This is a genomic window from Roseococcus sp. (assembly GCF_965227005.1).
Taxonomy (GTDB): domain Bacteria; phylum Pseudomonadota; class Alphaproteobacteria; order Acetobacterales; family Acetobacteraceae; genus Roseococcus.
This window is the reverse complement of record NZ_CBDDFJ010000006.1, coordinates 1-56,395: the sequence shown is the minus strand read 5'-3', so window position 1 is coordinate 56,395 and position 56,395 is coordinate 1. Positions and strand designations below refer to the sequence as shown.

The following is a 56,395-nucleotide window of genomic DNA, read 5'->3' as shown; positions in this document are numbered from 1 at the left end:
GACGCCTTCCCCGCCCAGCCGCGCGGCCGGCAGTCGGCCTCGGCCGAGGGCGGCACCGACGTGCGCTCGCTGGCGGCGACCAACCTCTCGCGCCGCGACAACTTCACCGAGAGCGTCGGCAATGCCGAGCGGCTGGCCGCGGCCGGCGGCGGCTTCGAACTCGCGGGCTGAGGCCCGCTTGCGCCAGCTCCTCGCGATCGTCCTCGCAGCGGGGCTCGTCCTCGCAGGAGCAGCGCGCGCCCAGGAACCGCCGCAGGCGCCGATCCTGCGGGTGGAGGCGGCGGCGCATACCGCGCCCGTCGCCCGTCTCGCCACCGACGCGACGGGGCGCATCCTCGCCTCGGTCTCCGACGACAAGACGCTGCGCCTCTGGTCCCTGCCGGACGGCACCCCGATCGGCGTGCTACGCCCGCCCATCGGGGACCGCCAAGAGGGCGAGCTCTACGCCGTCGCGCTGACGCCCGACGGCACGCGCGCCATCGCCGCCGGCTATACGGGCCGGTCGTGGGACGGCTCCTTCGTCATCTATGTCTTCGAGACGTCGAGCGGACGCCTGCTCGCCCGGCTGCCGAACCAGCCCGCGCCCATCTTCCATCTCGCCGTCTCGCCCGACGGCACGCGCATCGCGGCCGCGCTGGGCGGGCGCTCGGGCATCCGCGTCTGGGACGCGCGCAACGGCGTCCAGCTCGCCGAGGACAGCCAGGGCTGGATGGGCCCGGCCCGCATGGTGGCCTTCGACAGCGCCGGACGCCTCGCCGCCACCTCGGCCGACGGCAAGGTGCGCGTCTATGACGCGGCTGGGCGAAAAAATCGTCGAACGCACGCCGGTGGCGGGAGGACGGCCCTATGGGCTCGCCTGGTCGCCGGACGGCGCGCTGCTGGCCATCGGCTTCGAGGACCGGCTGCGCGTGGAAGTCCTGCAGGCCAACGACCTGCGCACCGTGCTGGTGCCGGACATGACCTGGCTCCAGGGCGAGGGCACGCCGGCCGTCACCTGGGCCTCGGACGCGCGCGGCGGCGTGCAACTCTATGCGGCCGGCTATGCCCGGCGCTCCGGCGGCGCGCCGGGCACGCCCAATTTCGTCATCCGGCGCTGGGGCGATTTCGGCCTCGGCCCCGCGCGCGACATCCCCGCCGCGCGCGACGCCATCTCGCATCTGCTGCCGCTGCCCCAGGGCGGCCTCGCCTTCGCCGCCGCCGATCCGGGCTGGGGGCGCATCGCGCCCGACGGCTCGCTCGTGCAGGCCCCGGCCCCGCCGGGCGGCGATTTCCGCAACACCTCCGAATGGCTGGCCGCGAGCCCGGACGGTCAGCGCGTGCGCTTCGTCCTGCGCCCCGGCACCCCGGCCTTGGTCTTCGACGGGCAGTCCGGCCAGCTCACGGCCGATGAGGGGCGCGACCTGATTCCCGCGCGCCAGCAATCCGCCCGCCTCGCCGTCACCGACTGGCAGAATCGCGACCGCCCCCGGCTGAACGGCCAGCCGCTGCGCCTGTCGGAGGGCGAGTTCAGCCGCAGCCTCGCCATCATGCCGCGCGAGGACAGCTTCCTCCTGGGCACGGACACGCATCTGCGCCTCTTCGACCGCACCGGCCGGCTGATCGACCAGCTGCCCATGCCCGGCACCGTTTGGGGCGTGGTGGCGGCGGACGGGATCGCGGTGGCCCGAACTTGGCGACGGCACCATCCGCTGGTTCGAGGTGACCGACCATCTGCGTGAGCGCGGCGCGCTCTTCGTCCATGCCGAATCCCGCCGCTGGGTGGCCTGGACGCCGGAAGGGCTCTTCGACCACTCGCCCCAGGGCGGGCAGGAGCTGGTGGGCGTGCATCTCAACAACGGCCGCGCCCAGACGCCCGAATGGGCGAGCTTCCAGCAGGCCTATCGCGCGCTCTACGCGCCGGCCGCCGTCCGCGCCCGGCTGCTCGGCGACACCGCCCTGGCCCAGACGCGCATGAACGAACTGGGCGAGGTGCGCGCGCGGATCGGCCGCCTGCCGACCCTGGCTGCCGGCCAGGCCTGCGCCGTGATCGACGAGACCTGCACCCCCGTAGCCTGGGCGGGCGGCGAGCTGCCGGCCGGGGCCAGCGCGCTGCGCCTCACCTTCAGCACCACCGATCGCGGCCTGGGCCTCGGGCCGCTCGACGTGATGGTGAACGACCGCATCGCCGTGCGCAGCGTGGCCGTCGCGGGCCAGAACTCGGTGGAGGTCCCGCTCGATCCCGGCCCCAACCGCGTCGCGGCCCGGCTCTATGCCGATGACCGCGCCCTCTTCGCCGAGGGCCCGACGATGGAGCTGCGCCGCCCCGGCGAGGCAGCCCCGCCCCCCGGTGCCGGGCGCCTCATCATCGTGGCGATCGGCGTAGACCAGTATCAGCTGCCCGAGCTCAACCTGCGCTTCGCGGTGGCCGATGCCCGCAGCGTGGTCGAGACGCTGCGCAGCCGCGCCCAGGGCGTGTTCCGCGAAGTGCTCACCACTGTGCTGACGAATCGCGAGGCGACGCGCTCCAATATCCTCGCGGCTCTGGCTTCCGCCGCGCAGGTCGCCCGGCCGGAGGACACCTTCGTCCTCTACCTCGCCGGGCACGGCGTGCGCTCCGAGCCCGATCGGCGATTCCTCTTCCTGCCGCATGAAACCACCAGCACCGCCAATTGGGACGCGCTGCGTCGCACCTCGCTGGACGAGGGCACGCTGGTCGCGTCCCTCGCGCGAATCCGGGCCAGGGACGGCTTCCTCTTCATCGACACCTGCCATGCCGGCCAGGTGACGATCGACAGCCTGGCCGCGCTGGGCAACGAGACCGGACGCTTCCTGCTGGCCGCCAGCACCTCCGTCCAGGAGGCGCTGGACAGCTATGACGACCGCAACGGCGTCTTCGCTTACGCCATCCGCGAGGCGATGAGCGGCCGCGCCGCGACGGACAGCGAAGGCCATGTCTCGGCGCTCGCGCTCGGCGAATGGGTCACCCGGCGCGTACCGGTCCTTGCCGCGGAGAAACAGCATCGTCAGGATGCGGTATTCCGGACGGCGCAGCGCGAGCTGCGCTCTTTCCCAATGGGGGTGGTCGCGCGATAGACATGACAATTATTCGATCCGTGTCATGCATCTCTGCGACTAAGGTTGCTTTGACTATTCGTGGGGAACCCCTTTGAGCGACGTCCTGACTCTGTCGCATTCGGAGCGACTGCTGGAGATCGCGTCGCCCCTCGGCGCCGACAAGCTGATTCTCCGGCGCCTTTCGGTGCAGGAGGCGATCGGCCGCCCCTTCGCGCTGACGGCCGAGGTCATCAGCCCGGAGATGGACATCCAGCCCGCCGAGCTGATCGGCAAGGCCGTCACCTGCACCATCCGGATCGAGCATGTGCCCGCCCGCCAGTTCCACGGCATCGTGCGCGGCTTCTCGCGGATCGGCGCCTTCGGCCGCGGGCTCGCGGCCTATCGGCTCGAGGTCGTGCCGAATTTCTGGCACCTCTCCCGCACCGCCGATTGCCGGATATTCCAGGAGAAGTCGGTCAAGGACATCGTCTCCGCCGTGCTGGGCGACGCCGGTGTCACGCCGGTCCGCTGGGGCGGCGGCGTGCCCACCGCGCCGCGCACCTATTGCGTCCAGTTCAACGAGTCCGACCTCGATTTCACCCAGCGCATGCTGGACGAGACGGGCTGCGGCTATTTCTTCGAGCACAAGGACAACCAGCACACGCTGGTCATCTGCGGCGCGAACAGCGACTACCCGCTGGTCGGCGGCCAGACGCAGGTGGTGCGCCCCCATGCCGACCAGGTCGGCGCGCTGGTCGACTGGCGGCCGGTCTCGGCGCTGCAACCGGGCAAGGTGGTGGGCGAGGACTTCGACGGGCTGAAGCCTGGCACCCTGCTGAAGAAGCAGACCGGCACCATTCTCGGCACGCCGAACGCCGCCAGCTACGAGATCTATCGCTGGCCCTCGGGCCAGACGGTTCGCCCGGAAGGCGACCTCGCCAAGCTCGGCATGGAGACCTACGAGACCGGCGCCGACCGCGTCTCGGCCACCGGCAACGACCCCACGCTCTTCGCCGGCGGCCGCGTGAAGGTTCAGCCCGGGATCGACGAGACGTCGGCGGTCACCTGGCTCATCGCCTCGATGCGGCACGAAGCCTTCGACGAGACGCATCTCTCGGGCGGCGGCGCCTCGGGCTACAGCAACAACATGGTGTTGACGGGCGCCGACCGCCCCTGGCGCCCCTCCGAGCCGCGCCCGCGCCCGCCCATGCTTGGGGTGCACAGCGCCATCGTCACCGGCCCTTCCGGCGAGGAGATCCATTGCGACGAGTACGGCCGCATCAAGGTCCATTTCCTCTGGGACCGCGCCGGCAAGACGGATGACACCTCCTCCTGCTGGGTGCGCGTGGCGCAGAGCTTCTCGGGCAAGTGGGGCGGTTCCTGGACCCTGCCGCGCGTGGGCGACGAGGTCCTGATCGCCTTCGAGAACGGCGACCCGGACCGGCCCATCGCCATCGGCAGCGTCTATAATTCCGAGCAGAAGCCGATCTACGCCTTGCCCGCCAACAAGACCCAGTCCGGCTTCAAGACGAAGTCGAGCAAGGGCGGGGGGGCTGCGAACTTCAACGAGCTGCGCTTCGAGGACAAGAAGGGCTCCGAGGAGATCAACATCCAGGCCGAGAAGGACATGACCCTTCTCATCAAGAACGACCGCACCGAGACGATCAAGCGCCATCGCACCGAGATCGTGGACGGCAAGCATACCGAGACGACGAAGCTCGACCGCACCGCCACCGTCACCCAGGGCAACGACAAGCTCACCATCGACATGGGCAATCTCGACCGGCTGGTGAAGATGGGGAACATCACCGAGAAGGCTTCGCTCGGAAGCATCAAGTACGAGGCGATGCAGTCGATCACGCTCACCTGCGGGCAGAGCAAGATCCACATGACGCCCATGAGCATCAGCATCGAATCGCTGAACATCGATGTGAAGGCGTCGCTGATGCTCAACACCACGGGCCTCATGGCCACGCATAAGGCCGATGCTATCCTGACGCTCAAAGGCGGCCTGGTGATGATCAACTGACATGAGCACGACCGCCCCGAACAAACTCGCCACCGCCCTCGCCCCGCTGATCGCGCGGCTGGAACTGGATGGCCCCGGCACTTCGCTCGTCGCGGACCTGCCCGACGCCGCCGCCGGAATCATACGTCTGGCCGAGGCCGGCCGCATGCCCGACGCGCTGCGCCTCGTCGCCCACGCCCTGCCCAAGCGCGAGGCGGTCTGGTGGGCCTGCATGTGCGCCCGCGCCGTGCCCGTCGCCGAATCCCCGGCCTGCGACGCCGAGGCCCTGGCCGCGGCCGAGACCTGGGTCCGCAAACCCGACGAGGCCGCGCGCCGCGCCACCATGGAGGTTGCGCAAAAGGGCGGCTTCCGCAGTCCCGAGGCCTGGGCGGCGGTGGCCGCCTTCTGGTCGGGCGGGAGCATGGCGCCGGAAGGCCAGCCCGTCGTCCCGCCCGCCGATCACCTGACGGGCGTGGCCGTCGCGGGCGCCATCATCCTGGCGGCGACGCGCGTCACGCCCGAGAAGGCCGAGGGGCGCTTCCTGCGCTTCCTCGAATCCGCGCGCGACATCGCCGGCGGCGGCGCAGGCCGCCTCGAGCCGGAGGCGATCTGATGGGCCTGCCCGCCGCGCGCATCGGCGACCTGCATGTCTGCCCGATGTTCACCGTGCTGGTGCCGCATGTCGGCGGGCCGATCGCGCTCGGCATGCCCACCGTCCTCACCTGCTCGATTCCGCAATCGAGGGTCGGCGACATGTGCGTTTGCGTGGGTCCGCCCGACGCGATCGCGATGGGCAGCTTCACCGTCCTGGTCGGCGGCATGCCGGCCGCGCGGATGGGCGACCTGACGGTCCATGGCGGCTCGATTGTCATCGGCGCGCCCACGGTCCTGATCGGATAGCGTCGCGGCGGCCCGTGCCCCGCCCCATCGTCGCGCTTGACGCAAATGTCTTGCGCGCCGCCTACTGCTTCGGCGCAAACCGAAGTAAAAATGCCTGAACCGCGCCCCTCCGGGCGCCGCCAAAGGGTGAGAAAGAAAGCCGCATGGTCCTGGTCCTGTCCGTTCTTCGTTGTCCGGAGCAGGCCACCCCTGAGCAGCGGCGCGTGCCCGGCGGCGAATATGTCATGGGCCGCGGCGCCGAATGCGACTGGCCCTTGCGCGACCCCGACCGCGTGCTCTCCAAACGACATTGCGCCGTCGAGTATCTGTCCGGCGCGTGGCAGGTGCGCGACCTCTCGACCAACGGCACCTTCCTCAACAGCAATGCCGATCCGGTGGGGCGCGACCAGGTGCGCGTCCTGCGCGACGGCGACCGGCTGCGCCTGGGCGCCTATGAGATCGAGTGCCGCGTCGAGGAGGAGGCCGGCTATGGCGAGGGCCGCTGGCAGTCCGCGGCCGCCGTGCCCGACCCCATGGCGCCGATGGCCGCGCCGATCTCCGACATCTTCTCGGCCCCCCTGCCCGGGCTTTCCTCCGGCGAGAGCGCGCCCTCCGGCCACTCGCCGCTCCTGCCTTCGGATTTCGATCCCTTCGCGGCCGACGACCACGGCCCCGTGATGCCGGACCATCGCCCGAGCACGAACGACGTCTTCACCCCGCCCCGCGCCACCATGCCGGACCTCCTGCCGACCAATTGGGACGCGCCGGTCGCCGCGCCGAAGCCGGCAGCGCCCGCGGGCGATCCTTTCGCGGATCTGCCGGACCCCTTCGCCGATGCGGCGCCAGGCGCGCGGCAGGCCGATCCCTTCGCCGCCGCGCCGGCCGCCGCGGCCCTGGAGACGCCCTTCGCCGAGGCCCCGGCCACGCGATCCGCCCCGCCCTTGGGCGATCCCTTTGCCGATCTCGGCGCGCCGACCCCGCCGCCGGCCGCCGAGCCCTTCGCCGATTTCGCGGCAACGCCCCCTTCGCCGTCCGTCAGGATCGCACCGCCCCCGGCCGATCCCTTCGCGGTCGCGCCGCCCGCGCCCGCGCCCCTGGGCGACCCCTTCGCGGACCTGGCCCCGGCGCCGCGCGCCGACACGCCCGATCCCTTCGCCGAGCCGCCGCGCCCCACGCCTGTTGCCGCCGCCCCCTTCCTCGAGGCGCCGGCGGTCGCGGTCCCGGTCGCACCCGCCCCCTCCGTGACCGTAGCGGTCAGCGTCACGCCCCCGGCTCCCGCCCCGGCCCCCGCTGGTGGCGATCTGAATGCCGCGCTCGGCATCCTGTTCCAGGCGGCTGGGCTGCCGCCCCCTCCCGCCGGGCTGGACCCCGCCGCCGCGCTGAATTCCGCCGGCGTCGTGCTGCGCGCTTCCGTCGCGGGCATGCGCGCCTTGCTCATCGCCCGCGCCGACGTGAAGCGTGAATTCCGCATCGAGCAGACCATGATCCGCGCCGCCGGCAACAACCCGGTGAAGTTCGCGGCCGATGACGACGCCGCGCTCCAGGCCCTGCTCACCACGCCGCGCGGAGGGCCGGCCGCCATCCGCGAGACGGTGCAGGACCTCACGGCCCATCAGCTCGCCACCCTCGCCGCCACGCAGGCCGCGGCCAAGGCGCTGCTCGCGCGCCTTTCGCCGACCCCGCTGGAAAGCGAGATCACGAGCGGCGGGCTGATGCCCGGCGGCCGCGAGAAGAAGCTCTGGGAGGCCTATAAGCGCCTGCACCTGCAGGTGACCGACCAGTTCGAGGATGACTTCGACAGCGCCTTCGGCAAGGCTTTCGCCCGCGCTTATGAGGAAGCCGCCCGCGGCGGCCGATGAACGACACCCCGATGCGTCGGGGTCGATAGTTTTCGAGGCCAGAAGTTTTAAGGCCCGCACTCGTTAAGGATCGGCTTGAGGCATGGCTTGGAACGATAAGGTTGTCTGGCAGGAGGGCATGTTCCTCCGCGCCCAGCACTATCAGCAGCAGGACCGGTACTTCGAGCACCTGCTCCAGGCGCGCAGTGCGCCCTTGCGGCCGCATCCCTGGGGGGTGACGGAGATCGCGCTCGACCGCGACCTGCTGGGCGCGGGGAAGTTCGCGCTGTCCAACATCGCCGGCGTGCTGGAGGACGGCACGCCCTTCGCCATCCCCGGCACCGCCGACCAGCCCGCCCCGCTCGACCTCCTGGAGGGCACGCGCAACCAGATCGTCTATCTGGCCCTGCCCGTCCGCCAGCCCGGCAGCCCCGAGGTCACCGCGACGGACGGGCCCGAGGGTGCCGCCGCGCGCTACGGCCTGCGCGCCTTCGAGGCCTATGATACCCATTCCGACGCGACCCTGCCGGCAGAGCTCGCCATCGGCCGCCCGCGGCTGCGCTACATGCTGGAAAGCGAGGAGCGCGCGGGCTTCACCTGCCTGGGCCTCGCCCGCATCGTCGAGGTCCAGGCCGATCGCCGCGTGATGATCGACGACCGCTTCATCGCGCCCTGCCTGCGCGTCTCGGCCGTGCCGCCGCTCTCCAACGTGCTGGGCGAGCTGGTGGGCATGCTCGGCCAGCGCGCCGAGGCGCTGGGCGCGCGGCTCTCGCAGCCCGGCGCGCGCGGCGTGGCCGAGGTCGCGGATTTTCTTCTCCTCCAGACGGTCAACCGATGCCTGCCGCTGCTCGCGCATTACGCCGATGCCGGCAACGTGCATCCCGAGACGCTCTACGGCACGCTGATCCAGATCGCGGGCGAGCTCGCGACCTTCACCGCCCCGGACAAGAAGGCCACGACCTATCCGGCCTATCGTCATGACGACCTGCAGCGCAGCTTCGCACCCGTCATCGCCGACCTCCGCCGCAGCCTCTCGGCCGTGCTGGAGACCAATGCCGTCGAGATCCCGCTGCAGGAGCGCAGCCACGGCGTGCGCGTGGGCCCCATCCTCGACCGCAATCTGCTGCGCGCGGGCCAGTTCGTGATGACAGTGATGTCCGATATCCCCGGCGAGACCATCCGCCGCCAATTCCCCAACCAGGTGAAGATCGGCGCCGTCGAGCATATCCGCGAGCTGGTGAACGTGGCCCTGCCCGGCATCATCGTGCGGCCCCTGCCGGTCGCGCCGCGGCAGATCCCCTTCCATGCGGGCGCCGTCTATTTCGAGCTCGATCGCGGCTCGCCGCACTGGCAGCAGATGCAGACCTCCGGCGGCTTCGCGATCCACGTCTCCGGTGACTTCCCGAACCTCCGTCTCAGCCTGTGGGCCATACGCGCATGAGCGACAATCCCTTCGGCGAACCCGAAGACAACGACCGCACCATCATCGGCCGGGGCGTCACGCCAAGGCCCGTGGCGAGCGCGCCCGCCGCGCCGCCGCCCCAGGGTGCGGCCCCCGCATCGGCCGCGCCACGGCTGGCGGGCGAGGCGGAGGCGCTGCCCAAGGTCGGCCCCGGGCCGCTGGCCGCCGCCGCCTCGCCGCTGCTGCAAATTCTCGCGCGGCTGGCCAATGCCGGCGTCGCGAGCCAGCCGCCCGTCGAGGAGCTGCGCGAACGCGCGCTGCGGGCGCTGCGCGCGTTCGAGGCCGATGCGCGCGATAGCGGCGCCACCGCCGAGGAGATCCGTGCCGCGCATTACGTGGTCTCGGCCGCGCTGGACGACGTGGTGCTTAGCACGCCCTGGGGCGCGCAATCCGGCTGGGCGCAGAAGTCCCTGGTCTCGACCTTCCATCAGGAGGTCCGCTCGGGCGAGCGCGTCTTCGACCTGCTGGCCGGCATGCAGAAGGATCCTGGCCGCTACAAGGGCGCGCTGGAGATCACCTATCTGGCCCTCTCGCTCGGCCTCCAGGGCAAGTACCGGCTGATGCCGCGCGGCGCGGCCGAGCTCGATCGCGTGCGCGAGGGGCTCTACCAGCTCCTCCAGCAGCTGCGCGGCAATTACGAGCGAGAACTCTCGCCGCATTGGCGCGGCGTGGACGCGCCCCATCGCGGGCAGAGCCGCAGCATCCCCGCCTGGGTCGCCTTCGCGCTCGCGATCGCCCTGCTGAGCGGCGGCTGGTACTATCTGTCCGACACCCTCGGCGCGAAGGCCGGCGGCCTCTACGAACGCATGGCCGCGCTGCCGCCGGGCGCGCTTCCGGGCATCGACCGCAGCGCCCCGCCCGTGCCACCGGCCCCTGCCCCGCCTCCGCCACCCTCCGCCACACCGCGCGCCGACGCCCTGCCTGGGCTGCGGCAGTTCCTCGCTCCCGAGATCCGCGACGGGCTCGTGACCGTCGAGGGCGACGCGCAGCGCATCCTGGTGCGCATCCGCAACCGCGGCATGTTCCCCTCGGGGTCGGCCACGCTCGATCCGCGCTTCCGCGACCTGATGCGCCGCATCGGCGAGGGCCTGACGACCGAGCCGGGCCGCGTGCTGATCCAGGGCCATTCCGACAACCAGCCCATCCGCACCGTGCGCTTCCCCTCCAATTTCGCGCTCTCTTTGGCGCGGGCGCAGGAGGCGGGGAACGCCATCATCGCGGCCAATGGCGAGCCGGCGCGCTTCACCATCGAGGGCAAGGCCGATGCCGAGCCGCTCGCGAGCAACGCCACGCCGCAGGGCCGCGAGGAAAACCGCCGTATCGAAGTGATCCTGTTGCGAGGGGGCCGCTGAGATGCGCAGCCTGTTCACCATTCCCGCGCTCGGCGCCCTCGTCGGCGTCCTTCTGCTCGACACGGTCATCTGGCTCTTCGCGCCGCTGTTGGGCGACCTCTTCGAGGCCATCTGGCTGCGCGCCATCCTGGTCGCGATCCCGGTCGTCATCTGGTTCCTCGTCTTCTTCCTGATCGGCCGCAAGCGCGAGAGCCGCGACGCCGGCCTCGTCGAGGCCGCCGCCGCGCCCGACCCGCAGGCCAAGAAGGATGAGGCCGCCGCCGAGGAGGAGGCCGAGCTTCGCGCCAAGCTCACCGACGCGCTCGCCAAGCTGAAGAGCGCGACCGGCGGCAAGGGCACCTATCTCTACGACCTGCCCTGGTATGCCATCATCGGCCCGCCAGGCTCGGGCAAGACGACCGCGCTGCTGAATTCCGGCCTCGAATTCCCGCTGGCCGAGGGCCGCGTGGCCGGCGTCGGCGGCACGCGCTTCTGCGACTGGTGGCTGACCGAACGCGCCGTGATGATCGACACGGCCGGCCGCTACACCACCCAGGACAGCGATGCCGGCGCCGACAAGGCGGGCTGGGAGCGCTTCCTCGACCTGCTGAAGAAGAACCGTCCGCGCCAGCCGCTGAACGGCGTGCTGGTGGCCTTCGGCATCGACATGCTCTCGCGCCTCGACGTGACGCAGCGCGAGGCCCATGCGCGCACGGTCCGCCGGCGCATCAAGGAACTGGAGACGCGGCTCGGCCAGCGCCTGCCGGTCTATTTCGTCGTCACCAAGTCGGACCTGCTGCCCGGCTTCCTCGAATTCTTCGACGATCTCGACAAGCCCGCGCGCGAGCAGGTCTGGGGCTTCACCTTCCCCATGGTCCACACGCCCGAGGGCGCGGTCACGCAGTTCGGCCAGGAATTCACGGCGCTGTCCGAGCGGCTGATGGTCCGCCTGATCGAGCGCCTGCAGACCGAGCGCGGGCCGCAGCAGCGCGCGCTGATCGCGGGCTTCCCCACGCAGCTTGCCTCGCTGGAGGGCGCGCTGAAGGACTTCGCCCAGGCGGCCTTCGGCGGCTCCAAGCTCGACCCCGCGCCCCTGCTGCGCGGCGTCTATTTCACCTCCGGCACGCAGGAGGGCACGCCGCTCGACCGTCTCGCGGGCGCGCTCTCGCGCTCCTTCGGACTCGATCCGAGCCGCCCGGCCGCGATCATGGGCCAGAAGGGCCGCGCCTATTTCCTCACGCGCCTGCTGAAGGACGTGGTGTTCAACGAGGCCCGGCTCGCGGCCAATGACCGCGGGCTGGAATCGCGCCGGCGCATCGTGTCGATCGGCTCCTGGGGCGGCGGCGGCGCTGCTGGTCCTGGGCGGCGCGCATCTGGGGCTGGAGCGCGATCAACACGGAAAGCGGGGCGCAGGCGAGCGTCTCGCGACCGCCGTGGGCGCCGCCGAGCAAACCGGTGCCGCCGCGCCGCTCGACCGCGTGCGCGGGCCCGACCTCGCGCCGGTCCTGGCCTATCTGGAGAGCAACAAGGCCCTGCCCGCCGCCGCGGCCGGCGAGGGGCCCGGCCTTCGGCCTCAGCCAAGGCGAGATGCTCGCAGCCGGTGCCGAGAGCGCCTATTCGCGCGCGCTGAAACCGCGTGCTGCTGCCGCGCCTTCTGGCCCGGCTCGAGCAGCAGGTCCGCGAGGGCATCCAGCGGCCCGACTATCTCTACGAGGCCGTGCGCGTCTATCTGATGCTCGGCAAGCAGGGTCCGATGGACCGCGCCCTCGTGAAGGAATGGTTCGCGCTCGACTGGCAGGGCCGCCTTCCCCGGCGCCGTGAACCAGCCGGGGCGCGACGCCCTGGCCGGTCATCTCGACGCGCTGCTGGCCGGCTCCATCGCGACCTATCCGCTCGACGGCGCGCTGGTGGACCAGGCGCGCCGCGTCTTCTCGCGCCTGCCCATGGCCCAGCGCGTCTACGCGCGGCTGCGCAACCTGGCCGACAACACGCCGGCCTGGACGCCCGCCCAGGCGCTGGGCGCGGCCGGCCAGCGCTACTTCGTCCGCCCGAGCGGCCGTCCCCTCACCGAGGGTGTGCCGGGCGTCTTCACCGTGGCGGGCCTCTCCGGCGCGGTGTGCTGCCGCGCCTGCCCCAGGCCGCGCTCGAAGCCGCCAGCGAGTCCTGGGTGCTCCGGCCCCGAGGTCGCGACGCAGGCGGGCGATCCGCGCCGGCTCGAGGCCGACGTGCTCGCCCTCTATGCGGCCGATTACGTGCGGGCCTGGGAGGCCCTGCTGCAGGATCTCGTCCTGCCGCCGGTCGTGGGGCTGAACGCCTCGGCCGAGGCGCTGAACCTGCTGGGCGCGCCCAATTCGCCCATGAAGGACCTGCTGCGCGGCATCGCGCGCAGCTCTCGCCGGGCACGGCGCCGGAAGTGCCGGGCGCGGCCGCTGCCGGGGCCGCCGGTGCCGCCGCCCAGGCCGCCGCGGGTGCCGCCACCGGGGGCCGCGAGCCGCGTGGCCGCGGCCGTGGGCGTGCAGCTCGGCAGCGGGGCCGCGCCGGTCGCCGAGGTGGTGGAACGCCACTTCCAGGCGCTGCGCGAGGCGTCGGGCCAGCCGCTCGATGGCGTGCTCGCCATCCTCAACGACCTCTATGTCCAGGTCGCGCGCCTGGCCAATTCGCCGCCCGGCACGGTGATGCCGCCGAGCGTGGGCCTCGATCCCGGCCAGCGGCTGCTCTCGGAGGCCCAGCGTCAGCCCGCGCCCCTGCGGGCCTGGATGACGGCGCTGGCCCAGGCCACGGGCCGCGCCGTGCGGGCGGCGCGCAGCAGGCCATCGCGGCGGCCGCGGGCGGTGGTGGTGGTGGTGGTGGTGGTGGTGGCGGGAGCCTCGTCGCGCTTTGCCGCGGCATCGAGACGCGCTTCCCCTTCCGTCGCCAGCCCAATGCGCCGGACATGCCGGTGGATGACTTTATCCGGCTCTTCGCCCCGGGCGGCACCTTCGACACCTTCTTCGCCCAATATCTGCGCCCCTATGTCGACGTGACGCAGCGCCCCTGGCGCCCGGTCGCGACCGACGGCCCTGCCGCCGCCCATCGCCGCGTCCGACGTGCTGCAATTCCAGCGCGCCCAGGCGATCCCGCGATGCCTTCTTCCCCGCGGGCGTGGCCAACGGCTTCCGCTTCCAGATCATCCCGGCCGGGCTCTCGGCGGGGACGAGCGCGGCGACGCTGGAGGCCCTCGGGCGCGAGGATCGCGCTGCCGGCGGGCGGCGGCGGGCGGGCCGATCGACCTGCAATTCCCCTCCCTGCAGCCGATCACTTTGACCTTCGATCCGGCCTCCAGCCGCGGCGATCTCGCCCTATGACGGTGGCTGGTCCACGCTGAAGCTCGCCTTCCTGCATCGCCTCGTCTCCGACGCCGCAGCCGGACCGCTTCCGCCTCAGCGTCGTCCAGGGCGATCGCACCGCGGAGTTCACGCTCCAGGCGGCGAGCAGCATCAACCCCTTCGGGCTGCGCGAAATGACCGACTTCCGCTGCCCGACTTTCGCGCCACCGCAGAACTGACGATGGAAGAGACCCGGACCGGATTGTTCGGCAAGCTCCCCGCGCATGGGGACTTCGTCCGCCGCGTGCTGCCCCGCAGCTTCGTCGCACCCTGGGACGCTTGGCTGAGCGAGGGCATCGCCATCGCCCGCGATCGGCTCGGCGAGGATTGGGAGGCGGTCTGGCAGGCCGCGCCGCCCTGGCGCTTTCGCCTGTCGCCCGGTGCCTGCGGGCCGGACGCGGCCTTCGGCGTCGTCGTTACCTCCGCCGACACGGTGGGGCGGTACTTCCCCCTCACTTTGGCCACGGTGCTGCCCATGGCCGGATTGCCGCCGCCGGAGGAATGGTACGAGGCGCTGGAGGCGGCCGCGCTGAACGCCCGCGACGGCGGCCTGGACGCCGACGCCCTGGCCGCCAGCCTGCCCGACCCGCCGCCCGACGAGGACATCGACGCGACCCTCGACGGCCGTAGCGTCTTCTGGTCGCCGGGCCAGCCCTCTCGCGCCATGCCGGCGCCGGCGGATTTCCTGCTCCTCCTGGAGCGGCACGTGCTGGAGCAGCCCGAGACATGAGCGCGACCATCGCCTCCAGCGCCGCCACCCATCCGGGCGCCGTGCGGACCCGCAACGAGGACAATCTGGTCGAGCGGCCCGACCTCGGGCTCTGGGCCGTCGCGGACGGGGCCGGCGGACACGGCTCGGGCGATGTCGCGAGCACCGCCATCGCCGAAGCACTCTCCGCCATCCCGCCGGGCCTTACCGCCGCCGAGATGCTGGCCCAGGTCCGCCTGCGGCTCTCGGCCGTGCACGCCGGGCTCCAGGCCAAGGCCGAGGAGCGCGGCACGGGCGGCATCATCGCCTCGACCGTGGTGGTGCTGCTGGTGCGCGGCGATTATTTCGCGGCGCTCTGGGCGGGCGACAGCCGCATCTATCTCCTGCGCGACGGCCATCTGCTGCGGCTCACGCGCGACCACAGCCTGGTGCAGGAGCTGGTGGATTCGGGGGAGATCCGGGCGGAGGACGCCGAATCCCATCCCCGAGCCAATGTCATCACCCGCGCGGTGGGCGCGGGCGGCGCGCTCGAACTGGACAAGGTCGCGGACCGCATGCAGCCGGGCGATCGCTACATGCTCTGCAGCGATGGCGTGTTCAAGGAATTGCCCGAGGCCCGGATCGCGACGCTGATCGCGCAGGGCGCCAAGGCGGGGGATCTCGTTCGCCTGGCCGTCGAGGCTGGCGGGCGCGACAATGTGAGCGTGGTGCTGATCGAAGCCTGAGGCGATGGAGGGGCGCGGCCCCTCCGATCAAATCAGATCAGGAATTCGTCGCGGCCGTGGCCCTCGGCCTCCGCCGTCGCCATCCAGGTCGGCATGCGGCCGCGGCCCGTCCATTCCTCGCCATTCGGCCCGCGATACTTGGCCGCGACCTTCTTGCCGGCATCGGAGCGCTGCAAGCGCGAGCCATCCCCGCCGGTCACGCCGACCAGTTCCTCGATGGACAGGCCCAGGCGCTCGGCCTTGAGACGGAATTCCTCCAGCAGCGCGGCGCGGCCGGCCGTCGCCATGTCGCTGCGGGCCTTCTCGATGGCATGGCTCAACAGGCCGAGTTCCTCCATCGACAGGCTCGGAAGGGCTGCCAGGAGAGTCGCGAGCTTGCCGTCAGAATCGGGCATCTGGAGATTTTCCGTCCAAGCAGAATGCAGCCGATGTCATCGCACGGCTCACCTTGGCGCTTATGGCGTGACAGGCGGATTTGCAAGATCGAAACCAGAAACGAAAAACGCGCCACGACCCTCTGCGGGTCGGGCGCGTCACAAAGAAAGCACTTGGCCGGACCGGGATGCAGGCCGCACCCCGGTTTCGCAAATCAGCTGAGGACGGACTTGCCGATGTCGTAGATGACGTGGCCCGTCGTCGTGGAAGCGAACTTGTCGTCGATCTTCAGGTACTCGCTGTCGACCTTCGCGAAGTTCAGGCTCAGGCTCTCCGAGGGGCGGTCGCCGCCCGAGGAGATGCTGTAGCCGGAGATCAGCGTGTCCGTCAGGATGTACTTCTGGAAGGCGACGTGCTTGCCGTTGTTGTCGGTCTGCGTCAGCTCGATCTTGACGACCACGGCCTTGCCGCCAATGGCTTCCTTGAAGATCAGCGGCGAGGCGATGTCCATCGTCTTGGTCAGCGTGATCTCGCTCACGGACGGGGCCGAGGCTTCACGCTTGGAGCCGCCGCCCACACCCATCGAGATGCCGCGGCCGACACCGAATTGGAAGCTCGAGATCTCGATCCAATCCTTGTGCGTGACCTGCGTCGTCTCGCCCTTGATGGTGCCGTAGTTCAGGAAAATGGCCATTTCTTCGTCACTCCGTTGCCGCGCGCTGAGCCGATCCGGGTGCCGCGGCGGCGACCTGGCCGGTTTGGTTGGGCGACGAGACCACCTCGTCGCCGGTCAGGTTGCGATCTACGCCGGACTATCCGGCGCCGATGCTGCAAGAACCCTGTAATCCACAAGCCCAACCTCCCGCGAACAAGCCATTACTGCAACGGCATATTCTTCGCGTGTGTCGCGCAAACACATGCGTGATCATTCGAGGAAGTAGCTGAAGGCTCCATCTTCCTGCAGACCGACGCGCACCTTGGCGATCGGCTTGCCTTCCGACAGCCGCTCCAGCACCTGCGCCGAGAGCTCGGGAAGCAGCGTGCGGTTGAGGATGTTCTCGATGTTGCGCGCGCCGCTCTCGACTTCGCGGCAGCGTTCGACGATCGCTTCCGTCACCGCCGGATCGACCTCGAAGGACGCGTCATAAGCCTCGCGCACGCGCTTGCCGATGCTGCGCAGCTTGAGCCCGATGATCTGCTTCAGCACGTGGTCCGCGAGCGGATAGTAGATCACCACGTTGCAGCGGCCGAGGAAGGCCGGCTTGAAGGACTTCAGCAGGTCCGGCCGCAGCGCTTCGGCCAGCGCCTCGGGCTCGGGCGACGTCTCGGGATCGGCGCAGAGCTTGGCGATCGTGTCCGTGCCTGCATTCGACGTCATGATGATGACGCAGTTCTTGAAGTCGATGTCGCGGCCTTCGCCGTCCTTCATGTTGCCCTTGTCGAAGACCTGGTAGAACACGTCCTGGACGCCGGGATGCGCCTTCTCCATCTCGTCGAGCAGGATCACCGAATAGGGGCGCCGGCGCACCGCCTCGGTCAGAACGCCGCCCTCGCCATAGCCGACATAGCCGGGCGGGCTGCCCATCAGGGTGGCGACCTTATGCTCTTCCTTGAACTCGCTCATGTTGATGGTGGTGAGGTTCTGCTCGCCGCCATAGAGCAGATCCGCCACCGCCAGCGCGGTCTCGGTCTTACCGACGCCCGAGGTGCCGGCCATCATGAAGACGCCGATCGGCTTGCGCGGATCGGCGAGGCCGGCGCGGTTGGTGCGGATCGCCTGCGCGATGGCCGCGAGCGCATGGCTCTGGCCGACGACGCGCTCTTCGAGCCGCGCCTGCAGTGCCATCACGCCCTTGATCTCGTCGCCGGCCATGCGGCCCAACGGGATGCCGGTCCAGGTCGCGACCACCTCGGCGACGGCCTGGCCGTCGACGACGGGATGCACCAGCGGCTCCTCGCCCTGCAACGCGCGCAGTTCGGCGGAAATCGTCGTCAGCTCGGCGAGCGCGGCGACGACGTCGTCGCCATCCGCCGGATTCTCCAACTTCTCGCGCAATTCGCGGATCTGGAGGACATAGGCCTTCTCCTTCTCCCAGCGCTCCTTCAGCGCGGCGAGCTCGGCCTCGACCTCGGCCTGCTCGATCACGAGCGCGCCCGTGCGCTTGTCGTGATCGCCGCCCGTCGCGGCCTCGCGGCCCAGCGCGGCCAGCTCCGTCGCGATGAGGGCCAGACGGCGCGTGCGGTCCTCGATGGGCGCCGGGATCGCGGCCTGGCTCATCGACACGCGCGCGCAGGCGGTGTCGAGCAGCGACACACCCTTGTCGGGCAGCTGGCGCGCGGGGATGTAGCGGGCGGAGAGGCGGACCGTCTCGGTCACCGCCTCGTCCAGGATGCGCACGCCGTGGTGTTTCTCCAGCGTGGCGACGAGGCCGCGCAGCATGGCATTGGCCAGCGGCAGCGTCGGCTCCTCGACCTTCACGACCTGGAAGCGCCGCGTGAGGGCCGCGTCCTTCTCGAAGTACTTCTTGTATTCGGCCCAGGTGGTGGCCGCGACGCAGCGCATCTCGCCGCGCGCCAGGGCGGGCTTCAGCAGATTGGCCGCATCGTTCTGCCCGGCCTGTCCACCGGCGCCGATCAAAGTGTGCGCCTCGTCGATGAACATGATGACGGGGACGGGCGAGGACTTCGCCGCGTCGATCACGCCCTTCAGGCGATTCTCGAACTCGCCCTTCATGCCCGCGCCGGCCTGCAGCATGCCGAGGTCGAGCGACATCAGCTTCACCTTGGCGAGCGCTTCCGGCACGTCGCCCGAGGCGATGCGCAGCGCGAGGCCCTCGACGACGGCCGTCTTGCCCACGCCCGCCTCGCCGGTGAGGATCGGGTTGTTCTGGCGGCGGCGCGTCAGGATGTCGATCATCTGCCGGATCTCGGCATCGCGGCCGAGGATCGGGTCGATCTTGCCGGCGCGGGCCTGGGCCGTGAGGTCCGTGCAGAACTGGTCGAGCGGGCCGCCGGAGCGCGGCGCGCCCTCGGCCGGGGCGCCGCTGGCGCCAGGCGGCGCGGCAATCGATGCCTGGGCCTCCTCTTCGCTGCCCTTGGTGAGCGCATCGAGATTCTTGCGCAGCGCGTCGGTGGGGATATTGAGCAGCGTCGGCGCGCTGTCCTTCACCGTGCGGGACAGCGTCTCGTCGCTGATCAGCGCGGCCAGCATATGCCCGGTGCGGATCTTGCCCTGATTGGCCTCGAGGCTCGCGATCAGCCAGGCCTCGCGCAGCCAGGCCACGATGTCGGGCGAGAGGCCCGGGGCGCGGGCATTGCCGGTGCGCATCTTGTCGAGCGCGCGGGTGAGCTCGCTCAGCACGCGGCCGACATCGATGCCGGCCTGCTTGAGGATCATCGAGACGTCGGAGCCCGGCGTCTCGATCAGCTTCATGAGGAGATGCTCGATCTCGACATTATAGTGAGTGCGCGAGAGCGTGAGCCCGGCCGCGGCTTCAAGTTGCCGGCGGCCCAGCTCCGTCATGCGGGCCACCAGGGATTTGAGATCGATCGCTACCATGAAGCCGCAGCCTCCCTATTCCGCATTTGCGGTGCCCTGGATTATCGGCGGGAAGCTAGAGTTCGTTCTCGCCGCATGTCCAGGGAATATCAGGGATAATCAACGAAGAAATTATGTACCCTCGCAGGCTTGGCGAGGGCCTGATCATGGACCGCCGCCGCCAAGCAAACTCCGTGGGACGATTCTCACGCGGCGGCGCAATTCAGGGCCTGGACCAATGCGTGCCAAAGCTTGGGCTTCATGCTCTAATTCGGCGATAGGCGCCGGCGCGGCGCGTGCCATGGCAATCGGGGGATGTGAATGGTCGACGACGTGGTGGACGTGACCGCGCTGGTGGAGCCGCTGGAGAGCGGCGACGGCGCCGGCGAGGATCTGCGGCTCGATTACTCGCCTTCTTCCATCTACCAGAAGCTTCGGGACGCGCGGGCCGAGGCCCGCGCCGAGGAGCGTGCGCGCGACAGTGAAGGCGAGGGCGAGGGCGCGCCCGTGGAGGGCTGGCGCAATGTGCGCCGCCTGGCCACCGAGGCGCTCTCGACCAAGAGCAAGGATTTCGAGATCGCCGCCTGGATGACCGAGGCGCTGGTCCGCCAGGACGGCCTGGCCGGTCTCGCCTCCGGCGCGCGCACCTTGGCGGGGCTGCTGGAGCAGCATTGGGACGCCGGCTTCCCCCAGCCGGATGAGGACGGACTGGAAGGACGCTCCGCGCCGCTGGGCGGCCTCGCCGGTTCGGATGTCGACGGCACGGTGATGCAGGCCCTGCGCCGCGCGCCGATCTTCCGACGCCCCTCCGGCGAAGGCTTCAGCGTCTATCAATACGAGGCCTCCGCCGATACCGCGGGCATCTCGGACGAGACCCGGCGCGAGGCGCGCTTCGCGCAGGGCATCATCCCGCTCGAGACGGTGGAGACCGAGGCGAAGTTCGATCGCGCGGGCCTGCGCGCCACGGTCGTCGCCGCCAACGAGACGCGCGCGGCCTGGCAGCTCTTCCAGGACCAGCTCGACGCGCGCTTCGGCTATGACTCGCCACCGTCGCGTCGGGTCGCCGAAGTGCTGGAGCGCATCGCCGAGGTCGCGACGCGGCTCGGCGGCGCGCCCGAAGATGCAGGCGATGGCATGATAATGGCCACCGATGACGCGTCCTCCACGGGCAGTCAGCCGATGATGGCGGCGGGCGGCGGTGGTAGCGCGATGGTGATGCCGGCCTTCAACCTCGCCGGCCGCGAACAGGCGCTGAAGACGCTGGAGCAGATCGCCGAGTTCTTCCAGAAGACCGAACCCCAGTCCTTCCTGGCCTATACCCTTGCGGATGCGGTGCGGCGCGGACGCATGTCGCTGCCGGACCTGCTCAACGAGGTGATGACCGATGAGACGGCGCGCACAGCCATGCTCACCGCCCTGGGAATCCGCCCTGGCGCGATGGATGAGACATAGCGCGCGATCGACGCGACACAATGACACTGAAATCGAGCTTCCATCGACTGAAACAAGCAGTAGAGTGCAAGTCGATCGTAAGATTGACGGCGTGAAAGCCCCTGGCCTAGCTTCCGCGCGCAGCGGAGCCAGCCAGGGCCCCGCGGCGTGCAGACCAACCAGTGCGGCGCTGCGGCGCCGGGGGAGATCCCATGGCCAGCGTTCATGACAAGCTGAACCGCGTGCGCAAGCCGCGCGTCCACATCACCTACGACGTCGAGACCGAGGGTGCGGCGATCGAACGCGAGCTGCCCTTCATCGTCGGCGTCATGGGCGACTTCGCCGGCGATCCCAGCGAGCCGCTGAAGCCGCTCGCCGAGCGCAAGTTCACCCAGATCGATCGCGACAACTTCAATGACGTCATGGCGCGCATCGCGCCGGGCCTCAACATGAAGGTCGAGAACACGCTCGCCGGCGACGGCAGCGAGATGGGCGTGAACCTCAAGTTCCGCCACATGGACGATTTCGAGCCGGCGAAGGTGGCCGAGCAGGTGCCCGCGCTGAAGGCCCTGCTGGAGACGCGCTCCAAGCTGCGCGACCTCATGAGCAAGGTCGACAACTCGGACAAGCTCGAGGAGCTTCTCGACGAGGTTCTGCAGGACGAAGCCAAGCTGAAGCAGCTTTCCGAGCAGCTCGGCCTCGGCAAGACGGAGGGCTGAGCAGATGAGCGGCACGCAGACCGAACCCGGCGCAGCCGGAACGACCACCACCGAAGAGGGTGGCGTCTCCTTCCTCGACCAGGTCATCGGCGCCACGCGCCAGACCGAGAAGGACCGCGCTCAGGACCTCATCAAGGCCCTGACCGAGGAAGCGCTGAAGGGCACCGTCACCTACAGCAAGAACCTGACGCAGACCTTCAACCGCGCCATCGCGGAGATCGACGCCAAGCTTTCGGCGCAGCTCAACGCGATCATTCACAATGAGAAGTTCACGAAGCTCGAGGGCTCGTGGCGCGGTCTCAACCACCTCGTCATGAACAGCGAGACGGGGACCAGCCTCAAGATCCGCCTGCTGCAGGCCTCCAAGCGCGAGCTCAACCGCGACCTCACGCGCGCCGTCGAGTTCGACCAGAGCGGCCTGTTCAAGAAGATCTACGAGAACGAGTTCGGCACGCCCGGCGGCGAGCCCTACGGCGCGCTCATCGGCGACTACGAGTGGACCAACCACCCCGACGACGTCGAGACGCTGCGCCTCATGTCCAACGTCGCGGCGGCGGGCTTCGCGCCCTTCGTCTCCGCCGCCGGCCCGGGCATGTTCGGCTTCTCCGACTATCGCGAGCTCTCCAAGCCGCGCGACCTCACGAAGATCTTCGAGACGCAGGAATACGCCAAGTGGCGCTCCTTCCGCGACAGCGAGGACAGCCGCTTCGTCACCCTCGTCCTGCCGCGCGTGATCGCCCGCCTGCCCTATGGCGCGAACACCAAGCCGATCGACGAGTTCGCCTATGAGGAAGCGCCTTACAATGCCGACGGCACCGCCAAGGCGATGGAGCACAATGACTACTGCTGGATGAACGCGGCCTACGTCCATGCCACGCGCATGACCGACGCCTTCGCCCAGTACGGCTGGTGCACGGCCATCCGCGGCGCCGAGGGCGGCGGCAAGGTGACCAACCTGCCCACGCACGTCTTCACCTCCGATGACGGCGACATGGACGCGAAGTGCCCCACCGAGATCGGCATCACCGATCGCCGCGAGGCCGAGCTGTCCAACAACGGCTTCCTGCCGCTCTGCCACTACAAGAACACCGACTACTCGGTCTTCTTCGGCGCGCAGACCACGCAGAAGCCCAAGAAGTACGACCGGCCGGAAGCCACGGCGAATGCGGCGATCTCCGCGCGCCTGCCCTACATCATGGCGACCAGCCGCTTCGCTCACTTCCTGAAGGTGATGGCGCGCGACAAGATCGGCTCCTTCATGGAGGCGTCGGACTGCGAACAGTGGCTGAACCGCTGGATCCAGAACTACGTCAACCCGATCGAGGGCGCCGGCCAGGAAAGCCGCGCGAAGTACCCGCTGCGCGAGGCGCGCGTCGAAGTGAAGGAGATTCCGGGCAAGCCGGGCTCCTACAACGCCGTCGCCTATATGCGTCCCTGGCTGCAGATGGAGGAGCTCACCACCTCCATGCGCATGGTCGCGCGTATCCCGCAGAAGGCCTGATCGGGAGCGAAAGGGGCGAGACATGGCGGCGCCTGGCGCCATATCGCCCGTGACGGGACAGGCCACCGGAGGGCTCGCGGATGCGGGCCTGAGGGAGGTCGTCCTCGCCGGACGCCACTTCTCCGCGGGCTCGCCCGCGGCGGAGATGGCCGGCTTCCTCATGGAACGCGACCCTGCCGCCATCCTGCGAAGCTGGATGGGGCGGGACCGCCTTCATGCCATCGCCACCGCCGGGAAGAGCCGCAAGGCCGTGCTGGAAGAGGCGCTGGACCGCGATATCGCGGCGCTCGATGCCGCCATTTCCCGTCAGCTCGATGCCGTCCTGCACCACCCGCGCCTGACGCGGATGGAAGGCTCCTGGCGCGGGCTGCACTGGCTCGTCGAGGGCTTCGTGCAGGACCGGCTGGTGAAGGTCCGCCTGCTGCCCCTGCGCTGGCAGGAGCTGGCGCGCGACCTGGAACGCGCCGCCGAATTCGACCAGTCCGCCCTCTTCCGCCTCATCTACGAGGACGAGTTCGGCTCGCCGGGCGGCGAGCCCTACGGCATGCTGGCCGCCGATTTCGAGATCCGCCCCGGCCCCGCCCAAGGCCATCCCGTGGACGACGTGCGCGTGCTCGACCAGCTCGCCGCCGTGGGGGCCGCCGCCTTCTGCCCCATCGTGATGCCGGCCTCGCCCGCCCTGATGGGGCTGGACTACTGGCATGATCTCGCCACCACCACCTCGCTGACCGAGATCCTGCGCGCGCCCGAACGTACGCGCTGGCGCAGCCTCGCCACCCGCGACGACACCCGCTTCCTGGCGCTGGTCCTGCCGCGCACGCTCGGCCGCGCCTCCTGGCGGGACGACGGCAGCCGCGTCGACCGCTTCCGCTATCGCGAGGAGGCCGGCGCCCCGTCCCAGCGCGTCTGGACCACGCCCATCTACGCTTTGGCCTCCGTCGCCGCCCGTGCCTTCACGCGCTATCGCTGGCCCGCCGAGATCCGCGGCGCCGAGCCCGGCTGGGAGGCCCAGGGCGGCGTGGTGGAGACGCTGCCGCATGAGCGCTTCCGCGCCGATCCGCCTGGCCCGCCGCCGCGCCCACCGCTGGAGGTCTGCCTGACCGACGACCAGGAGCGCGAGGCGGCCGATGGCGGCATGGTCGCCTTCTGCGGCCTCGATTCTCTGCCCGAGGGCTCCTTCGGCGCGGTGCCGAGCCTGCACAAGCCGCCGAAGATGACGACGCAGGTGGCCGATGCCAATCAGCGCATCTCGGCCCAGCTCAACAGCGTGCTCTGCGTCTCGCGCTTCGCGCATATCGTGAAGCTGATGGGCCGCGACATGGTCGGCAGCTTCCTCGACGCGACCGAGGTGGAGCTGCGCCTGCAGCAATGGCTGAACAGGCACGTGAGCGGCCTGGCGGGCGGGGGCGACGCCGCCGCCCGCTATCCGCTGCGCGACGCGCGGGTCGAGGTGCGCGACCGGCCGGGCCGCCCGGGCTCCTATGGCTGCACCATCCACCTGCAACCCCATTACCAGCTGGACGAGGTCGGTGCCTCCTTCCGGCTTGTCACCGACCTCGCCGCGCCGCGCGCGGCCTGACAAAAAGGGAAACGATTCCATGGCCACAGCAGGCGAAGCGTTCAAGGCGGGCGATCTGGCGGCGGCGGTCGCGGCCGCCCAGGCGGCGGTGAAGGCCGCCCCGCGCGATTCCGGCGCGCGCTGGCTCCTCGCCGAGCTCATGCTTTTCGCGGGCGACGCCGAGCGCGCGGACCGCATGCTCGATGCCGCCGTGCTCGACGAGCCCTCGCCGGCGGTGCTGGAGTTCCGCAAGCTGCTGCGCGCGGAGGTCGTGCGCCAGCAGGTCTGGAACGAGGCGCGCGCGCCGAAATTCTCCTCCGACGACGCGACCGACGCGCAGTCCGCCGTCATCCGCGCCGCCGTCCTCGCGCGCTCCGGCGCGGTCGAGGAGGCGCTGACCGAAGCGAACGCCGCCGAGGAATCCCGCCCCAAGATTTCCGGCGAGGCCGATCTGGCCGATGGCACGACGATCAAGTTCGACGACTTCCGCGATGCCGACGATCTGCTGGCCCCGATGGTCGAGGTGCTGACCACCAATGGCGAGCACATCCTGGTCCCGGTAGAGCGCCTCGTGGCGCTCGACTTCGACGCCCCGCGCCGCCCGCGCGACCTCGCCTGGCGCCGCACCACCATCGAGCTGAAGGACGGCACGGAGGGCGTGGTCTACATGCCCGCCACCTATGCCGCGCCGGCCGGCCAGCCCGACCCCGTGAAGCTCGGCCGCGTCACAGAATGGACCGAGGAGGCCGGCCCCGTGCGCGGCCGCGGCCAGCGGCTCTTCCTCATCGGCGAGGAGGCGATCGCCCTCTCCGATCTCGCCGCCATCCGCTTCGCGCCATGAGCGACATGCGATGAGCGGGACGGGCGAGCGCGGATCGAGCACGCGGCCGACGCAACGCGTCCGGCTGCCGCTGCTCGACCGTCTCCTGGACGCCGATCCCGGCTCGAAGGAGGAGAAGCCGCCCACCCCCGCCGAGGCGCTGAACACGCTGCGCTCGGCCGTTCGCCGCGACCTGGAGGCGCTGCTCAATGCGCGGCGCCGCCGCTGGCCCCTGCCCACGACGACCCCGGAGCTCGCAATGTCGCCGCTGGGCTACGGCATCCCCGACGCCACCTCGGGCGGCTATGCGCTGCTGGAGCGCCGCGAGGCCCTGGCCCTGGAGGTGGAGCGCATCATCCGCCGTTTCGAGCCGCGGCTGCTCTCGGTCCGCGTGCGGCTGCGGGAAACCGGCAATGATCTGGACCGCACGCTGCGGCTCAAGGTCGATGCCGTGCTGCGCACCGACCCGATTCCCGAACCGATCAGCTTCGAGACGGTGATCGAGGCAGTCTCCCACGAAGTCGTCGTGACGGAACGCGGATGATGACGCGCCCCGCCACCCTGCTCCGGGGCAGGACGCCATGAGCGAAAGCCTCCTCCCCTTCTACAACCGCGAGCTGGCCGCCCTGCGCCGCCTCGCGGGCGAATTCGCCGAGGCCTATCCCAAGGTCGCCGGCCGGCTGCGCGTCACCTCCGACGGCACGGTGGACGACCCGCATGTGGATCGCCTGCTGGAGGGCGTGGCCTTCCTCAGCGGCCGGGTGCAGCAGCGGCTCGAGGACGAGCTGCCCGAGATCACCGACGCGCTGCTGGAGCTGCTCTCGCCGCACCTCCTCGCCCCGGTGCCGAGCATGACCACCGTGCGCCTCCAGCCCAAGCCCGAGGCGCGCGGCCCCGCCATCGCCCCGCGCCACACCCCGCTGGAGACCGACCCCGTGCGCGGCGAGACGCTGCGCTACGTCACCTGCCACGAGGTCACGCTCTGGCCCGTCGTGATCGAGGCGGTGCGGCTCATGGGCCTGCCGCTCGCTGCGCCGGCCAATCCGCGCGCGCCGGGGGCGGCGGCCTGCCTGCGCATCACCCTGCGCACCCAGGTGCCCGACCTCACCTTCGCCGAGACCGGCCTCGATACCCTGCGCCTGCATCTGCGCGGCGCGCCGCAGGTCGCGGCCGGGCTGCACGAGCTGCTGGCCACCGCCTGCGTGGGCATCGCCCTGGCCGACGGGCCTGGCGACGCCTCGCCGACGCTGATCGGCCCGGAACGGATCCGCCCCTTCGGCTTCGAGCGCGAGCAGGCGGCCCTGCCCTGGCCGCGCCGCGCCTTCGACGGCCACCGCTTGCTGACCGAGTACTTCGCCCACCCCGAGAAGTTCCTCTACCTGGAGATCGACGGGCTGGAGGCGCGGACCATGCTCCAGCAGAGCAACAAGCTGGAGATCTTCGTCTATCTCAACCGCGCCGCGCCCGAGCTGGAGCGGACCATCGGCAACGACGCGCTGGCCCTGCACTGCACGCCCGCGGTGAACCTCTTCCGCCAGCGCTGCGAGCCCATCCCGATGGACGGCACGCAGTCCGACTGGCTGGTGATTCCCGATGCGCGGCGCCCTGCCGCGCTGGAAATCCACAGCATCGACGAGGTGCGCGAGAGCCGCCCCGATGGCGCGCGCCGCGCCGTCCTGCCCTTCCAACGCCTGGCCCGCGACGGCGCGACCGAGGAGGACGCCGCGCCGATGCAATGGATCGCGATGCGCGGCCCCGCCCCCGCCTCGCTGACCGGCACCGAGACGCGGCTGATGCTGCGCGACCTGAACTTCGACCCCGATGCCCCGGCCGATGGCGTGCTCACGATCAACGCCACCTGCTGCAACCGCGACCTGCCCGAGCTGCTGCCCTTCGGCGGCGGCCAGCCGCGCCTGCGCATCGCCGAGCCCACCTGCCCCGCGGCCGGGGCGGAATGCCTCTCCGCGCCGACCTCGACGCTGCGTCCGCCCTTGGGCGAGCGCGGCGCCTGGCGGCTGGTCTCGCATCTGGCGCTGAACCACCTCGGCGTGATGGGCGGCGAGAGCGCCGCCGTGGCGCTGCGCGAGATGCTGCGCCTCCACGACCTGCGCGACACGCCCGAGAGCCGGACGGCCATCGCCGCTTTGGTCTCGGTGTCGTCCGGCCCGGGCGTGGCACGCATCCCCGGCCAGCGGCCCGGCGTCTTCGTGCGGGGGCTGGAGGTCTCGCTGACCTTCGACCCCCAGGCCTGGAGCTCGGGCGGGCTCTATCTGCTCGGCGCGGTGCTGGAGCGCTTCCTGGCGCTGCAGGTCTCGGTCAACGGCTTCGTCCGCACCCGGGCCTATCTGCGCGGCCGCGCCACGCCGGTCGCGAGCTGGACGCCGCGCAGCGGGACGCGCGTGCTGCTGTGAGCGCCGAGGAGGAAGATCCCGACGCGACGATGATCGTGCGGCGGGTCGCCCCGGTCGTGGCGCCGCCGGTCACGCCGCCGCCGGTCGAGGTTGCGCCGGAAGAGGCAACGCCTGAGGACGAGCATCCGGTCGCGATCGCCGCCCCGGATACGGATGTGCTGGAGCAACCGGCCCAGGCGCTGCCCGTCCCGCCCGGCCCGCGCGCCCCGAGCCCGATGGCCACGCTGGAGGCCCATCCCGAGCGCTTCGACTTCGACCAGGCCGCCTTCGTCATCGCCCGCGAGCGCGATGCGGTGGACCTGCCCTATGCGAGCGTCGCGCGCCTCGCCTTGCCGCTCGCCGAGGTGACGGCGGCCGATCCCAAGACGGGTCGGCTCACCTCGCCGCTCTTCGGGCTGATCGGTCCGGGCGGCACGCTGCCGCGGCATTACACCGCAACGGCCGGCGCGGAGCTGCGCAACCGCAACCGCGCCTTGCAGGCCTTCCTGGACATGCTGGCCCGCCGCTTCACCGGCATGTGGGTTCGCGCCGGCGCAAAGTACCGCCCCGCGCGCGATTCCGCCCCCGCCCGGCGCGCCCTGGACGCGGCGATCGGCATGGGGACGCCCGGCCTCACCGGCCGCCTGGCCGTGCCGGCGGAGAGCCTGCGCTACCATGCCGGCCACCTTTCCGCCCGCACCCGCAGCGCCGAGCGCCTGCGCGCCATGCTCGCGGAAGAGGCCGGCGCCGAGGTCGAGATCGAGGAGTTCGCCGGCGGCTGGCTGCGCCTGCCGGTCAGCGAGCAGTCGCGCGTGGGCGTGGTGCATGGGCGCCTGGGCGTGGATGCGGCGGTCGGCGCCCAGGTCTGGGATCCGCAGGCGCGCTTCATCATCCGGCTCGGCCCGCTCGACGCCGAATCCTTCGCGCGGCTGCTGCCCGGCGAGCCGCTCTTCGAGCAGATCTGTGGGCTGACGCGGCTCTTCGTGGGGCCCGAGCAGGATTTCGTGCTGAATCCCATCCTGGCCGCCAGCGCGGTGCCCGCCACCACCACCGGGCTGGGTGGCGGACGCCTGGGCCTCACCTCCTGGATGGGCGCCTCCAGGCCCCGCCGGGCGCCGGCCCACGACGCCTATCTCCGCCCACCCCCGATCTAGCAAACGTCCCCGAGCAAGGAACGCCGAATGACCTCCTGGGCCCATGGCTATGTCGCGGACAGCCCCTACACCTTCGCCTATCAGGCGGCGCAGGCGCCGGGGAATCTCGCGATGATCTGCGCCATGATGGGCGTGGACTGGCAGCCCACCGGGCGCATGACCATCGCCGATATCGGCTGCGGGCGCGGCTATACCGTCAATGCGCTGGCGGCCGCCAATCCCGGCTGGTCGGTCATCGGCCTCGACTACAACCCCGCCCATATCGCGGAGGCGGCCTCGCTGGCCGAGCGCGCGCAGGTCGGCAACGCCACCTTCGTCGAGGCCGACCTCGCGGAGATGACGGACGCCGAGATCGACCAGCTCCCCGAACTCGACATGGTGACGCTGCACGGCGTCTGGACCTGGGTGGCCGATCCGGTGCGGGCCGGCATCGTGCGGCTGCTGTCGCGCCGGCTGAAGCCGGGCGGTCTCTGCTACATCGGCTACAACGCGCTGCCCGGCTTCGGCGCGGATATGGCGCTGCAGCGGCTGTTCCGGCACCTGGCCGCGCTCCAGCCGCTCGGCACCTCGCCGGAGAAGGCGCATGCCGCCATCCCGACGATCCGCGCGCTCTATGAGAGCAAGCCCGCCAACCTGCCGCCGACCGGCATGCTGAACCGGATCTGCTCGGACGAGCTCAAGCTCGACGCGGCCTATCTGTCGCATGAATTCCTGACCGCGCATTGGCGCCCCGTCTTCTTCGAGGACCTCTGCGCCGACCTCGCTCCCGCCAAGCTCGACTTCGTGGGCAGCGCCGGCTTCCACGAGAACGTGCCCGACGTGATCTTCTCGCCCGAGCAGCGCGCGATCTACGACACCCTGCCCATGGGCCCGGCGCGCGAGTTCCTGGCCGATCTCGTGCTGCAGCGCCCCTTCCGCCGCGACGTCTTCGTGCGCGGCCTGCGCCGCACGGACCCGGTCGCGGCCCTCGATCGTATCATGCTGGCCGCCTGCCGGACCCTGCCCGAGGCGAGCCCGAAGGTCGCCGTGCCGGTCGGCACCGCCGAGCTGGATGCGGAGCTTTGGGAGCCCATCGCCGCCGCGCTGAAGGAGGGGCCGCAGAGCCTCGGCCGCCTGCGCAGCCTGCCCAAGGGCCGCAATCCCAATGCCGCCGAGTTGCTCACCCTGCTGGGCGGGGCCGGCTACGTCCTGCCCTTCCTGCGCGATGTCGGCCCCAGCGAGGTGACGCAGCGCTTCAACCGCATCGTCGCCGAGACCTATGCCGTGGAGGGGCGCCGAGGAGGGCAATTCGCCATGGCCTCCCCGGTCGCGGCCGGCGGCATCGCCTGCACCTGGATCGAGCTCGCCGTCGCGGTTCAGCCCGAGATGGCGGGGCCCGAGCTGCCGGACCCGGCCGTGATCGCCGCCCGCATCCTGCCCGGCTTCGAGGGCGAGGGCCTGCAGACCGGCACAGAGCTGGTCGAGGAGCTCCTGCGCGAGCGCCCGGCCTTCTGGCGCCAGTTCGGGATCATCTGACCATGGCAGACTGGTCCCACGGCTACGTTGCCGGCAGCACCTACGACATCGCCTGGCAGGCGGCGCAGACCCCCGCGCACATGGCCATGGTCTGCGCGGCCGCCGGCGTCGACTGGCAGCCCCGCAGCCACATGACCATCGCCGATATCGGCTGCGGGCGCGGCTATGCGGCCAATACCATGGCCGCCGCCAATCCCGACTGGACGGTGATCGGCATCGACCACAACCCCGCGCATGTCGCCGAGGCGATGCAGACGGCCGCCCGCGCGGGGCTCGGCAACACGCTCTTCCTGGAGGCCGATCTGGCCGCCCTGGACGAGGCCGGGCTGGAGCGCATCCCCCCGCTGGACGTGGTGATGATCCATGGCGTCTGGTCCTGGGTGTCGGACGAGGTGCGGGCGGGCATCGTGCGGCTGCTGGCGCGCCGGCTGAAGCCGGGGGGCCTGGCCTATCTCGGCTACAACGCCCTACCGGCCGCGGGCGTGGACCTCGCGCTGCAGCGGCTGCTGCGCCACCTCGCCGGGCCGGTCGGCACGCTGCCGGGCCAGGCCGAGGCCGCCGCAGCCCTGGCCGTCGAGCGGCTGCGCGGCATGGCCGAGCATCTGCCGCTGCGCGACAGCCCCATGCGCCGCCGCCTGCTGGCCGACCCGCCGGTACTGGCGCCGGGCTTCGTCGCGCATGAATTCCTGACCTCGCACTGGCGGCCGGTCTTCTTCGAGGACCTTTGCGCGGCGCTGGGTCCGGCCAAGCTGGACTTCGTGGGCAGCTCCAACCTCTTCGAGGCGGTGCCCGAGCTGGTCTGCGATGCCGCCCAGCTCGAGGTCATGCGCAAGCTGCCGCCGGGCCCGCCGCGCGAATTCCTCAAGGACGTCTGCCTGCCGCGCGCCTTCCGGGCGGATGTCTTCATCCGCGGCGGGCGTCACGTCGATCCGGTGCAGGCGCTGGATGCGATCCTGCTCGGCGCCCAGGCGCCCATCCCCGAGGAAAGCCCCGTCCTGGCCACCGGTTCGGGCCGCGCCGCCGTGCCGCAACCGGCCTGGGAGGCGATCGCCACGGCCCTCGCGGAGGGCCCACAGCCGCTCGGCGCGCTGCGCCGGCGGGCGGACCAGACGATGCATCCGGCCGAGATCCTGGCCTTGCTGGTCGGCACGGACCTCGTGCTGCCGATGTTCCGACCGCCGATCACCGGCCAGGCCGCGACGCGCTTCAACATCGCCGCCGCCGCCATCCACGCCCCCCAGGGCGAGGGCTCGGGCCACTTCGCTTTGGCCTCGCCGGTCGCGGCGGGCGGCGTGCCCGCCACGGCGCTGGATCTCGCCTTGGTCGCCGCCCTGCTGCAAGGGGCCGATCCGGAGGATCCCGCGAGCCTCGCGCGCCAGCTCCAGCCCGGGCTGAGCCCGGAGAGCCAGGAACGTGCGGCCGAGATCATCGAGGAGCGCTGGTCGGAGCGCATCCCGGTGTGGAGGCGCTTCGGCATCCTCTGACGCCTTTGCACCTGCCGTAGGCCCTGCGCGGCGCATGCGACAAATCTGTGCATGACTTCGCCGCGATCTGCTGGTTCTTTAGGCTAAATCCCCATTCCGGGCCGTCCGCCGCACGGCGACCCATCCAGGAGAAGCCCATCATGTCGAGAGTGATCCTTTACGCCACCGCCGCCCTCATCGGCGCGACAGCCCTGCCCTTCGCCGCCCCCGCGCAAGCCCAGGACGACCCCGCCGCGCGCCGGCTCATCGAGCGCCTGCGCCCCACGGAAAACCAGACGCGCGGAATCCGCATGCCGGGCAGCGACACGGGCACCGTCACCGCCCCGCCGCCCTCGCTGACGCCCGCGGCACCGCAATCCCCGCCGAGCCGCGCCGCCCAGGACGGCAAGCCGCCCAGCGTCGCCGTGAACCGCCCGCCGCCGCAGCCCACCACCACCGCCCCGGCCGGCGTCGCGGCCGTCTCCATCACGGTGAACTTCGCCTCGGGCTCGGCCACGCTGTCCCCCGCCGCCAAGGCCTCGCTCGCCTCGCTGGGCCGCGCGCTGAGCTCGCCGGAACTCGCGCCCTTCCGCTTCCGCATCGAGGGCCATACGGACACGGTGGGCGATGCCGGCATGAACATGTCGCTCTCCCAGCATCGCGCCGAGGCCGTCGCCGAATTCCTGCGCAGCCAGTTCCGCGTGACGCCCGATCGCCTCGTGCCCGTCGGCATGGGCGAGAGCCAGCTACTCGTGCCGACGCCGGACCAGTCCCCCGAATCCCGGAACCGGCGCGTCCAGGTCGTGAACATGGGCGGCTGAACCGCGCCGGCGGCGCCGCGCAATGGCGCCGCCCATCGACCGGCCTCACCGACCGGGGCGTGAGGATCAAAGAGCATGCACGACGATGACGACACCATACGCCTGCCGCGGGCGGCCGCGCCGGGCGGTGCGTCACCGTCGCCGCCTCCCCTCCCGGTTTCGCGACGCCGCCTGACCGGCCTTTGGATCGGCCTGGGCGCGGCGGGAATCGCGGGTGCCGGCGGCGGATGGTGGTGGCTGCGCCGCGAGGGCGCGACGCCGCCCGTGGCCGAGCTGCCGCCGGCCCGCCCGCCGTCCGAGCCGCCGGCTCCGGCGGAGGGTCCGGCAGAGTTCTCCACCGCCGAGATTCTGGCCAACCGCACGGCCGAGCCGATGGCCCTGCGCTGGGCGTCCAATCCGCTGGTCTGGGTGCTCGATTTCCCCAGTTTGGAGCTGCAGGGCCGCGCCATGAACCGCATGGCCGCGCTGCTGGAAAAGGCGCGCGCCCCGCGCGACCGCGTGCTGGGCGACGAGGCCCTGGCCGGCGCGATCACCGCCGATGGCCGCACGGCCGCGACCTGGTATTCCGGCCACAACTACCGCGCCTCGGATCTCGCGCGCTTCTTCGAGCAGGCCGAGCGCGACCACGTGACGCTCAATCCGCTGGAGCGCTGGGTTCAGGAGCAGGTGGAACTGGCGCGGCGGGTGGACCGCTCGCGCGATGCGGCGATCCTCACCATCCCGGCTGTCGGCGCGCATGTCGATGCGGGCATGCGTTTCGCGATCCTGCGCCACGAGCTGGGGCACGGGCAGTTCTTCACTCTGCCCTTCTTCGCGGCCCATGTGATGCGGATCTGGGAGCGCGGATTCAGCGAGACGGAGCGTGCCGACATGCGCCGCTACCTCGGTGGCGAGGGCTATGACGAGAAGCAGGGGGAGCTGATGGCCAATGAGGCCATGGCCTATCTCCTCTACACGCCCGACCTGCGCTTCTTCGATCCGGCGCGGGACCTCGGCTGGTCGAACGAGCAGGCGAACCGGCTCCGCGCGATGCTGCGCTCAGGCGCGCCCGAGGAGCCCTGAGCGGGGAAAGGGCCTACCGGGCATGCCAGCCCGCCGCCCAGCGTCGTCATCCCGGTGATCTCGGCCATCCCAGCCGTGGTTCACGCCTGGTCAAAATCCCAGGCGTGAATCACGACAGGAGAGCCAGGGAAGGCTCCGGGATTTCTCACTCCGCCGCGGTGACGGCCGGCGGCTCGGTCCGCTCGCGCTTCACGAGCAGCTTGTTCAACGCATGCACATAGGCCCGCGCGGAAGCGACGATCGTGTCGGTGTCCGCCCCCTGCCCGTCCACGAGCTTGCCGTCCTCCTCGATGCGCACGGTCACGCGCGCCTGGGCATCGGTGCCGCCGGTCACGCTCTGCACGGCATAGAGCTTGAGATTGCTCTCATGGGGGAAGGCCGCGCGCAGGGCGTTGAAGGTCGCATCCACCGCGCCGTCGCCGCCCGACATGCCCTCGACCGCCTTGCCATCCACATCCAGGATCACAGTGGCCATCGGGCGGGTGCCCATGCCGGTCGCGACCGTCATGCCCGTCAGCTTGATGCGCTCATGCGCACGGCCGACCTCGTCATCGACCAGGGCGGCGATGTCCTCGTCGTAGACGACCTTCTTGCGGTCGGCCAAATCCTTGAAGCGCTTGAAGGCGTCGTTCAGCTGATTGTCGCCGACCTCGTAGCCCAGGGTCTTCAACCGGTCGCGGAAGGCCGCGCGGCCGGAATGCTTGCCCAGGATGATGGAGTTCGTGGTCCAGCCCACGCTCTCCGGCGTCATGATCTCGTAGGTGGAGGCGTCCTTCAGCACGCCGTCCTGATGGATGCCGCTCTCATGCGCGAAGGCGTTGCGGCCCACGATCGCCTTGTTGGGCTGCACGTCGAAGCCGGTGATGGTGGCCAGCAGCTTTGAGGTGCGCAGGATCCGCTTGTTCTGGATGCCGGTGTGCATCTTCAGCGCGTCCTGGCGGGTGCGCAGCGCCATCGCGATTTCCTCGAGCGCGGCATTGCCCGCGCGCTCGCCGATGCCGTTGATGGTGCACTCGATCTGCCGCGCGCCGGCCTGGATGGCGGCGATGGTGTTGGCGACGGCCAGGCCCAGGTCGTTGTGATTGTGCGCGGAGAAGATGACCTTGTCGGCGTCCGGCACCTTGTTCATCAGCGTCGAGAAGATCAGCCCCATATCGGCCGGCAGCGAATAGCCGACGGTGTCGGGGATGTTGATCGTGGTGGCGCCCGCCTTGATGGCCGTGTCCACGCAGCGGCACAGGAAATCGAGATCCGAGCGCGAGCCGTCCTCGGCCGACCATTCCACGTCGGCGGCATGGTCGCGGGCGAGCTTCACGCTCTCGGTGATGCGCTCCAGCACGTCCTCGCGCGTCATGCGCAGCTTCACGCGCATGTGCAGGTCCGAGGTGGCCAGCACGATGTGAATGCGCGGGCGGGCGGCGTGCTTGGTGGCCTCGGCCGAGGCCAGGATGTCCGCCTTGTTGGCGCGCGACAGGCTCGCGATGACCGGGCCGTCCTTGGCGAAGCGCTTGGCGATCGATTCCACGCTGGCGAAGTCGCCGGGGCTGGCGATGGCGAAGCCGGCTTCCAGCACATCCGCGCCGAGGTCGTGCAGGGCCTCGGCCATGCGCAGCTTCTCATCGAGATTCATGGAGAAGCCGGGCGACTGCTCGCCGTCGCGCAGGGTCGTGTCGAAGATGATGATGCGGCCGCTGTCCAGCTTGCCGAAGGAGGGATGGTCGATGCTCATGGTGGTCCCTTTGGGCGCGTTCGCGTTTGTTCGGTGTTTTCCCGGTGCAAATCCCCGCAAGCGGGGTCCCCTGAGCGGTGCAGGCCTCAGACGGCCGGCGTCACACCCAGGGGCGGGAAAGTCGAAGCGAAAGGAGGGCGAGCGACAGCATCCGGGTTCCGCAGAGCCCGGCGGACATCGCAGAAATTGCGGTGTGCTTCGCCATGGCGAAAGCTTTAGCCGCTGGATTGGTCCGGATCAAGTGCATCGCAAAGATGGACGGGCCGTGAGATTTGCGGCCAAGCTGCCGCAAAACCTGGAGGAAACCATGCTTCGACTTGCTCTCGCGCTCTGCGCGCTGCTGCCTTGCATCCCGGCTTTCGCGCAGGAATGGCAGCCCGACCGGCCGGTCCGCATCATCCTCCCCTTCCCGCCCGGGGGCGCCACCGACCTCATCGCCCGCGTCCTGGCCGAGCGCGCCAGCCGCGACCTGCCCCACCGCTGGGTCATCGAGAACCGCTCCGGCGCCAACGGCAATATCGGCATGGCCGCCGCCGCGCAGTCCGCGCCCGACGGCTACACGCTCGGCGCCTGCACCATCGGCAATTGCGCGATCAACGCGGCGATCTATGCGCGCATGCCCTTCGACATCGAGCGCGACCTCGTGCCCGTCTTCTGGAGCGGCAGCGTGATGAACGCGCTGGTCGTGCGGCCCGACCATCCGGCGCGGACCTTCCAGGAGTTCGTCGCCTGGGCCAAGCAGCCCGGCCGCCAGGTGAGCTATTCCTCCTCGGGCTTCGGCAGCTCCAACCACCTGCTGCCGGAATTCATCAACGGGCGGCTGGGCCTGCACATGGTCCACGTGCCCTTCCGCGGCGGCGCGCCGGGCATGCAGGCGGTGATGGCCGGCGACACGCAGATGATGTTCGAGAACACGCCCACGCTGATCGGCGGCATCCGCGGCGGGCAGTTGCGCGCGCTCGCGGTCAGCGGCTCGACGCGCGATCCGGCCTTGCCCGATGTCCCGACGCTGGAGGAATCCGGCATGCCGAACGCCGTCATCGAGCCCTGGTTCGGCTATATGGCGCCGCGCGGCACGCCGCCGAATGTGGTGGCCCGGCTGAACACGCTCCTCAACATGGCCCTGGCCGACGAGGTGGTGCAGGCGCGGCTGCGCGACCTCGGCACCAGGCCCGAGGGCGGCCCGCCGGAGCGCTTCGTCGCCCATGTCCGCAGCGAGATCGCGCGCTGGCGCGAGGTGGTGGAGGCGAACCGCATCGAGCGAATCGCGGAATAGAAGCCGGCCGGCTATTCCCCGCAGGCCTCCTCGGTCACGCGCTGGCGCGTCGCGCCGGCCTCGTCCTCCTCGGTCACCGTCTCGCGGCAGCGGAAGCGGCGATAGACCCGGCCGTCATACCGCCAGGTCGTGAGGGTATGGGCCGCGCCGGTGCGGGATTCGATCAGCACGTCGCGCGCCCGTGTCCCCACGGCGCGGTCCAGCCGGAAGCCGTAGCCCGCATCCTCCAGGACGAGGCGGTAGCCGCGCCCGTCGCGGACCGCGACGGCCTGGCCGCAATTGCCCTCCGTGCAGGCGCCGTGAACGAGCCAAGCGCCAAGCCCGGGCGCGAGGCTCATCAGCTCTGGCGTGGGCGGCACGCGGTCGGGCTCCTTTTCCCAGGGCAGGACCGGCCGCTCCGTCCGCGCCAAAGCGGCGAGGCGGCGGTGGCGCCAGAAGGCGAGGCGTGCCGGCTCCAGCGTCGCCCGCGCGGCGCCATGATCGGCGAGCACGTCCACGATGTCGGGCCGGTCGAGCCCGGCGGCGATGGCGATGGGCGCGTCGCCCACCACCGGCGCATCGGCCGGGCCATCGGCCAGGACCAGGCCCAGCGTGTCGATGTCGCCCTCGCGCGCCGCCTCGATCCCGCCGAGGCAGGCCATGAAGCGCACCAGCAGCTCCGGACCGCCGGGGCCGGTCGCCTCCAGCAGTGCCTGGAGCGGGCGCGGATCGGCGGCGCAGGCCAGGCTTCCCGCCAGTTCCGCGAGCCCGACGGGGCGCAATCCGGCCGCGAGCAGCAGGCGGAAGGTCTGGCGCTCGCCGAGCTCGAGAACGCGCGTCCAGAGCCGGTCGCCCGTGGCTTCGGCCAGGGCCTCGTCGAAGGCCCGCGCCGGGCAGCGGAGGAGCAGCGCCCGGGTGGTGCCGCGCAGCGCCTCCATCCAGGCCGCCTCGGGGCGTTCCGGCGAGACCCAGCCGCGAACCGCCTGGCCCGGCAGGACGGCGCAGACAAGGGCGTCGGGCGCGGCCTCGACCAGCGCGCTCCAGCGTCCGAGCAGGGGCTCCGCGCGGGCGGCGCGCCCGGCCAGCACGTCCTCGCCGAGCTGCGCCAGCACCGGCAGGCGGAGCCGCGCGCCGTCGCGGGATTCACTGGCCATCGCGCCGAGGTCGAGCGCGGCGAGGCGGCGGAAGGCGCCCTCGCCGTCCTCACCGGGCGGAAGCTGGCGGATGAGAGCCGCCAGCGCGTCGGGATAGGGGCGCATGCCGGCGGCCAGCATGGCCTCGATCAGCTCGGGCGGCGGGCGGCGGGCGGGGTTGGCCAGCAAGGTGAAGGGCAGCGCGCAGGCGGGCGTGGCCACGAGCTCCGGCGGGATCAGGGGCAGCATTTCGGTCGCGGCCGCGAAATTCCCCCCTTCGCGGTCGAAGATGAGCTGGCCCAGCAGGGCGCAGCGGCGCTCGGGCAGGGTCAGCCCGACGAGGCGCAGGAACAGCACGCGCTCGTCGGGCAAGGCGGCGAGGCGCGTGGCGAGCGAGCCGGCGCTGTTGCCCATCGGTCCCGCGATCGGCGCATCCGGCCGGAAGCCCGCCGCCGCCGCGGCCTCGGCGAAGGCGTGGACGGTGGCGCGGGTGGGCGCGTCCGGCGTGGCGGAGAGGGCATCGACCAGCGCGAAGGCGGGCGGGCGCCGGGCCGGACGGTCCGGCCGCGCGCCGGCGGCGAAGGCGGCCGTCACCGCCGCGGGGTCCCGCGCGGCGATGGCGCCCAGCAGGGCCTCGCCGGGATCCTGGGCCCTGGACGGGACGGCCAGAAGGAGGGCGCAGGCCGCCCAGATCCAGCGGCCGGATTTCCCATTCCAAATCATGTGTATTTCTTCGTACCCCGGCCCGATCGACGCCGTGACATATACCTTGCCGCGCGGCACAACGACGGTAATTCAACGACTCCCAGGAGACGCGCATGACCGCTTCAATGACCCGCCTCGCACTCGGCGCGGCCCTCCTTGCCATGGCGGCCTGCGCCGAAGTGCCGGCCCCGGCGCCCGTCGTCGTCGCGCCGCCGGCGCCGGTCGCGGCCGCCCCGGCGCCGGAATCCCTCTCGGTCGAGGGCAACCGCGCCCTGCCGATCTTCTTCACCCCCTGGTCCGCCGCGCTGGACGAGTCCGCCGAGGCCGCGCTGCGCGACGCCGCGAAGCTCGCCAAGGAGCATCCGCGCGTCCGCATCCTGGTGGTCGGCTATGCCGATCCGCGCGGCACGCGCGAGGCGAACGTGGCCCTCTCGCGCCTGCGGGCGCGGCTCGTGGCCGATTTCCTGATCGAGAACCAGGTCGCGCGCAGCCGCATCCGCATTCTCTATCGCGGCCCCGTGATGGGCGCGAACGGCATCGAGAGCCGCCGCGTCATGGTCGAAGTCGACCGCGGCCAGCGCTGAAGATTGGCAGGCGGCCGTCCTTCGGGACGGCCGCCTGCGAATTCTCCAAGACAATGTAACCTTGCCTCCGCTGGCGTGTTGGGGTTTTGCAACAAAGCCTTCCCCAAAGGACAACGCCATGATGCTCAAGCCCCTGCTCGGCGCTTTCTCGGCCGTCGCGCTTCTCGCCGCCTGTGCCAGCGAGCCGCCTCCGCCGCCCCGCCCCGCGACGGTCGCCGCCCCTGTCATCCCCGCGCCCGCCGCACCGACCGGCGATGGCCGTGTCGCCGCCGTCCGCTTTGATGCCGCCTCCAGCGTGCTGACGCCGATGGCCCGCGCCGAGCTCGGCCCCGTGCTCGACCGGCTGATGGCCAATCCGGGCACGCCCGTGCGCATCACCAGCTATTCCAGCCGCGAGGACATGCCGATGGCGCGCGAGCGGACCCAGACCATCCGCATGGCGCTGACCGAGCGCGGCGTGAGCCGTGGCCGCATCCGCGTGATGAACGCCCGCCTGATGCCCAATGCCGACCCGGACGTGGTGCAGGTCCAGGTGCAGGGTTCGGCGATGCCGGCGCGCAGCCCGCGCGCCTGATCCTTCCACGGATCGCACTTCCACAGGCCGTCGGGGCAACCCGGCGGCCTTCTTCGTTTCAGGGCCTCGGCAATTGCCCGTGCGTAAGCGACTGGATGAAGGCGAGTTTCGCCTCGACCGGCTTGGAGATCACGAAGGGATAGAGGTCGGGGATGCCCATGCTGCGGTTGAGGCTGTTCACCGCCACCGTCAGCGGCACCCAGGCATCCATCACCGCGCCGATATCCGTGCTGCGATAGGGGTCGAAATCCACCTCGGTCGAGAGGCCGCCGGTCTGGTCGGCGCGGGGCGCGATCTCGAGGCCGAGCGAACGCGCCATCTCCAGCGTGTCGACGATGTGCAGGTAATGCGCCCAGCTCTCGGCGAAATCCTCCCAGGGATGGGCCGTCGCGTAGGTGGTGACGAAGCTTTCCTGCCAGTCGGCGGGCGGGCCCTCGTTGTAGTGGCGCTGCAGGGCCTCGCCATAGTCAAGGCTGTCATCGCCGAAGATGGCGCGGCATTCCTCCAGCCGGCCGCCGTCGCGCACCAGGCGGTCCCAGAAGTAATGGCCCGATTCATGACGGAAATGGCCGAGCAGCGTGCGATAGGGCTCGCCCATCGCGCTGCGGCGCTTCACGCGCTCGGCGTCGTCGGCCTCGATGAGGGCCAGGGTGATCAGCCCGTTGTCATGGCCGGTCATCACCTGCTGGCCGACCTCGGGCGCGTCGGCCAGGAAGTCGAAGGCGAGGCCCGCGACCGGGTCGTCGCCGCGATTGGCCAGCGGCAGGCCGAGCCGGATGAAGCTGTAAAAGCTGCGCCGCTTGGCCACTTCGATCTTCTGCCACCGCCCCTTGTTCAGCGGGCCGGAGATGTCGGGGATGGTGCGGTTGTGCCGGCAGGCGAGGCAGTAGCGCTCCTCGGCGCCGGCCGGGACGAGCCAGTTGCAGGCATCGAGCCCCACATTGTCGCAGAAGCGGTAGTTCCGGCTGGGCTCGGCCTTGGCGATGTATTCGCCCTGCTGGTCCGTGAGGTCGAGCGCGGAGAGCGCATTGGCTTCCGGCAGATAGCCCAGAACGCCGCCGCATTGGACGCAGGCGGTGTTCTCGAAGTGCAGCACCTGGCCGCAATCCTGGCATTTGAAGAGCCGCATTATCTGGATTCCCGACCCGGCGGGGGTTCCGGGATTCCGGCTCAATGCGGCAGACGCCGCGGGGTTTCATCAACCCCGCGGCGGTAGCGTCGGAAGCTTAGTTCTTGGCCTTGTCGACCAGGGCGCCCTTGGTGATCCAGGGCATCATGCCGCGGAGCTTCGCGCCCACTTCCTCGATCGGGTGCTCGGCCAGGCGGCGGCGGGTGGCCTTGAAGGACGCCTGGTTCACCTTGTTCTCGAGCATCCAGTCGCGGGCGAACTTGCCGGACTGAATGTCGTTCAGGACGCGCTTCATCTCGGCCTTGGTCTCCGAGGTAATGATGCGCGGGCCCGTCACGTACTCGCCGTACTCGGCCGTGTTGGAGATCGAGTAGTTCATATTGGCGATACCGCCCTCATAGATGAGGTCGACGATCAGCTTCACTTCGTGCAGGCACTCGAAATAGGCCATCTCGGGGGCATAGCCCGCCTCGACCAGCGTCTCGAAGCCAGCCTTGATCAGCTCGACCAGGCCGCCGCAGAGAACCGCCTGCTCGCCGAAGAGATCGGTCTCGCACTCTTCCTTGAAGGTCGTCTCGATGACGCCCGAGCGCCCGCCGCCAATGGCCGAGGCGTAGGAGAGCGCGATCTCGAGCGCATTGCCCGAGGGGTTCTGGTGAACGGCCACGAGGCAGGGCACGCCGCCGCCCTTCTGGTATTCGCCGCGCACCGTGTGGCCGGGGCCCTTCGGCGCGATCATGAACACGTCGATGTCCGAGCGCGGGTCGAGCAGGTTGAAGTGGACGTTCAGGCCGTGCGCGAAGGCCAGCGCGGCGCCGGGCTTCATGTTGGCGTCCAGCGACTCGCGGTACAGGTCGCCCTGGCCTTCGTCGGGGGTCAGCACCATGACGAGGTCGGCCCACTTGGCCGCCTCGGCGGGCGAGAGGACCTTGAAGCCGGCGGCCTCGGCCTTCTTCGCCGAAGGGCCGGGGCGCAGGCCGATGACGACATCGTTCACGCCGCTGTCGCGCATGTTCATGGCATGGGCATGGCCCTGGCTGCCGAAGCCGATCACGGCGACCTTCTTCGCCTTGATCAGGTTCACATCGGCATCACGATCGTAATAGACGCGCATCGCTTTGGCGCTCCTCTTGGCTGTCAGTCGAAAAGGGTTGGGGTAGGTTCAGGCCGCCATATGCGAGGTGCCGCGCGCAATGGCGACAGCCCCGGTACGGCAGATTTCGGAAAGGCCCAAGGGGCGCATCAGCGCACAGAAGGCATCGATCTTCTCGGCATTGCCCGTCATCTCGAAGACGAAGCTCTGCGTCGTCGCATCCACGACGCGCGCGCGGAAGGCATCGGCCAGCCGCAGCGCCTCGACGCGATGGTCGCCCGTGCCGATCACCTTGATCAGCGCGAGCTCGCGCACGAGGTGCGGACCGGCCATCGAGAGATCGGCCACGCGATGCACGGGCACAAGGCGGTCGAGCTGCGCCTTGATCTGCTCGATCACCATTTCCGTGCCCGTGGTGACGACGGTGATGCGCGAGAGGCGCTTGTCCTCGTCCACCGCCGCGACGGTCAGGGATTCGATGTTGTAGCCGCGGCCCGAGAAGAGCCCCACCACGCGGGCCAGGATGCCGGCCTCGTTTTCCACCAGCACGGCGATGGTCGCCGTGCGCGTCATGTTGTCCGACATCGGCTTATACCAGGACCTTACCTTCGTCGGTGACGGACCTGGCGTTCTGCTCCTGGCCCGGCCCCATGATCATCTCGTTATGCGCGGCGCCCGAGGGGATCATCGGGAAGCAGTTCTCGTCCTTGGCCACGGCGATGTCGGCGATGACCGGGCCGGGATGGGCCAGCATCTCGCGGATCACGTCGTCCAGCTGATCGGCGCTCGTCGCGCGCAGGCCGCGGGCGTGGAAGGCATCGGCCAGCTTCACGAAATCGGGCAGCGCCTCGGAATAGCTCTCCGAGTAGCGGCTGCCGTGCAGCAGCTCCTGCCACTGGCGCACCATGCCCATGTACTCGTTGTTCAGGATGAACACCTTCACCGGCAGGCGGTACTGCGCGAGCGTGCCCATCTCCTGGATGTTCATCAGGATCGAGGCCTCGCCGGCGATGTCGATGCACAGCGCGTCGGGATGGGCGATCTGCACGCCCATCGCCGCCGGCAGGCCATAGCCCATGGTGCCGAGCCCGCCCGAGGTCATCCAGCGGTTCGGCTTGTCGAAGCCGAAATACTGGGCGGCCCACATCTGGTGCTGGCCGACCTCGGTGGAGATGAAGGTCTCGCGGCCCGTGGCCTTCGTCATCTCGAAGAGGCGCTTCACCGCGTGCTGCGGCTTGATGATCGAGCCCTGCTGGACATAGGCGAGGCACTTCTTCGCCCGCCACTCGTCGATGCTCTTCCACCAGTCGAGCTGCGCGGCCTTGTCGACCGGGGTCGGGTCCTGCTTCCAGCACTCGATCAGCGCGGCGAGCACCTGGCCCGCATCGCCCACGATCGGCACGTCCACCTGGACGTTCTTGTTGATCGAGGAGGGGTCGATGTCGGCGTGGATCTTCTTGGAATTCGGGCTGAAGGCGTCCAGGCGGCCGGTGATGCGGTCATCGAAGCGCGCGCCGATGTTCAGCATCACGTCGCAGCCGTGCATCGCGAGGTTGGCCTCGTAGGTGCCGTGCATGCCCAGCATGCCCAGGAACTGCGGGTCGCTCGCCGGGAAGGAGCCGAGGCCCATCAGCGTGTTGGTGCAGGGGAAACCCGTGAGGTGCACGAACTCCGCCAGCAGGCGCGAGGCCTCGGGGCCCGCATTGATCACGCCGCCGCCCGCATAGACCACCGGCCGGGCGCTGCGCTTCAGCAGGCGCACGGCCTCCTGGATGCGCGCGGGGTCGGGCGTCATCACGGGGCGGTAGCTGCGGTGCTCGACCGTCGGCGCGCCCACATAGGGGGCGGGCAGGATGAGGATGTCCTTGGGAAGGTCGATCACCACCGGGCCGGGACGGCCGCTGCGCGCGACATAGAACGCCTCGTGCACGACCTTGGCGAGGTCCTCGCTGCGCTTCACCAGATAGTTGTGCTTGGTGGCGGGGCGCGTGATGCCGGTGGTGTCGGCTTCCTGGAAGGCGTCGTTGCCGATGAGATGCGTGGGCACCTGGCCGGTCAGGCAGACGAGCGGAATGCTGTCCATCAGCGCGTCCACCAGGCCGGTCACGGCATTGGTGGCGCCGGGGCCGGAGGTGACGAGCACGCAGCCCACCTTGCCGGTGGAGCGGGCATAGCCCTCGGCCGCATGCACGGCGGCCTGTTCGTGGCGCACGAGGATGTGGCGGATGGCGTTCTGCTGGAAGAGCGCGTCGTAGATCGGCAGGACGGCGCCGCCGGGATAGCCGAAGATAACCTCGACGCCCTGTTCCTTCAGCGCGCGAAGGAGGACTTCAGCGCCCGGGCGCTGTTCCGTCGTTGCGGTGGAGGACGTGTTGGCGGCGGACATGGCTCGACTGTCTTTCGTGTTGCTGGCGGGGCAGGCTTAGGGCCCGTGTTGCGGCGCGTCAACCGCCTCGTGAAGAAATGCGAAGAGATCGGGGAATTTTCTTTCCGAAAATTTCTCCAGACCCGCATATCGCGCATTGATCCTATGCGTGAGCTGCGGCTCCACCAGGATCTGATGCCGGAACCAGGTGGCCTGGCGCTTGGTATAGGCCACCGTATGGGCGATGGCGCGGCGGCTGGCCTCCGCCTCGTCGAGCTCACCGCGCAGCAGGGCCGCGAGCTCCGGGACGCCATGGGCGCGCATCGCGGGCAGCGTGGGATCGAGGCCCTGCGCCTGCAGCGCGGCCACTTCCTCGAGCGCCCCCTGCCCCATCATGGACGACCAGCGCGCGACGATCGCCTCGCGCAGCGCCTCGCGCGGCGGATCGAGCAGGATCGCGCGGAAGCGATAGGGCGCGGATGGCAGGACGGGCGCCTCGCGATGCCAGGACGCGATGCTGCGGCCCGTGCTGCGCCAGACCTCATAGGCACGGGCGATGCGCTGGCCGTCGGACGGGCGCAGGCCGGAATCCTCGGGGTGCAGCCTGGCGTGCATCTCCTGCGAACCCAGCTCGGCCAGCAGCGCGCGCGCCTCCTCCCGCGCCTCGGGCGTGACCTCGGGCAAGGCGGAAATTCCCTGGGTCAGAGCGCGCAGATACATTCCCGTCCCGCCGCAGAGGATGGGCAGCTTAGTGCGTGCCATCTCGGCCAGCGCCGCCTCGCGCCACCAGGCGACATGCCCCGCCTGCGCCGCCGGCAGCACGCCGTAGAGCGCGTGCGGGGCACGGGCCTCGTCCTCGGGCGAGGGTCGCGCCGTGACGACGCGCAGTTCGCGATAGCATTGCATCGCATCGGCATTGATGACGGTGCCGCCCCAGCGCTCGGCGATCGCCAGAGCGAGGGCCGACTTTCCCGAGGTGGTGGGGCCGGCCACGATCAGGGCTATGGGCTGCGCGGCGGCTTCATGCCCGCGCCGGCGTTCGGTCGATCCGACGCTGCCGGGTTGTGTCATGCCGCGCCCCCCGGCATGGTCCGGCCGCCATGACCCATGTCCTGACTTTCATCGCCGCGCCCGGCGCGATCTCGAACGCGCAGCTCCTGGCCGCGAAGGGCGCCCTCACCGCGCTCGGCGCCGATTGCGACGCGCCGGACTGGCTCGCCGCCCAGGAGGCGGTCGACCTGCCCTTTGCCTCGCTCGCCCCTGAACAGGCCGTTGCCGCTGCGAAATCCGCCCTGGGCCAGGCGCCGATCGACCTCATCGCCCAGCCCGCCGAGGGCCGGAAGAAGAAGCTGCTGCTGGCCGATATGGACAGCACCATCGTCACCAGCGAGACGCTGGACGAGATCGCGGCCTTCGCCGGGCTGAAGGACCAGATCGCGGAGATCACCGCGCGGTCCATGAACGGCGAGCTCGACTTTCGCCAGGCGCTGATCCAGCGCGTCGGCATGCTCAAGGGCCTCGACGCCTCGGCGCTGGACGAGACGTGGAAGACCACGGAGCTGACGGCCGGCGCCACCACCCTCATCGCCACCATGCGCGCGAACGGCGCCCATACCGCCCTCGTCTCGGGCGGCTTCACCTTCTTCACCAGCAAGGTCGCGGAGGTCTGCGGTTTTCATGAGCACCACGCCAATACGCTCCTGCTGGCGGACGGCAAGCTCCTGGGCACCGTCGGTGAGCCGATCCTGGACCGCGACGCCAAGCTCGCGACGCTGAAGCGCCTTGCCGCCCAGCTCGGGCTGAGCCTCGCCGAGACGGCCGCCGTGGGCGATGGCGCGAATGACCTGGCGATGATCCAGGCGGCCGGGCTCGGCTTCGCCTTTCACGCCAAGCCGAGCGTGGCCGCCGCCGCGCGCCACCGGATCGAGCACACGGACCTCAGGGCGCTGCTTTATGCCCAGGGCTATCGCGCGGCGGAATTCGTGGCGGGCTGAGGGCCGCAGGATCCTGTCGGGAAACTTGACATTCGGCTGTAAAATCTCCGGAGACTTCGCGACAACATACTGATAAGTCATATATAAAATTATCGGCATAAGATTTGCTTAACATCTCCTGAATTTACGGCCGAAGCGTCTGGCCGCCGGCAATAGGAGATGTCCATGAAAGCGAAACGCCCACTCCTCGGCGCCGGGTGTCTGATGCTCGCGCTTTTCACGACCTCCGACATCGGCCAGTCGCATCAGGCCATCCCGCTGCGCCTCCGGCCGCAACGCGCCGAGGTCGCGCCTGAGGCCGTCGCGCCCAGCGCCCAACTTCCCTCCTGGAACGTATCGGGCGTGATCCGCCTGCCGCCCGCTGACGAGGTCAGCGCCCGCGGCCCTGGATATGCCCTCCCCCCCTTCGCCTTCCAGCCGGCGGCCGGTCCCGGGACTGGCGGGTTCCGCTTCTCCGCGCCGGATGGGGTGGGCCCCGGGGCTGGCTCCTCCCACACTCCCACCCCTGCCGGCATGATCGAGCTCGCGCGGGCTTTCGCCGAGCCACCGGCCAGCGGCGGCATCCCGGGTTTCTCCGCAATCGGCCCGGGCGGCTCGCGCCGCTCCGGGACACCGACCGTCGCGGCGCAGCCAGCGGCGGGGGGTGATGGCACGCCGGCCGCCACCGCCACCGCCCCCGGCCCCGGCTCGGAGCGTGAGACCTCCACCCCGCCGGCGTCGGCGGGCCCAGCCGCACCAGGAATCGCCGAGGCCCTCCCGGCCGCCCCGGCTCCGAATCCGGTGCTCGTGGCGGACAGCACCCCCACCCCGAATACCGATGCCGGGCCGACCCCGCCCACGCCCTCTACCCTGGCTCCCCCGTCGGTTGTCCCGCTCGTCACTCCCGCCGATCCCACAGCCGTTCCCGAGCCCGGCTCGATGGCCCTTCTGCTCGCCGGACTGGCGGGCCTTCTCGGGGCTCGTCGCCGGAAGGCCTGAACGCGCCGCCATGAAAAAGGGCCATGGAGCGCGTGCTCCATGGCCCTTTTCCTTGTTTCGGGGAGAGACCCTCCCCGTCATCTCATCCCGGCGCGGGCCCGCGCGGCGGGGCCAGGCGCAGCGGCACGAAGCGCTGGCCCTGCGCGCCCTCGATCAGGAACAGCGCCGTCGCCCGGCCCTGGCGGCGCAGGCGCTCGATGCGCTCCTGCACCTCTTGCGGCGTGTTCACCCGCTCCTGCTGGATCTCCAGGATCAGGTCGCCAGCGCGGATCTCGCGCTCCGCGCCCGGCGAGTTCGCCGCCACCTCGGTCACCACGACGCCACGCTGCTCGGGACGCAGGCGGAAGCGCTCGCGCTGCTCGGCCGTGAGCGAGCCGACCTTCAGACCGAGACCGGAGAGTTCGATCGGGCGGTCGGCCGGGGCCTGCTGCGGCGTGGTGGAAGCCGGCGTCGTCTCGTTCGGCAGCTCGCCGAGGGTGACGGTGAGCGTCTCCTCCTTGCCGTCGCGCCAGACGATGACGGGCACCTGCGCGCCCACCGCCGTCTCGGCGACGATGCGCGGCAAGGTGCGCATCTCGCGCACTTCCTGGTTGTTGAAGCGCAGCACGACGTCGCCATTGCGGATGCCGGCGGCGGCGGCGGGCGCCCCCTCCTGCGCGCGGGCGATCAGGGCGCCGCGGGCGCCGCCGCGCATGCCCAGCGATTCGGCGATCTCATCCGTCACCTGCTGGATGTTCACGCCCAGCCAGCCGCGGCGGACGCGCCCACCCTCGGCCAGCTGCCGCGCCACGCCGCGCGCCAGGTTGGACGGGATGGAGAAGCCGATGCCGATCGAGCCGCCGCTCGGCGAATAGATGGCCGTGTTGATGCCGATGATCTCGCCCCGCATGTTGAAGAGCGGGCCGCCCGAATTGCCGCGGTTGATGGCGGCGTCGGTCTGGATGAAATCGTCGAAGGGCCCCTGGCGGATATCGCGGCCACGGGCCGAGACGATGCCGGCGGTCACGGTGCCGCCGAGGCCGAAGGGATTACCGATCGCCAGCACCCAGTCGCCGACCAGGGCGGTGTCGGAGTCGCCCCAGGGCACGAAAGGCAGCGGGGCGGTGTGCTGGACACGGAGCACGGCGATGTCGGTGCGCGGATCGGTGGCGACCAGCGTCGCGCGGAGCGTCGTGTTGTCCTGCAGGATCACGTTGATCTCGTCGGCGCCGTCGATCACGTGATTGTTCGTGATGATGATGCCCGAGGCATCGACGATGAAGCCCGAACCGAGCGACTGGGCGCGGCGGGAGGGCGCCCCCTGGCGCGGCCCCTCGCCCTGCTGGCCGGGAGCTCCGGGAGGCGCTCCGGGCGCGCCGGGGGGACGGTTGCGATTGAAGAAGTCGCGGAAGAACTCCTCGAAGGGCGAGCCGGGGGGCGCCTGCGGGGTCTCCGGCGCGTCGGGGCGGCCGGGCCGGGGGCCGGCATTCGTCCCCTGCGAGGTCGAGATGTTCACCACGGCCGGCAGCAGGCGACGGACCAGCGGCGCGAAGCTCTCGGGCGCGCCGGGCATGGGCACCGGCAGCGGCGCGACAGCTGCGGCGGGCGGCGTCGCCACGGGGGGCGTGGCGGGAGCGGCGGCAGGGGGAGAGGCCGGCTGAGCCATGGCCGGGAGCGAGAAGGCGAGGAGCAAGGCTGTTGCGGCAAAGCGCATGGGTCACCCCGGATAGGATGTGGCCGGGCGGCAGAACACCGCCCGGAATAGAAAGATGGAGGCTAAGGCCGGCATGCCAAGCACGCCAGCCTTATCCCCTTTCGTCGGCGCACCCGTCCTAGCGGACGAGCGTCTCCGCGGGCGCGGGTGCCGGAGCGGGAACGGCCGCCGGCGCCGCCGGTTGCACCGGACGGGCGGGAGAGACCGCCCCGGCCGGCTGCGTCGGCATGTCGCGGAAGTAACGGAAGAAATCGCTCTCCGGCGTCAGCACCATGCGGGACTCGCCGGTCGAGAAGACCTCCCGATAGGCCTGCATGGTCCGCCAGAACTGGAAGAACTCCGGATCCTTCTGGAAGGCCTCGGCGAAGACGCGGATGGCCTCCTGCTCGCCGGTGCCTCGCAGGATGGCGGCATTCGCCTCGGCCTCGGCCAGCAGGACCGTACGGTCGCGCTCGGCCTGGGCGCGGATGCGGGCCGCGACCTCGAAGCCCTCGGCGCGGGCCTCGCGGGCGATACGCTCGCGCTCCGACTGCATCCGGCTCAGAATGGCCTGGGTGTTCTCCTCAGGCAGGTCCGCGCGGCGGATGCGCACGTCGACGATCTCGATGCCGAAGCGCTGCCCCTCCTCGTTCACCTGGTTGCGGATCTCACCCATGATCCGGCCGCGCTCGGCGCTGAGCACGGCGATCAGCGTCTCGCTCGCCAGCACGCGGCGCAGCGACGAGGTGACGATCGAGTTCAACCGCCCCCGGATGCCCTGCTCGGCCGCGCCCACCGTCTGGAAGAAGAGCAGCGGGTTGGTGATGCTGTAGCGCGTGAAGCTGTCCACGATGAGACGGCGCTGGTCGCCCAGAATGACCTCCTCGCCGCCCGACTCGAAGTCGAGCAGGCGCCGGTCGAAGGTGATGACGCTCTGGATGAGCGGCACCTTCACATGCAGGCCCGGCTTGTCGATGACCCGGATCGGCTGGCCGAACTGGGTGATCAGGACCTGCTGGGTCTGATGCACGGTGAAGAAGCTGGAGGCGGCGACGAAGAGCAGCGCGACGAGGACCGCGCCGGCAATGGCGAGGCGGTTCATCGGCCAGCCCCCCGCGGCGGGACGGCCATGGGCGGCACCGCCATCGCCGGCGCGGCCGGCTGCGCGCGTTGCGCGGGTGTCGGTGTCGCCGTCGGGCGTTGCCCATCGCCGAGCGGCAGGAAGGGCACGAGGCCCCGAAGCCGGTCGTCGACCAGCGTCATGCCGTTGCGCTTGAAGATTTCTTCCATGGTCTCCAGGTAGATACGGCGCACGGTGATGTCCTGCGCCTGGGAATAGGCGGAAAGCACGGCCGTGAAGCGGCCGGCCTCACCGCGCGAACGGGCGATCTGCGCGTCGCGGAAGCCCTGGGCCTCCTGCACCATGCGCTCGGCGTCGCCGCGCGCACGGGGAATGATGTCGTTGCGGAAGCTCTCCGCCTCGTTGCGGGTGCGCTCGCGATCGGCATTGGCGCGCTGCACGTCGCGGAAGGATTCCACCACGGCCGCCGGCGGATCGGACTTCTGCATCTGCACCTGCGTGATCTCCACGCCCGCATGATACTGATCCATGATCCCCTGAAGGCCCCGGCGGACGTCCTGCTCGATCTGCGCGCGCGCCTCGGTCAGGGCCTGCTGGATGGGCGTGCGGCCGATAACCTCGCGCATCACGGATTCGGCGGCGGACTTCACCGTGTCTTCCGGGTTGCGCGTGTTGAAGAGGAAGTCGCTCGCGTCGCGGATGCGCCAGAACACCGCGAAGTCGATGTCGATGATGTTCTCGTCGCCCGTGAGCATCAGGGACTCGGGCAGCACGTCGCGGCTCGCGACCACGCGCGCGCCGGGCGCGGTATCGGCGGCGCCGCGGAAGCCGACATCCACGCGGTTGATGCGCGTGACGCGGGGCGTCGTGACGCTCTCGACCGGCCAGGGGATGCGGTAGTTCAGGCCCGGGGGCGCGGTGCGCTCGAAGGCGCCGAAGCGCATGACCACGCCGAGCTCGTCCGGCTGGACGCGATAGAAGCCCGAGGCGCCCCAGATGCCGGCCAGCAGCACGGCCCCCAAGGCAATCCCCTTGCCGCCCCCGCCGCCGCTCGGCAGGAAGCGCCGCACCGCGGCCTGGGCGTTGCGGATCATTTCCTCGACGTCAGGACCGGGGCCGGAGCCGCGGTTGTTGCCGCCGCCATTGGACCCGTTGGGCGGGCCGCCCCAAGGACCGCCACCCTGTCCACCCCCACCGGGGGGACGCGGATTGCCCCAAGGGCTGTTTCCGCCGTTGTTCCACGACATGTGTACCGAACTCTCCCGTGCTGCCGGGCCGGGTCGCGCCGGCCAAAGATGAACTTCCGTCAACATATGGTGTCCGGCGCGTCCTTGGGAGGGGTGCGCGCCGATCTGGACAGATGCATATGTCTCCTCCGCCCGGTCAAGGAAAGGTGAAACCATGTCAGAGAAGCTCGCGGAGGCCGTCCGAGCCGCCATTTCGGGGGTGAAAGATCCCGCGACGGGCCGCGACGTGGTGAGCTCGGGGATGGTCGGCGCGATCTCGGCGCGGGACGGCATGGTGCAGTTCGGCCTGGCGGTGCCCCGCGACCAGGCACGGGCCATGGAGCCGGTGCGCGCGGCCTGCGAGAAGGCGGCCGCCGCTGTCCCCGGCGTGATTTCGGCGACCGTGGTGCTGACCGCCCATCGCGACGTGGCCGGCGAACAGGGTCCGGCACGGGCGACACGTCCGGCGCCCGGCCAGGGGCAGGCCCAGCAGGTGCTGCTGCCCCAGGTGCGGCGCATCGTGGCCGTGGCCTCGGGCAAGGGCGGGGTCGGCAAATCCACCACGGCGGTGAACCTCGCCGTGGCCCTGGCGCAGCAGGGGCTGCGGGTCGGGCTGCTGGACGCCGATATCTACGGCCCCTCCCTGCCGCTGATGTTGGGCACGAACGAAAAGCCGATGACCACGGGCCAGCGCGTCATCCCCCTCGAGAAATGGGGGCTGAAGGCCATGTCCATCGGCTTCCTGGTGGACCCCGAGACGGCGATGATCTGGCGTGGCCCCATGGTGATGGGCGCGCTGGAGCAGATGCTGGGCCAGGTGGAATGGGGCGAGCTCGACATCATGGTGGTCGACATGCCGCCGGGCACGGGCGACGCGCAGCTCACCTTGTCGCAGCGGGTGCCACTGGCGGGGGCGGTGATCGTCTCGACGCCGCAGGACATGGCGCTGATCGACGCGCGGCGCGGCGTGAAGATGTTCGAGAAGGTGAATGTCCCCGTGCTGGGGATCATCGAGAACATGTCCTATTTCTGCTGCCCCGAATGCGGCCACCGCAGCGAGATCTTCGGCCATGGCGGCGCCAAGGCAGAGGCCGGGCGGATGGGAACCGAATTCCTGGGCGAGCTGCCCCTGAAGCTCTCCATCCGCGAGATGGCGGATGCGGGCACGCCCATCGTCTCTGCCGCCCCCGACAGCCATGAGGCCGCGAGCTACCGGCGGATCGCGGCGCGCATCTGGGAGAAGGTGGAGGCCCCGGCCCGCAGCGGCCCGCGGATCGTGATGGAATGATCGCGCGCCTGCGAAAGATCTGCCTCGCCTTGCCCGAGGCCGAGGAGCGCGAGACCTGGGAGCGCCCCACCTTCCGGGTTCGCGACAAGATCTTCTGTATGGGCTTTCCGGACCAGAAGGCCTGCTGGTTCAAGGCCCCGCGCGGCAGCCAGGAGCTGCTGATCGAGGCCGATGCCGCGCGGTTCTTCCGCCCGCCCTATCTGGGCCACAAGGGCTGGGTCGGGATGCATCTGCACGGGCGGCCCGATTGGGCCGAGGTCGAGGCCTTTATCCGGCGCAGCTATTGCCTGGTCGCGCCGAAATCTCTGGCACGGCAAGTCACGACCGACTGAGCAGCGCGTCGATCTCCGCCGCGTGAGGCATGGCCGGCGCCGCGCCATGCTTCGTGCAGGCGAGCGCCCCGGCCGCATTGGCGCGCCGCATCGCCGCCTCCAGCGGCATTCCGCGATCGAGCCCGGCGGCGAGGACGCCGCACCAGGCATCCCCCGCGCCCACCGTATCGACCACCGCCACGCGATGGGCCGGCAAATGCAGCACCCCCTCCCCCGTGACCGCGGTGACGCCGCGCTCGCCCTCGGTCACTGCCACGCCGATTCCCAGGGCCGCATGCAGGCTCCCCGCATGGCCCGGCTGGCCGAGCTGGGCGCCGATCCAGGCCGCCTCGCTCTCGTTGAGGATCAGCAGGTCGAGGGCGCGCAGGGCCTCGGGCGGCAGGCCGGCGGCCGGGGCGAGATTCAGCAGGATGCGCGCGCCCGCCCTCCGGCCGCTGGCGATGAGGGCGGCGTTCTCGGCGGGAGGAACCTCCATCTGCATCAGCAGCGTGGCGCCGGGTGGGATGGCGGCGATCCGCGCGGCCTCGGCCCGCCTGTTCGCCCCGAGGGAAACCGCGATCTGGTTATGCCCCTCCGCATCCACGCAGACACAGGCGAGGCCGGTCGCCTCCTCCACCTCGCGCAGGCCGGTGACGTCCACGCCGGAGGCGAGCGCCGTCGCGCGCAGCATGGCGCCATTGGCGTCTCGCCCGACGCAGCCGATGAAATGCGCGTCCCCGCCGTCGCGCGCGGCGGCGATGGCCTGGTTCAGCCCCTTTCCGCCGGGCAGCGCGGCCCCCGCCTCGCCCAGCACGGTTTCGCCGGCCCTGGGCAGATGCGGCATGCGGAAGACGAAATCCGCGATCGCGGAGCCGAAGACGATGAGGGTCATGCCGCAGTCTTGCCGAGGGCGGTCCGGCACGGAAGTGCCTCGTGGCCTTCGATTATCTGCCGTCCCACGGGCTCAGGCCGTTCTGAGCAGCCCCTCGGCCATGGCGCGCTCGTAAAGCGCCTCGATCATCGGCGCGAAGGGCGCGCCGAGGTCGATCGCCGGTTGCATGCGCACGAGGCTGCGCGTCTTGGTGAGACCCATCTCGCGCCAGGCCGCCGCACCGCATTCGACCTGCTGCTGGAAGCCCTGGAGGCGGTCGCAGCCCATGGCGAAGCGGGCTTCGGGCGTCTCCTGCGCCTCGAAGGCCTCCCAGGAGGCGCGCAGGCGCTGGCCGATCTCGGGCGGAAGCATTCCGAAGATGCGCTCCGCCGCCGCGCGCTCGCGTGCCATCTGCGTGAGCAGGCCGGCCTCGTCGAAGGCGAAGGTGTCGCCGGCCTCGATCTCCACCACGTCGTGGATAGCGATCATCGCCAGAACCTCGGCCATGTCGGGCCGGGGCGAGACCTCCTCGGCCAGGGTGATCGCGATGAGCGCGACGTGCCAGGCGTGCTCGGCGGAATTCTCCCGCCGCGCGCCGGTATGGGCTGCGCGCAGCGTGTGCTTCAGCCTGTCCCCCAGCGCGAGGAAGGCGAGGAGCGCATCGCGCCGTTCAGGTGCCATGATGGCCGGCTGATTCAGGTTTCCGTCATCAGGCGGCACGGCCCAAGGTCTCCATCAGCTCGCGCCATTCGCGCTTGGAGAGGCCGCTCGTTTCCTGCGTCACCGCCTCGCCGGACAGCATCCGCTTCACGATGGAAAGCATCTGCGCCGAGAGCGTCGCCGAGCCCATCCGGTAATCGGCAAACGCCTCGAAGGAATGCGGCACCCAGGCCTCGACGGTCTTCATCATCGCTTCCGCATAGACGCGGATCTCGTATTGCGCGTGGCTGTCCGCGCGCAGCGACAGGAAGCCGAGCAAATTGTGCAGGTCGGTCTTCCAATACCACTGGGTATAGGTGTTCAGCGTGAGGTTCATCCGCGCGAGCTCGCGCGCCAGGCCGTTGCGGCCCTGGTCGAGGGGGGCGCCGGCCTCGTCCTCGTTCAGCATCCAGGCGTAGTGGTCGTAGTTGCGGGTGGCGTCCTCGCGCAGCAGGTCCAGGACCCGGGCGGCGTCCTCGCCCTCCAGCACGTCGCCCCGGCCCTGGCGGTTGATCGCCGATTGCGCGGCGAGCTGCGCGGGCTCGGGGATGTAGAACTCGCGGTCCATCACCGAATAGCGCGCGGAATACTCGTTCACGTTGGCCGTGCGGTGCCTGATCCACTGGCGCGCCACGAAGATGGGCAGCTTCACGTGGTACTTGATCTCGCACATCTCGAAGGGCGTGGAGTGGCGGTGGCGCATGAGGTAGCGGATCAGCCCGCGATCCTCGGTCACGGCCTTGGTGCCGCGCCCATAGGAGACGCGCGCGGCCTGCACCACGGCGCCGTCATCGCCCATATAGTCCACGACCCGGACGAAGCCGTGGTCGAGCACGGGCAGGGCCTGGAACAGCATGGCCTCGAGCGCCGGCACGGTAGCCCGGCGTGTCTCGGCGCGGCTGTTCTGGGCCTCCGCGATTTCGCTGTGCTGCGCGTCCGTGAGTGCCATGCGAGAAATCCCTTCTGCCGACACCCTTAGCCCAGGCCGACGATTCCGTCCCCCCACCCCTCGCAAGGCGGGCCGTGCTTCGCTATATGACCCCTGCCGCTTGCGGCTATGGCGATAAACGTTGCGTGGAATAACCGTTACGGACCCGGGGGCAGTGCCCGGCGTCTCCACCACCATTCCGACCCTTTATCAGGGGTCCGGTTCTGGGGACGAAACAGGCTCGACGTGCGTGGTAAAGACGTAGCTTTTGCCCGGCATTGTACCGCCGTTATCGGGCTAAATCACAAGTGCCAATGATAACGTTCGCGAGAACGTGGCGCTCGCTGCCTAGAGATAGGTAAGCGCGGTTCGGGGGGCACCGGGCAACAGAAGCCCCCCACTTTTTCGAAGAAAAAGTGGTGTTTTTGCGCCCTCAAGCGCCGGGCGGCCGCTCCGCGACCTTGGCTCGGATCGCTGAAGCGATCCGCCGCGCCTATTCGGCGCGGATTCTGCGTTGGCCTGCCCTTCCTGCGGGCCCGTCGCCCTCTTCGCTATTCGGCGGCCTTGGCGTAGGGCCCCAGCTGCGCCAGCGCATTGTCGCGCACGCTCAGCCACCAGCCGTGCTGCTTCGGCCAGTAATCCGCATGGCCGTTCTCGCCGGTCAGGGCCAGGCGCGCATGCAGCGGCCAGTTCGGATTCTCCAGGGCCTCGCGCCCGATCGCGACCAGATCGGCCCTTCCACTGGCGACCACCGCTTCCGCCTGGTGCGGATCGACGATCAGCCCCACCGCCATCGTCGCCATCCCCGTCTCGCGGCGGATGCGCTCGGCGAAGGGCACCTGGAAGCCGTAGTCGCGCCGCGGGCCGCGCGCCCCCGTCGCCGAGCCCGCGATCCCGCCGGACGAACAATCCAGCACGTCGATCCCCGCCGCCTTCAGGGCGGCGGCATAGGCGAGGCTCTCCTCCTCCCGCCGCCCGCCCTCGGCGCCGTCGACGAAGGACAACCTCAGGAAGACCGGCTTGTGCGCCGGGAAGGCCTCGCGCACGGCGCGCGCCACCTCCAGCGGGAAGCGCATCCGCCCC

48 protein-coding genes, 1 other RNA gene and 3 pseudogenes (1 of these 52 cut by a window edge) are annotated in these 56,395 nt (G+C 70.6%); 34 read left to right on the top strand and 18 right to left on the bottom strand.

Annotated features, from left to right (window positions below):
- Window positions 1–171 carry the 3' portion of a hypothetical protein gene (locus tag ACO057_RS02225; protein WP_421988718.1) on the top strand. Its footprint begins 135 nt before the window's first position, so 171 of the gene's 306 nt are visible here — the last part of the coding sequence; its start codon lies beyond the left edge, outside the window; its stop codon occupies window positions 169–171.
- Window positions 122–364 (top strand): annotated as a pseudogene (locus ACO057_RS02220) (WD40 repeat domain-containing protein); the annotation flags it as partial. The gene ACO057_RS02225 and the pseudogene ACO057_RS02220, both read left to right, overlap by 50 nt.
- A gap of 161 nt (window positions 365–525) precedes the next feature.
- Here ACO057_RS02220 and ACO057_RS02215 read toward each other — a convergent pair.
- Window positions 526–777, bottom strand: a complete 252-nt coding sequence (locus tag ACO057_RS02215) for a hypothetical protein (RefSeq protein WP_421988717.1) — start codon at window positions 775–777, stop codon at window positions 526–528.
- Between the two features lie 11 nt (window positions 778–788).
- Here ACO057_RS02215 and ACO057_RS02210 point away from each other — a divergent pair, with 11 nt between their 5' ends.
- The 12 genes and pseudogenes from ACO057_RS02210 to ACO057_RS02155 all read left to right on the top strand — a co-directional run bounded on the left by ACO057_RS02210 (window position 789) and on the right by ACO057_RS02155 (window position 15,350).
- Entirely contained in the window at window positions 789–1,718 is a 930-nt protein-coding gene (locus ACO057_RS02210; RefSeq protein WP_421988716.1) for a hypothetical protein, read from the top strand.
- Entirely contained in the window at window positions 1,699–3,072 is a 1,374-nt protein-coding gene (locus ACO057_RS02205; RefSeq protein ID WP_421988715.1) for a caspase family protein, read from the top strand. The genes ACO057_RS02210 and ACO057_RS02205 overlap by 20 nt, the downstream gene beginning before the upstream one ends.
- A 73-nt stretch (window positions 3,073–3,145) precedes the next feature.
- A complete protein-coding gene (locus ACO057_RS02200) occupies window positions 3,146–5,062 on the top strand; it encodes a type VI secretion system Vgr family protein (RefSeq protein WP_421988714.1) in 1,917 nt (638 codons plus the stop codon).
- A 1-nt stretch (window position 5,063) separates the two neighbouring features.
- A complete protein-coding gene (locus ACO057_RS02195; protein ID WP_421988713.1) occupies window positions 5,064–5,654 on the top strand; it encodes a DUF6931 family protein in 591 nt (196 codons plus the stop codon).
- Window positions 5,654–5,941, top strand: a complete 288-nt coding sequence (locus ACO057_RS02190; protein WP_421988712.1) for a PAAR domain-containing protein — start codon at window positions 5,654–5,656, stop codon at window positions 5,939–5,941. Before ACO057_RS02195 ends, ACO057_RS02190 begins: the two co-directional genes overlap by 1 nt.
- A 143-nt stretch (window positions 5,942–6,084) precedes the next feature.
- Window positions 6,085–7,779, top strand: a complete 1,695-nt coding sequence (gene tagH, locus ACO057_RS02185; protein ID WP_421988711.1) for a type VI secretion system-associated FHA domain protein TagH — start codon at window positions 6,085–6,087, stop codon at window positions 7,777–7,779.
- A gap of 82 nt (window positions 7,780–7,861) precedes the next feature.
- Window positions 7,862–9,199: a type VI secretion system baseplate subunit TssK gene (gene tssK / locus ACO057_RS02180; RefSeq protein WP_421988710.1), complete on the top strand. Its 1,338-nt coding sequence runs from the start codon at window positions 7,862–7,864 to the stop codon at window positions 9,197–9,199.
- Entirely contained in the window at window positions 9,196–10,572 is a 1,377-nt protein-coding gene (tssL, locus tag ACO057_RS02175) for a type VI secretion system protein TssL, long form (protein WP_421988709.1), read from the top strand. The genes tssK and tssL overlap by 4 nt, the downstream gene beginning before the upstream one ends.
- Before the next feature lies 1 nt (window position 10,573).
- On the top strand, window positions 10,574–12,181 hold the full coding sequence (gene tssM, locus ACO057_RS02170; RefSeq protein WP_421988708.1) for a type VI secretion system membrane subunit TssM: 1,608 nt from the start codon (window positions 10,574–10,576) through the stop codon (window positions 12,179–12,181).
- Window positions 12,182–12,187: 6 nt separating this feature from the next.
- Window positions 12,188–13,574 (top strand): annotated as a pseudogene (locus tag ACO057_RS02165) (ImcF-related family protein).
- Window positions 13,575–14,097: 523 nt separating this feature from the next.
- Window positions 14,098–14,646, top strand: coding sequence for a type VI secretion system-associated protein TagF (gene tagF, locus ACO057_RS02160; protein WP_421988707.1), 549 nt, complete (start codon window positions 14,098–14,100; stop codon window positions 14,644–14,646).
- Window positions 14,643–15,350 carry a PP2C family protein-serine/threonine phosphatase gene (locus ACO057_RS02155; protein WP_421988706.1) on the top strand — a complete coding sequence of 236 codons (708 nt, stop codon included), beginning with the start codon at window positions 14,643–14,645 and terminating at the stop codon, window positions 15,348–15,350. Before tagF ends, ACO057_RS02155 begins: the two co-directional genes overlap by 4 nt.
- 32 nt (window positions 15,351–15,382) lie before the next feature.
- Here the strand turns inward: ACO057_RS02155 and ACO057_RS02150 are convergent, their stop codons facing one another.
- The 3 genes from ACO057_RS02150 to tssH form a co-directional block, all read right to left on the bottom strand.
- Window positions 15,383–15,745 carry an H-NS family nucleoid-associated regulatory protein gene (locus ACO057_RS02150; RefSeq protein WP_421988705.1) on the bottom strand — a complete coding sequence of 121 codons (363 nt, stop codon included), beginning with the start codon at window positions 15,743–15,745 and terminating at the stop codon, window positions 15,383–15,385.
- 194 nt (window positions 15,746–15,939) lie between these two features.
- Window positions 15,940–16,419, bottom strand: a complete 480-nt coding sequence (locus ACO057_RS02145) for an Hcp family type VI secretion system effector (RefSeq protein ID WP_421988704.1) — start codon at window positions 16,417–16,419, stop codon at window positions 15,940–15,942.
- 231 nt (window positions 16,420–16,650) lie between these two features.
- Window positions 16,651–19,248 carry a type VI secretion system ATPase TssH gene (gene tssH, locus ACO057_RS02140; protein WP_421988918.1) on the bottom strand — a complete coding sequence of 866 codons (2,598 nt, stop codon included), beginning with the start codon at window positions 19,246–19,248 and terminating at the stop codon, window positions 16,651–16,653.
- A 336-nt stretch (window positions 19,249–19,584) separates the two neighbouring features.
- On the opposite strand from tssH, the gene tssA reads away from it, so the two are divergent.
- The 12 genes from tssA (at window position 19,585) to ACO057_RS02080 (ending at window position 33,697) form a co-directional block, all read left to right on the top strand.
- The gene (tssA, locus tag ACO057_RS02135; protein WP_421988703.1) at window positions 19,585–20,715 is read left to right on the top strand and encodes a type VI secretion system protein TssA; all 1,131 of its coding nucleotides are present in this window, start codon (window positions 19,585–19,587) and stop codon (window positions 20,713–20,715) included.
- A 191-nt stretch (window positions 20,716–20,906) separates the two neighbouring features.
- Window positions 20,907–21,413, top strand: a complete 507-nt coding sequence (gene tssB / locus ACO057_RS02130) for a type VI secretion system contractile sheath small subunit (RefSeq protein WP_421988702.1) — start codon at window positions 20,907–20,909, stop codon at window positions 21,411–21,413.
- 4 nt (window positions 21,414–21,417) lie between these two features.
- Window positions 21,418–22,914, top strand: a complete 1,497-nt coding sequence (gene tssC / locus ACO057_RS02125) for a type VI secretion system contractile sheath large subunit (protein WP_421988701.1) — start codon at window positions 21,418–21,420, stop codon at window positions 22,912–22,914.
- A gap of 22 nt (window positions 22,915–22,936) precedes the next feature.
- Entirely contained in the window at window positions 22,937–24,493 is a 1,557-nt protein-coding gene (tssC, locus tag ACO057_RS02120) for a type VI secretion system contractile sheath large subunit (protein ID WP_421988700.1), read from the top strand.
- Window positions 24,494–24,512: 19 nt separating this feature from the next.
- Window positions 24,513–25,313, top strand: coding sequence for a type VI secretion system accessory protein TagJ (locus ACO057_RS02115; protein WP_421988699.1), 801 nt, complete (start codon window positions 24,513–24,515; stop codon window positions 25,311–25,313).
- Between the two features lie 10 nt (window positions 25,314–25,323).
- Entirely contained in the window at window positions 25,324–25,836 is a 513-nt protein-coding gene (gene tssE, locus ACO057_RS02110) for a type VI secretion system baseplate subunit TssE (RefSeq protein ID WP_421988698.1), read from the top strand.
- 37 nt (window positions 25,837–25,873) lie between these two features.
- A complete protein-coding gene (gene tssF, locus ACO057_RS02105) occupies window positions 25,874–27,703 on the top strand; it encodes a type VI secretion system baseplate subunit TssF (protein ID WP_421988697.1) in 1,830 nt (609 codons plus the stop codon).
- Window positions 27,700–28,836: a type VI secretion system baseplate subunit TssG gene (gene tssG / locus ACO057_RS02100; protein WP_421988696.1), complete on the top strand. Its 1,137-nt coding sequence runs from the start codon at window positions 27,700–27,702 to the stop codon at window positions 28,834–28,836. Before tssF ends, tssG begins: the two co-directional genes overlap by 4 nt.
- Before the next feature lie 27 nt (window positions 28,837–28,863).
- A complete protein-coding gene (locus ACO057_RS02095) occupies window positions 28,864–30,351 on the top strand; it encodes a class I SAM-dependent methyltransferase (protein WP_421988695.1) in 1,488 nt (495 codons plus the stop codon).
- A gap of 2 nt (window positions 30,352–30,353) precedes the next feature.
- Window positions 30,354–31,835: a class I SAM-dependent methyltransferase gene (locus ACO057_RS02090; RefSeq protein WP_421988694.1), complete on the top strand. Its 1,482-nt coding sequence runs from the start codon at window positions 30,354–30,356 to the stop codon at window positions 31,833–31,835.
- Between the two features lie 140 nt (window positions 31,836–31,975).
- Window positions 31,976–32,635, top strand: coding sequence for an OmpA family protein (locus ACO057_RS02085; RefSeq protein ID WP_421988693.1), 660 nt, complete (start codon window positions 31,976–31,978; stop codon window positions 32,633–32,635).
- Window positions 32,636–32,710: 75 nt separating this feature from the next.
- Window positions 32,711–33,697, top strand: a complete 987-nt coding sequence (locus ACO057_RS02080; RefSeq protein ID WP_421988692.1) for a hypothetical protein — start codon at window positions 32,711–32,713, stop codon at window positions 33,695–33,697.
- Between the two features lie 145 nt (window positions 33,698–33,842).
- Here ACO057_RS02080 and ACO057_RS02075 read toward each other — a convergent pair whose 3' ends face one another.
- Window positions 33,843–35,426: a 2-isopropylmalate synthase gene (locus ACO057_RS02075; RefSeq protein WP_421988691.1), complete on the bottom strand. Its 1,584-nt coding sequence runs from the start codon at window positions 35,424–35,426 to the stop codon at window positions 33,843–33,845.
- A gap of 307 nt (window positions 35,427–35,733) precedes the next feature.
- Here ACO057_RS02075 and ACO057_RS02070 point away from each other — a divergent pair, with 307 nt between their 5' ends.
- Entirely contained in the window at window positions 35,734–36,702 is a 969-nt protein-coding gene (locus ACO057_RS02070; protein WP_421988690.1) for a Bug family tripartite tricarboxylate transporter substrate binding protein, read from the top strand.
- Window positions 36,703–36,713: 11 nt separating this feature from the next.
- On the opposite strand, the gene ACO057_RS02065 is transcribed toward ACO057_RS02070, so the two are convergent.
- A complete protein-coding gene (locus tag ACO057_RS02065) occupies window positions 36,714–38,537 on the bottom strand; it encodes a hypothetical protein (protein ID WP_421988689.1) in 1,824 nt (607 codons plus the stop codon).
- Window positions 38,538–38,632: 95 nt separating this feature from the next.
- Here ACO057_RS02065 and ACO057_RS02060 point away from each other — a divergent pair, with 95 nt between their 5' ends.
- Entirely contained in the window at window positions 38,633–39,103 is a 471-nt protein-coding gene (locus ACO057_RS02060) for an OmpA family protein (RefSeq protein ID WP_421988688.1), read from the top strand.
- A gap of 118 nt (window positions 39,104–39,221) precedes the next feature.
- Window positions 39,222–39,677 carry a hypothetical protein gene (locus tag ACO057_RS02055; RefSeq protein WP_421988687.1) on the top strand — a complete coding sequence of 152 codons (456 nt, stop codon included), beginning with the start codon at window positions 39,222–39,224 and terminating at the stop codon, window positions 39,675–39,677.
- Window positions 39,678–39,735: 58 nt separating this feature from the next.
- Here the strand turns inward: ACO057_RS02055 and ACO057_RS02050 are convergent, their stop codons facing one another.
- The 5 genes from ACO057_RS02050 to miaA form a co-directional block, all read right to left on the bottom strand.
- Complete coding sequence (locus tag ACO057_RS02050; protein ID WP_421988686.1) at window positions 39,736–40,806, bottom strand: zinc-binding metallopeptidase family protein; 1,071 nt, start codon at window positions 40,804–40,806, stop codon at window positions 39,736–39,738.
- Window positions 40,807–40,903: 97 nt separating this feature from the next.
- Complete coding sequence (ilvC, locus tag ACO057_RS02045) at window positions 40,904–41,920, bottom strand: ketol-acid reductoisomerase (RefSeq protein WP_421988685.1); 1,017 nt, start codon at window positions 41,918–41,920, stop codon at window positions 40,904–40,906.
- A gap of 48 nt (window positions 41,921–41,968) precedes the next feature.
- Window positions 41,969–42,484: an acetolactate synthase small subunit gene (ilvN, locus tag ACO057_RS02040; protein WP_421988684.1), complete on the bottom strand. Its 516-nt coding sequence runs from the start codon at window positions 42,482–42,484 to the stop codon at window positions 41,969–41,971.
- 4 nt (window positions 42,485–42,488) lie between these two features.
- Entirely contained in the window at window positions 42,489–44,285 is a 1,797-nt protein-coding gene (locus tag ACO057_RS02035; RefSeq protein WP_421988683.1) for an acetolactate synthase 3 large subunit, read from the bottom strand.
- 36 nt (window positions 44,286–44,321) lie between these two features.
- Window positions 44,322–45,335, bottom strand: coding sequence for a tRNA (adenosine(37)-N6)-dimethylallyltransferase MiaA (miaA, locus tag ACO057_RS02030; RefSeq protein WP_421988682.1), 1,014 nt, complete (start codon window positions 45,333–45,335; stop codon window positions 44,322–44,324).
- A gap of 29 nt (window positions 45,336–45,364) precedes the next feature.
- Between miaA and serB the strand changes: the two genes are divergently transcribed.
- Together serB and ACO057_RS02020 are read left to right on the top strand one after the other, a co-directional pair.
- Window positions 45,365–46,258 carry a phosphoserine phosphatase SerB gene (serB, locus tag ACO057_RS02025; RefSeq protein WP_421988681.1) on the top strand — a complete coding sequence of 298 codons (894 nt, stop codon included), beginning with the start codon at window positions 45,365–45,367 and terminating at the stop codon, window positions 46,256–46,258.
- Window positions 46,259–46,462: 204 nt separating this feature from the next.
- Window positions 46,463–47,236: a PEP-CTERM sorting domain-containing protein gene (locus tag ACO057_RS02020; RefSeq protein ID WP_421988680.1), complete on the top strand. Its 774-nt coding sequence runs from the start codon at window positions 46,463–46,465 to the stop codon at window positions 47,234–47,236.
- Window positions 47,237–47,318: 82 nt separating this feature from the next.
- On the opposite strand, the gene ACO057_RS02015 is transcribed toward ACO057_RS02020, so the two are convergent.
- From ACO057_RS02015 to hflK, 3 genes are all read right to left on the bottom strand, one after another.
- Window positions 47,319–48,881, bottom strand: coding sequence for a DegQ family serine endoprotease (locus ACO057_RS02015; RefSeq protein WP_421988679.1), 1,563 nt, complete (start codon window positions 48,879–48,881; stop codon window positions 47,319–47,321).
- Between the two features lie 166 nt (window positions 48,882–49,047).
- A complete protein-coding gene (gene hflC, locus ACO057_RS02010; protein ID WP_421988678.1) occupies window positions 49,048–50,010 on the bottom strand; it encodes a protease modulator HflC in 963 nt (320 codons plus the stop codon).
- Window positions 50,007–51,083, bottom strand: coding sequence for an FtsH protease activity modulator HflK (hflK, locus tag ACO057_RS02005; protein ID WP_421988677.1), 1,077 nt, complete (start codon window positions 51,081–51,083; stop codon window positions 50,007–50,009). The genes hflC and hflK overlap by 4 nt, the downstream gene beginning before the upstream one ends.
- Before the next feature lie 307 nt (window positions 51,084–51,390).
- On the opposite strand from hflK, the gene apbC reads away from it, so the two are divergent.
- Complete coding sequence (gene apbC / locus ACO057_RS02000) at window positions 51,391–52,503, top strand: iron-sulfur cluster carrier protein ApbC (RefSeq protein WP_421988676.1); 1,113 nt, start codon at window positions 51,391–51,393, stop codon at window positions 52,501–52,503.
- The gene (locus ACO057_RS01995) at window positions 52,500–52,835 is read left to right on the top strand and encodes an MmcQ/YjbR family DNA-binding protein (RefSeq protein ID WP_421988675.1); all 336 of its coding nucleotides are present in this window, start codon (window positions 52,500–52,502) and stop codon (window positions 52,833–52,835) included. The genes apbC and ACO057_RS01995 overlap by 4 nt, the downstream gene beginning before the upstream one ends.
- Here the strand turns inward: ACO057_RS01995 and ACO057_RS01990 are convergent.
- The 3 genes from ACO057_RS01990 to thyX form a co-directional block, all read right to left on the bottom strand.
- Window positions 52,822–53,706, bottom strand: coding sequence for a ribokinase (locus tag ACO057_RS01990; protein ID WP_421988674.1), 885 nt, complete (start codon window positions 53,704–53,706; stop codon window positions 52,822–52,824). The two genes, ACO057_RS01995 and ACO057_RS01990, sit on opposite strands and share 14 nt — an antisense overlap.
- Before the next feature lie 72 nt (window positions 53,707–53,778).
- The gene (locus ACO057_RS01985) at window positions 53,779–54,366 is read right to left on the bottom strand and encodes an HD domain-containing protein (RefSeq protein WP_421988673.1); all 588 of its coding nucleotides are present in this window, start codon (window positions 54,364–54,366) and stop codon (window positions 53,779–53,781) included.
- A 28-nt stretch (window positions 54,367–54,394) separates the two neighbouring features.
- Window positions 54,395–55,333: an FAD-dependent thymidylate synthase gene (thyX, locus tag ACO057_RS01980; RefSeq protein ID WP_421988672.1), complete on the bottom strand. Its 939-nt coding sequence runs from the start codon at window positions 55,331–55,333 to the stop codon at window positions 54,395–54,397.
- A gap of 56 nt (window positions 55,334–55,389) precedes the next feature.
- Here thyX and ssrA point away from each other — a divergent pair.
- Window positions 55,390–55,714: a transfer-messenger RNA gene (gene ssrA / locus ACO057_RS01975) on the top strand.
- A gap of 149 nt (window positions 55,715–55,863) precedes the next feature.
- On the opposite strand, the pseudogene ACO057_RS01970 reads toward ssrA, so the two are convergent.
- Window positions 55,864–56,395, bottom strand: a pseudogene (locus ACO057_RS01970) (NADH:flavin oxidoreductase/NADH oxidase); the annotation flags it as partial.

Excerpts from the sequence above, each read along its gene's own strand:
- ACO057_RS02210 (WP_421988716.1), top strand. The coding sequence starts at position 789 with ATGACGCGGCTGGGCGAAAAAATCGTCGAACGCACGCCGGTGGCGGGA.
- ACO057_RS02195 (WP_421988713.1), top strand. The coding sequence starts at position 5,064 with ATGAGCACGACCGCCCCGAACAAACTCGCCACCGCCCTCGCCCCGCTG.
- ACO057_RS02190 (WP_421988712.1), top strand. The coding sequence starts at position 5,654 with ATGGGCCTGCCCGCCGCGCGCATCGGCGACCTGCATGTCTGCCCGATG.
- tagH (WP_421988711.1), top strand. The coding sequence starts at position 6,085 with ATGGTCCTGGTCCTGTCCGTTCTTCGTTGTCCGGAGCAGGCCACCCCT.
- tssK (WP_421988710.1), top strand. The coding sequence starts at position 7,862 with ATGGCTTGGAACGATAAGGTTGTCTGGCAGGAGGGCATGTTCCTCCGC.
- tssL (WP_421988709.1), top strand. The coding sequence starts at position 9,196 with ATGAGCGACAATCCCTTCGGCGAACCCGAAGACAACGACCGCACCATC.
- tssM (WP_421988708.1), top strand. The coding sequence starts at position 10,574 with ATGCGCAGCCTGTTCACCATTCCCGCGCTCGGCGCCCTCGTCGGCGTC.
- tagF (WP_421988707.1), top strand. The coding sequence starts at position 14,098 with ATGGAAGAGACCCGGACCGGATTGTTCGGCAAGCTCCCCGCGCATGGG.
- ACO057_RS02155 (WP_421988706.1), top strand. The coding sequence starts at position 14,643 with ATGAGCGCGACCATCGCCTCCAGCGCCGCCACCCATCCGGGCGCCGTG.
- ACO057_RS02150 (WP_421988705.1), bottom strand. The coding sequence starts at position 15,745 with ATGCCCGATTCTGACGGCAAGCTCGCGACTCTCCTGGCAGCCCTTCCG.
- ACO057_RS02145 (WP_421988704.1), bottom strand. The coding sequence starts at position 16,419 with ATGGCCATTTTCCTGAACTACGGCACCATCAAGGGCGAGACGACGCAG.
- tssH (WP_421988918.1), bottom strand. The coding sequence starts at position 19,248 with ATGACGGAGCTGGGCCGCCGGCAACTTGAAGCCGCGGCCGGGCTCACG.
- tssA (WP_421988703.1), top strand. The coding sequence starts at position 19,585 with ATGGTCGACGACGTGGTGGACGTGACCGCGCTGGTGGAGCCGCTGGAG.
- tssB (WP_421988702.1), top strand. The coding sequence starts at position 20,907 with ATGGCCAGCGTTCATGACAAGCTGAACCGCGTGCGCAAGCCGCGCGTC.
- tssC (WP_421988701.1), top strand. The coding sequence starts at position 21,418 with ATGAGCGGCACGCAGACCGAACCCGGCGCAGCCGGAACGACCACCACC.
- tssC (WP_421988700.1), top strand. The coding sequence starts at position 22,937 with ATGGCGGCGCCTGGCGCCATATCGCCCGTGACGGGACAGGCCACCGGA.
- ACO057_RS02115 (WP_421988699.1), top strand. The coding sequence starts at position 24,513 with ATGGCCACAGCAGGCGAAGCGTTCAAGGCGGGCGATCTGGCGGCGGCG.
- tssE (WP_421988698.1), top strand. The coding sequence starts at position 25,324 with ATGAGCGGGACGGGCGAGCGCGGATCGAGCACGCGGCCGACGCAACGC.
- tssF (WP_421988697.1), top strand. The coding sequence starts at position 25,874 with ATGAGCGAAAGCCTCCTCCCCTTCTACAACCGCGAGCTGGCCGCCCTG.
- ACO057_RS02095 (WP_421988695.1), top strand. The coding sequence starts at position 28,864 with ATGACCTCCTGGGCCCATGGCTATGTCGCGGACAGCCCCTACACCTTC.
- ACO057_RS02090 (WP_421988694.1), top strand. The coding sequence starts at position 30,354 with ATGGCAGACTGGTCCCACGGCTACGTTGCCGGCAGCACCTACGACATC.
- ACO057_RS02085 (WP_421988693.1), top strand. The coding sequence starts at position 31,976 with ATGTCGAGAGTGATCCTTTACGCCACCGCCGCCCTCATCGGCGCGACA.
- ACO057_RS02080 (WP_421988692.1), top strand. The coding sequence starts at position 32,711 with ATGCACGACGATGACGACACCATACGCCTGCCGCGGGCGGCCGCGCCG.
- ACO057_RS02075 (WP_421988691.1), bottom strand. The coding sequence starts at position 35,426 with ATGAGCATCGACCATCCCTCCTTCGGCAAGCTGGACAGCGGCCGCATC.
- ACO057_RS02070 (WP_421988690.1), top strand. The coding sequence starts at position 35,734 with ATGCTTCGACTTGCTCTCGCGCTCTGCGCGCTGCTGCCTTGCATCCCG.
- ACO057_RS02065 (WP_421988689.1), bottom strand. The coding sequence starts at position 38,537 with ATGATTTGGAATGGGAAATCCGGCCGCTGGATCTGGGCGGCCTGCGCC.
- ACO057_RS02060 (WP_421988688.1), top strand. The coding sequence starts at position 38,633 with ATGACCGCTTCAATGACCCGCCTCGCACTCGGCGCGGCCCTCCTTGCC.
- ACO057_RS02055 (WP_421988687.1), top strand. The coding sequence starts at position 39,222 with ATGATGCTCAAGCCCCTGCTCGGCGCTTTCTCGGCCGTCGCGCTTCTC.
- ACO057_RS02050 (WP_421988686.1), bottom strand. The coding sequence starts at position 40,806 with ATGCGGCTCTTCAAATGCCAGGATTGCGGCCAGGTGCTGCACTTCGAG.
- ilvC (WP_421988685.1), bottom strand. The coding sequence starts at position 41,920 with ATGCGCGTCTATTACGATCGTGATGCCGATGTGAACCTGATCAAGGCG.
- ilvN (WP_421988684.1), bottom strand. The coding sequence starts at position 42,484 with ATGTCGGACAACATGACGCGCACGGCGACCATCGCCGTGCTGGTGGAA.
- ACO057_RS02035 (WP_421988683.1), bottom strand. The coding sequence starts at position 44,285 with ATGTCCGCCGCCAACACGTCCTCCACCGCAACGACGGAACAGCGCCCG.
- miaA (WP_421988682.1), bottom strand. The coding sequence starts at position 45,335 with ATGACACAACCCGGCAGCGTCGGATCGACCGAACGCCGGCGCGGGCAT.
- serB (WP_421988681.1), top strand. The coding sequence starts at position 45,365 with ATGACCCATGTCCTGACTTTCATCGCCGCGCCCGGCGCGATCTCGAAC.
- ACO057_RS02020 (WP_421988680.1), top strand. The coding sequence starts at position 46,463 with ATGCTCGCGCTTTTCACGACCTCCGACATCGGCCAGTCGCATCAGGCC.
- ACO057_RS02015 (WP_421988679.1), bottom strand. The coding sequence starts at position 48,881 with ATGGCTCAGCCGGCCTCTCCCCCTGCCGCCGCTCCCGCCACGCCCCCC.
- hflC (WP_421988678.1), bottom strand. The coding sequence starts at position 50,010 with ATGAACCGCCTCGCCATTGCCGGCGCGGTCCTCGTCGCGCTGCTCTTC.
- hflK (WP_421988677.1), bottom strand. The coding sequence starts at position 51,083 with ATGATCCGCAACGCCCAGGCCGCGGTGCGGCGCTTCCTGCCGAGCGGC.
- apbC (WP_421988676.1), top strand. The coding sequence starts at position 51,391 with ATGTCAGAGAAGCTCGCGGAGGCCGTCCGAGCCGCCATTTCGGGGGTG.
- ACO057_RS01995 (WP_421988675.1), top strand. The coding sequence starts at position 52,500 with ATGATCGCGCGCCTGCGAAAGATCTGCCTCGCCTTGCCCGAGGCCGAG.
- ACO057_RS01990 (WP_421988674.1), bottom strand. The coding sequence starts at position 53,706 with ATGACCCTCATCGTCTTCGGCTCCGCGATCGCGGATTTCGTCTTCCGC.
- ACO057_RS01985 (WP_421988673.1), bottom strand. The coding sequence starts at position 54,366 with ATGGCACCTGAACGGCGCGATGCGCTCCTCGCCTTCCTCGCGCTGGGG.
- thyX (WP_421988672.1), bottom strand. The coding sequence starts at position 55,333 with ATGGCACTCACGGACGCGCAGCACAGCGAAATCGCGGAGGCCCAGAAC.